Annotated in this window: 49 protein-coding genes, 1 tRNA gene and 1 riboswitch (2 of these 51 running past the window's edge); of the genes, 38 read left to right on the top strand and 12 right to left on the bottom strand. The window is 73.6% G+C overall.

Annotated features, from left to right (window positions below; all coding sequences use genetic code 11):
- Nucleotides 1–659 carry the 3' portion of a chitosanase gene (locus MTF69_RS34090; protein WP_243340236.1) on the top strand. Its footprint begins 187 nt before the window's first position, so only the last 659 of its 846 coding nucleotides appear in the window; its start codon lies off the left edge, out of view; it ends in the stop codon at nt 657–659.
- Here the strand turns inward: MTF69_RS34090 and MTF69_RS34085 are convergent.
- Nucleotides 632–2,062 carry a glycosyltransferase family 87 protein gene (locus MTF69_RS34085; protein WP_243340235.1) on the bottom strand — a complete coding sequence of 477 codons (1,431 nt, stop codon included), beginning with the start codon at nt 2,060–2,062 and terminating at the stop codon, nt 632–634. The genes MTF69_RS34090 and MTF69_RS34085 overlap by 28 nt on opposite strands.
- A gap of 315 nt (nt 2,063–2,377) precedes the next feature.
- On the opposite strand from MTF69_RS34085, the gene MTF69_RS34080 reads away from it, so the two are divergent.
- Nucleotides 2,378–3,499 carry a molybdopterin-dependent oxidoreductase gene (locus MTF69_RS34080; protein ID WP_243340270.1) on the top strand — a complete coding sequence of 374 codons (1,122 nt, stop codon included), beginning with the start codon at nt 2,378–2,380 and terminating at the stop codon, nt 3,497–3,499.
- Nucleotides 3,496–3,927, top strand: a complete 432-nt coding sequence (locus tag MTF69_RS34075; protein WP_243340234.1) for a hypothetical protein — start codon at nt 3,496–3,498, stop codon at nt 3,925–3,927. Before MTF69_RS34080 ends, MTF69_RS34075 begins: the two co-directional genes overlap by 4 nt.
- 1 nt (nt 3,928) lies before the next feature.
- On the opposite strand, the gene MTF69_RS34070 is transcribed toward MTF69_RS34075, so the two are convergent.
- Nucleotides 3,929–4,810: an AraC family transcriptional regulator gene (locus tag MTF69_RS34070; protein WP_243340233.1), complete on the bottom strand. Its 882-nt coding sequence runs from the start codon at nt 4,808–4,810 to the stop codon at nt 3,929–3,931.
- An 86-nt stretch (nt 4,811–4,896) separates the two neighbouring features.
- Here MTF69_RS34070 and MTF69_RS34065 point away from each other — a divergent pair, with 86 nt between their 5' ends.
- Nucleotides 4,897–6,012 (top strand): serine hydrolase domain-containing protein, encoded by a 1,116-nt coding sequence (locus MTF69_RS34065; protein ID WP_243340232.1) that lies wholly within the window; start codon nt 4,897–4,899, stop codon nt 6,010–6,012.
- A gap of 18 nt (nt 6,013–6,030) precedes the next feature.
- Here MTF69_RS34065 and MTF69_RS34060 read toward each other — a convergent pair whose 3' ends face one another.
- The 3 genes from MTF69_RS34060 to MTF69_RS34050 are packed head-to-tail and all read right to left on the bottom strand — an operon-like array spanning nt 6,031 to nt 8,116.
- Entirely contained in the window at nt 6,031–6,732 is a 702-nt protein-coding gene (locus MTF69_RS34060) for a bifunctional 2-polyprenyl-6-hydroxyphenol methylase/3-demethylubiquinol 3-O-methyltransferase UbiG (protein ID WP_243340231.1), read from the bottom strand.
- Complete coding sequence (locus MTF69_RS34055; protein ID WP_243340230.1) at nt 6,729–7,352, bottom strand: DUF2064 domain-containing protein; 624 nt, start codon at nt 7,350–7,352, stop codon at nt 6,729–6,731. The genes MTF69_RS34060 and MTF69_RS34055 overlap by 4 nt, the downstream gene beginning before the upstream one ends.
- Complete coding sequence (locus MTF69_RS34050) at nt 7,349–8,116, bottom strand: glycosyltransferase family 2 protein (protein ID WP_243340229.1); 768 nt, start codon at nt 8,114–8,116, stop codon at nt 7,349–7,351. The genes MTF69_RS34055 and MTF69_RS34050 overlap by 4 nt, the downstream gene beginning before the upstream one ends.
- A 201-nt stretch (nt 8,117–8,317) precedes the next feature.
- Here MTF69_RS34050 and MTF69_RS34045 point away from each other — a divergent pair, with 201 nt between their 5' ends.
- A complete protein-coding gene (locus MTF69_RS34045) occupies nt 8,318–9,040 on the top strand; it encodes a response regulator transcription factor (RefSeq protein WP_308401487.1) in 723 nt (240 codons plus the stop codon).
- A complete protein-coding gene (locus MTF69_RS34040) occupies nt 9,037–10,182 on the top strand; it encodes a sensor histidine kinase KdpD (RefSeq protein ID WP_243340227.1) in 1,146 nt (381 codons plus the stop codon). Before MTF69_RS34045 ends, MTF69_RS34040 begins: the two co-directional genes overlap by 4 nt.
- A gap of 146 nt (nt 10,183–10,328) precedes the next feature.
- Here MTF69_RS34040 and MTF69_RS34035 read toward each other — a convergent pair whose 3' ends face one another.
- Nucleotides 10,329–11,333, bottom strand: coding sequence for an NAD(P)-dependent oxidoreductase (locus tag MTF69_RS34035; protein ID WP_243340226.1), 1,005 nt, complete (start codon nt 11,331–11,333; stop codon nt 10,329–10,331).
- A 274-nt stretch (nt 11,334–11,607) separates the two neighbouring features.
- Here MTF69_RS34035 and MTF69_RS34030 point away from each other — a divergent pair, with 274 nt between their 5' ends.
- Together MTF69_RS34030 and MTF69_RS34025 are read left to right on the top strand one after the other, a co-directional pair.
- Nucleotides 11,608–11,961 (top strand): DUF805 domain-containing protein, encoded by a 354-nt coding sequence (locus MTF69_RS34030; RefSeq protein ID WP_243340225.1) that lies wholly within the window; start codon nt 11,608–11,610, stop codon nt 11,959–11,961.
- Nucleotides 11,962–12,195: 234 nt separating this feature from the next.
- Entirely contained in the window at nt 12,196–14,415 is a 2,220-nt protein-coding gene (locus tag MTF69_RS34025; protein WP_243340224.1) for an NADP-dependent isocitrate dehydrogenase, read from the top strand.
- A 124-nt stretch (nt 14,416–14,539) separates the two neighbouring features.
- On the opposite strand, the gene MTF69_RS34020 is transcribed toward MTF69_RS34025, so the two are convergent.
- Complete coding sequence (locus tag MTF69_RS34020; RefSeq protein WP_243340223.1) at nt 14,540–14,998, bottom strand: hypothetical protein; 459 nt, start codon at nt 14,996–14,998, stop codon at nt 14,540–14,542.
- A 476-nt stretch (nt 14,999–15,474) separates the two neighbouring features.
- Here MTF69_RS34020 and MTF69_RS34015 point away from each other — a divergent pair, with 476 nt between their 5' ends.
- From MTF69_RS34015 to MTF69_RS34000, 4 genes are all read left to right on the top strand, one after another.
- Complete coding sequence (locus MTF69_RS34015; RefSeq protein ID WP_243340222.1) at nt 15,475–17,073, top strand: endo-1,3-alpha-glucanase family glycosylhydrolase; 1,599 nt, start codon at nt 15,475–15,477, stop codon at nt 17,071–17,073.
- A 102-nt stretch (nt 17,074–17,175) separates the two neighbouring features.
- Nucleotides 17,176–17,316, top strand: a riboswitch (cobalamin riboswitch).
- A 42-nt stretch (nt 17,317–17,358) separates the two neighbouring features.
- Entirely contained in the window at nt 17,359–19,137 is a 1,779-nt protein-coding gene (locus MTF69_RS34010) for a ribonucleoside triphosphate reductase (protein ID WP_243340221.1), read from the top strand.
- Nucleotides 19,134–19,772, top strand: coding sequence for an anaerobic ribonucleoside-triphosphate reductase activating protein (locus tag MTF69_RS34005; protein ID WP_243340220.1), 639 nt, complete (start codon nt 19,134–19,136; stop codon nt 19,770–19,772). The genes MTF69_RS34010 and MTF69_RS34005 overlap by 4 nt, the downstream gene beginning before the upstream one ends.
- Nucleotides 19,773–19,898: 126 nt before the next feature.
- Nucleotides 19,899–21,116, top strand: coding sequence for an aminotransferase class V-fold PLP-dependent enzyme (locus MTF69_RS34000; RefSeq protein ID WP_243340219.1), 1,218 nt, complete (start codon nt 19,899–19,901; stop codon nt 21,114–21,116).
- A 4-nt stretch (nt 21,117–21,120) separates the two neighbouring features.
- Here MTF69_RS34000 and cobF read toward each other — a convergent pair whose 3' ends face one another.
- A complete protein-coding gene (cobF, locus tag MTF69_RS33995; RefSeq protein WP_243340218.1) occupies nt 21,121–21,873 on the bottom strand; it encodes a precorrin-6A synthase (deacetylating) in 753 nt (250 codons plus the stop codon).
- Nucleotides 21,874–21,891: 18 nt separating this feature from the next.
- On the opposite strand from cobF, the gene MTF69_RS33990 reads away from it, so the two are divergent.
- Genes MTF69_RS33990 through MTF69_RS33975 form a run of 4 tightly spaced genes read left to right on the top strand, consistent with a single transcriptional unit; the run spans nt 21,892 to nt 25,139 of the window.
- Complete coding sequence (locus MTF69_RS33990) at nt 21,892–22,647, top strand: (Fe-S)-binding protein (RefSeq protein ID WP_243340217.1); 756 nt, start codon at nt 21,892–21,894, stop codon at nt 22,645–22,647.
- On the top strand, nt 22,644–24,116 hold the full coding sequence (locus MTF69_RS33985) for a lactate utilization protein B (RefSeq protein WP_243340216.1): 1,473 nt from the start codon (nt 22,644–22,646) through the stop codon (nt 24,114–24,116). The genes MTF69_RS33990 and MTF69_RS33985 overlap by 4 nt, the downstream gene beginning before the upstream one ends.
- A complete protein-coding gene (locus tag MTF69_RS33980; protein ID WP_243340215.1) occupies nt 24,113–24,745 on the top strand; it encodes an LUD domain-containing protein in 633 nt (210 codons plus the stop codon). The genes MTF69_RS33985 and MTF69_RS33980 overlap by 4 nt, the downstream gene beginning before the upstream one ends.
- Before the next feature lie 4 nt (nt 24,746–24,749).
- Nucleotides 24,750–25,139 (top strand): VOC family protein, encoded by a 390-nt coding sequence (locus tag MTF69_RS33975; RefSeq protein ID WP_243340214.1) that lies wholly within the window; start codon nt 24,750–24,752, stop codon nt 25,137–25,139.
- Between the two features lie 113 nt (nt 25,140–25,252).
- On the opposite strand, the gene MTF69_RS33970 is transcribed toward MTF69_RS33975, so the two are convergent.
- Nucleotides 25,253–25,768 carry a DUF309 domain-containing protein gene (locus MTF69_RS33970; protein WP_243340213.1) on the bottom strand — a complete coding sequence of 172 codons (516 nt, stop codon included), beginning with the start codon at nt 25,766–25,768 and terminating at the stop codon, nt 25,253–25,255.
- Nucleotides 25,769–25,887: 119 nt separating this feature from the next.
- Here MTF69_RS33970 and MTF69_RS33965 point away from each other — a divergent pair.
- Nucleotides 25,888–25,961 (top strand) — tRNA-Pro (locus tag MTF69_RS33965).
- Between the two features lie 326 nt (nt 25,962–26,287).
- Nucleotides 26,288–27,190, top strand: a complete 903-nt coding sequence (locus MTF69_RS33960) for a DMT family transporter (protein ID WP_243340212.1) — start codon at nt 26,288–26,290, stop codon at nt 27,188–27,190.
- A gap of 28 nt (nt 27,191–27,218) precedes the next feature.
- Here MTF69_RS33960 and MTF69_RS33955 read toward each other — a convergent pair whose 3' ends face one another.
- Nucleotides 27,219–28,616 (bottom strand): STM4012 family radical SAM protein, encoded by a 1,398-nt coding sequence (locus MTF69_RS33955; RefSeq protein ID WP_243340211.1) that lies wholly within the window; start codon nt 28,614–28,616, stop codon nt 27,219–27,221.
- 230 nt (nt 28,617–28,846) lie between these two features.
- Between MTF69_RS33955 and MTF69_RS33950 the strand changes: the two genes are divergently transcribed.
- The gene (locus tag MTF69_RS33950; protein ID WP_243340210.1) at nt 28,847–29,995 is read left to right on the top strand and encodes a DUF1152 domain-containing protein; all 1,149 of its coding nucleotides are present in this window, start codon (nt 28,847–28,849) and stop codon (nt 29,993–29,995) included.
- Nucleotides 29,996–30,085: 90 nt separating this feature from the next.
- Here the strand turns inward: MTF69_RS33950 and MTF69_RS33945 are convergent, their stop codons facing one another.
- Both MTF69_RS33945 and MTF69_RS33940 read right to left on the bottom strand, forming a co-directional pair.
- A complete protein-coding gene (locus tag MTF69_RS33945; RefSeq protein ID WP_243340209.1) occupies nt 30,086–30,487 on the bottom strand; it encodes a cupredoxin domain-containing protein in 402 nt (133 codons plus the stop codon).
- Between the two features lie 434 nt (nt 30,488–30,921).
- The gene (locus MTF69_RS33940) at nt 30,922–31,884 is read right to left on the bottom strand and encodes a hypothetical protein (protein ID WP_243340208.1); all 963 of its coding nucleotides are present in this window, start codon (nt 31,882–31,884) and stop codon (nt 30,922–30,924) included.
- A 165-nt stretch (nt 31,885–32,049) separates the two neighbouring features.
- On the opposite strand from MTF69_RS33940, the gene MTF69_RS33935 reads away from it, so the two are divergent.
- The 19 genes from MTF69_RS33935 to MTF69_RS33845 form a co-directional block, all read left to right on the top strand.
- Entirely contained in the window at nt 32,050–32,646 is a 597-nt protein-coding gene (locus MTF69_RS33935) for a Pvc16 family protein (RefSeq protein WP_243340207.1), read from the top strand.
- Nucleotides 32,643–33,518 carry a hypothetical protein gene (locus MTF69_RS33930; protein WP_243340206.1) on the top strand — a complete coding sequence of 292 codons (876 nt, stop codon included), beginning with the start codon at nt 32,643–32,645 and terminating at the stop codon, nt 33,516–33,518. The genes MTF69_RS33935 and MTF69_RS33930 overlap by 4 nt, the downstream gene beginning before the upstream one ends.
- A 24-nt stretch (nt 33,519–33,542) precedes the next feature.
- Nucleotides 33,543–35,417 (top strand): phage tail sheath subtilisin-like domain-containing protein, encoded by a 1,875-nt coding sequence (locus tag MTF69_RS33925; protein WP_243340205.1) that lies wholly within the window; start codon nt 33,543–33,545, stop codon nt 35,415–35,417.
- A 58-nt stretch (nt 35,418–35,475) separates the two neighbouring features.
- Nucleotides 35,476–35,931: a phage tail protein gene (locus tag MTF69_RS33920; RefSeq protein WP_243340204.1), complete on the top strand. Its 456-nt coding sequence runs from the start codon at nt 35,476–35,478 to the stop codon at nt 35,929–35,931.
- Nucleotides 35,928–37,928 (top strand): hypothetical protein, encoded by a 2,001-nt coding sequence (locus tag MTF69_RS33915; protein WP_243340203.1) that lies wholly within the window; start codon nt 35,928–35,930, stop codon nt 37,926–37,928. Before MTF69_RS33920 ends, MTF69_RS33915 begins: the two co-directional genes overlap by 4 nt.
- 3 nt (nt 37,929–37,931) lie before the next feature.
- A complete protein-coding gene (locus tag MTF69_RS33910) occupies nt 37,932–38,489 on the top strand; it encodes a phage tail protein (protein ID WP_243340202.1) in 558 nt (185 codons plus the stop codon).
- Nucleotides 38,486–39,865 (top strand): hypothetical protein, encoded by a 1,380-nt coding sequence (locus MTF69_RS33905; RefSeq protein ID WP_243340201.1) that lies wholly within the window; start codon nt 38,486–38,488, stop codon nt 39,863–39,865. The genes MTF69_RS33910 and MTF69_RS33905 overlap by 4 nt, the downstream gene beginning before the upstream one ends.
- Nucleotides 39,862–40,041 carry a hypothetical protein gene (locus MTF69_RS33900; protein ID WP_243340200.1) on the top strand — a complete coding sequence of 60 codons (180 nt, stop codon included), beginning with the start codon at nt 39,862–39,864 and terminating at the stop codon, nt 40,039–40,041. Before MTF69_RS33905 ends, MTF69_RS33900 begins: the two co-directional genes overlap by 4 nt.
- A complete protein-coding gene (locus MTF69_RS33895; RefSeq protein WP_243340199.1) occupies nt 40,034–41,119 on the top strand; it encodes a phage late control D family protein in 1,086 nt (361 codons plus the stop codon). Before MTF69_RS33900 ends, MTF69_RS33895 begins: the two co-directional genes overlap by 8 nt.
- A complete protein-coding gene (locus tag MTF69_RS33890) occupies nt 41,119–41,784 on the top strand; it encodes a phage baseplate assembly protein V (RefSeq protein WP_243340198.1) in 666 nt (221 codons plus the stop codon). The genes MTF69_RS33895 and MTF69_RS33890 overlap by 1 nt, the downstream gene beginning before the upstream one ends.
- A complete protein-coding gene (locus MTF69_RS33885) occupies nt 41,781–43,316 on the top strand; it encodes a hypothetical protein (RefSeq protein WP_243340274.1) in 1,536 nt (511 codons plus the stop codon). The genes MTF69_RS33890 and MTF69_RS33885 overlap by 4 nt, the downstream gene beginning before the upstream one ends.
- Before the next feature lies 1 nt (nt 43,317).
- On the top strand, nt 43,318–46,122 hold the full coding sequence (locus tag MTF69_RS33880) for a hypothetical protein (RefSeq protein WP_243340273.1): 2,805 nt from the start codon (nt 43,318–43,320) through the stop codon (nt 46,120–46,122).
- Between the two features lie 64 nt (nt 46,123–46,186).
- Complete coding sequence (locus MTF69_RS33875) at nt 46,187–46,579, top strand: GPW/gp25 family protein (RefSeq protein WP_243340197.1); 393 nt, start codon at nt 46,187–46,189, stop codon at nt 46,577–46,579.
- An 18-nt stretch (nt 46,580–46,597) separates the two neighbouring features.
- On the top strand, nt 46,598–48,814 hold the full coding sequence (locus MTF69_RS33870; protein ID WP_243340196.1) for a putative baseplate assembly protein: 2,217 nt from the start codon (nt 46,598–46,600) through the stop codon (nt 48,812–48,814).
- Nucleotides 48,814–50,970 carry a phage tail protein gene (locus MTF69_RS33865; RefSeq protein ID WP_243340195.1) on the top strand — a complete coding sequence of 719 codons (2,157 nt, stop codon included), beginning with the start codon at nt 48,814–48,816 and terminating at the stop codon, nt 50,968–50,970. The genes MTF69_RS33870 and MTF69_RS33865 overlap by 1 nt, the downstream gene beginning before the upstream one ends.
- Nucleotides 50,967–52,580, top strand: a complete 1,614-nt coding sequence (locus tag MTF69_RS33860) for a hypothetical protein (protein ID WP_243340194.1) — start codon at nt 50,967–50,969, stop codon at nt 52,578–52,580. Before MTF69_RS33865 ends, MTF69_RS33860 begins: the two co-directional genes overlap by 4 nt.
- A complete protein-coding gene (locus MTF69_RS33855) occupies nt 52,573–55,416 on the top strand; it encodes an AAA family ATPase (RefSeq protein WP_243340193.1) in 2,844 nt (947 codons plus the stop codon). The genes MTF69_RS33860 and MTF69_RS33855 overlap by 8 nt, the downstream gene beginning before the upstream one ends.
- Nucleotides 55,413–57,005, top strand: coding sequence for a hypothetical protein (locus MTF69_RS33850; protein WP_243340192.1), 1,593 nt, complete (start codon nt 55,413–55,415; stop codon nt 57,003–57,005). The genes MTF69_RS33855 and MTF69_RS33850 overlap by 4 nt, the downstream gene beginning before the upstream one ends.
- Nucleotides 57,002–57,024, top strand: the beginning of a protein-coding gene (locus MTF69_RS33845; protein WP_243340191.1) for a hypothetical protein. Its footprint extends 1,414 nt past the window's final position; only the first 23 of its 1,437 coding nucleotides appear in the window; the start codon lies at nt 57,002–57,004; its stop codon lies beyond the right edge, outside the window. Before MTF69_RS33850 ends, MTF69_RS33845 begins: the two co-directional genes overlap by 4 nt.

Genomic DNA, 57,024 nt, shown 5'->3' with positions numbered 1-57,024 from the left:
CCAGCGCCGAGAACTCCTCGCTGAACTGGAAGGCGCAGTACAAGTACATCGAGGACATAGGCGACGGCCGCGGCTACACGGCCGGCATCATCGGCTTCTGTTCCGGCACCCACGACATGCTCGAACTCGTCGAGTACTACACGCAGATCAAGCCCGGCAACGTGCTCGCCAAGTACCTCCCGGCGCTGCGCAAGGTCGACGGCAGCGATTCGCACGCCGGCCTCGACCCCAACTTCACCAAGGACTGGGTGAAGGCGGCCTCCGACTCCGTCTTCAAGAAGGCCCAGGACCACGAGCGCGACCGGGTCTACTTCAACCCGTCCGTGAGCCGCGGCAAGTCCGACGGAGTCGGCGTGCTCGGCCAGTTCATCTACTACGACGCCACCGTCATGCACGGCGACGGCACCGACTCCACCAGCTTCCGCAACATCCGCAAGCGCGCCCTCTCCAAGGCCAAGCCCCCGGCCCAGGGCGGCAACGAGACCACCTGGCTGAACGCCTTCCTCGACGCCCGGGTCTGGGCGATGAAGCAGGAGGAGGCGCACAGCGACACCAGCCGCGTCGACACGGCCCAGCGGGTGTGGCTCAAGAAGGGCAACCTGAACCTCAACACCCCCCTGGACTGGAAGGTTTACGGGGACCCGTTCCACATCGGCTGACCCTTGCTCCGAGGAGCGTGAGGCGGCGGACCGGGTCGGACTCCCGTGCCGCCCCGGGCCGCCGCCCGCCGCCGCAGCGCCCACCCCACGAGCACGGCGGCCGCCGCCAGCCCGTACGCCACCGGGATCGTCGCCCCGCCCAGCGCGCGCACCGAGACGTACGCCGCCGCCCCCGCGAGCGCTACCCCCAGCCACTCGGCGCGGCCGTCCAGCGCCACCAGCGCGATCAGCAGCAGTGCGTACCAGGAGTACCCCGGAGTCATCAGCAGGAACGCCGTTCCCGTCACCAGCAGCGCCGCGCTCCACGGCTGCTGCGGATCCCCGCGCCGCCAGACGTACGCCGTCACCGCCAGCATCCCGACCGCGACCGCGGGCACCGACCAGGAGTCCGGGAGCACCAGGCGCAGCAGTGCGTAGCGGCCGCCCGCGCCCGGGTCCTCGTACCCCTCCTCCTCGGCGTAGCCCCCCAGGTAGCCGAAGACCGACGCGCGCGAGACCAGTACGTACGGCAGGTACGCCAGGCCCACCACCGCGGCCGCGGGCAACAGCAGCGCCGCCGCGTCCCGCCACCTCCGTACGCCGGCCAGCGCGCCCGGAAGCAGCACCGCGGGCAGCAGCTTCGCCGCGATCGCCAGCCCGAACAGGGCTCCGCCGAGCGGGCGTCGGCGCACCACCACGCCCAGCGCCGCCACCGACAGCAGGACGGCGAGCACGTCGACGTGCGCGTTGTTCACCGCCTCCACCGCCACCGCGGGACACCAGGCCCAGTACGCGGCGGTACGCGGGCGCGCGCCCCGGCGGCGCTGGACCAGCAGCAGCGCCCCGGTGACGGCGAGCGCGAGCAGGGCCCCGCCGGTCTGCAGGGCCTTGTGCCGCACGCCCGGCGGGGACAGGGCGTGGACCAGCCCGAACCAGCCCTCCGCGACGGGCGGATAGACGGTGTGGACGGAAGGCCGGTTGATGCGGGTGCACACCCCCGGCTCGACGGCCACCCGGTCGGGCCCGGCGCAGGCGGCCCCGCCGCGCGGGAACAGCCAGTCGTCGCGCAGGGCCCGCAGCGCCGGATCGGCGGGGGCGTGGTCGTACGGGGAGATGCCGGCGCCCTGCACCCGCCCGTCCCAGGCGTAGCGGAAGGAATCGGTGCTGGTCAGCGGCGGCCCGGAGAGCCCCGCGGCGCAGACGGCCAGCGCACCTGCCAGCACGAGCGGGACCACGTACCGCTCCGGCACCCGCCGCAGGGACCAGGCGGCCGCGCCGAACAGCGTCCAGGCGGCCGCGTACCACCAGGTGAGCCCGGCCGGGTCGGCGAAGTAGCCCTCCTCGCGGACGGCGGGCACGAGCACGGCGGTCAGCGCGGCGAGCAGCAGCACGGTGAGGAGCGTCCGGGCGCGGGGGTGGTCCATACGGGCCAGCCTGGCAGCGCGGGGCGCCGCCGGGCGGGCGACCCGGCCCGGCGTCCGCGTTTCGTAAGGTGTCGGGCCGCCCGCGGTGGGCCCGGCGGCGCTCTCATGGAGGGCATGACTCCGCCCGTGCCGCCGTCCGTGCCGCCGCCCATGCCGCCGTCCGTGCCGCCGTCCGTTCCGCCGCCCCCACCTCCGTCCGTGCCGCCGTCCGTTCCGCCGCCCCCACCTCCGTCCGTGCCCCCGTCCGTTCCGCCGCCCCCACCTCCGCCCCCGTCGCCGCCCCCCACCCCGCCGGAACCCGGCCCCCGCTTCCCGCTGCGCCCGCCCGCCTTCGGAGGCCGGCTGCACGACGCCCGCACCGCCACGGCCATCGGCCGCTGGCTCGGCGTGGCCTTCGCGGTCTGCTTCGCGACCGGCCTGATCAGCCACTACCTCCAGCACCCGCCCGGCTGGGCCGCGGACTCGCTGCCCAGCCGCCCGGTCTGGGGCTACCGGCTCAGCCAGGGCCTGCACATCGCCACCGGGCTCGCGGCGATCGTGCTCCTGCTGGCCAAACTGTGGACGGTGTACCCGAGGCTGTTCGTATGGCCCCCGGTGCGCGGTGTCCGGCACGGGCTGGAGCGGCTGTCGGTGGCGGTGCTGGTGGCCTCCGCCGTCCTCCAGGTCTTCACCGGACTCCTCAACATCGCCGAGTGGTACCCGTGGCCGTTCGGCTTCATCCAGACGCACTTCGCGCTCGCCTGGGTCGTGACCGGCTCGATTCTCCTGCACCTGGCCGTCAAAGCCCCCGAGATCAAGGCCCACTGGAGCCGCCGGTCGCCCGGAACGCTCCGACTGCCCGCCCAGGACGGTCCGGACCGGCGTTCCCTGATGCTCGGCGTCGGCGCGGCCGTCGGAGCGGTCACCCTCACCACCGTCGGCCAGTCCTTCACCCCGCTCAAGCGGCTCGACCTGCTCGCGCCGCGGCACCCCGACCACGGACCGCAGGGGCTCCCGGTCAACCGCACGGCCGCGGCCGCCGGGGTCACAGAGCGGGCGATGCGGGACTGGCGGCTGGAGGTGCGCGGCCCCACCCCCTACACCCTGACGCTCGATCAACTCCGCGCCCTGCCCAGGACGCAGGCGCGGCTGCCGATCGCGTGCGTGGAGGGCTGGAGCGTGGAAGCGCGCTGGAGCGGCGTCCGGATCCGCGACCTGATGGCCCGGGCGGGCGCCCCGTCCGGGGCAGGACTGAGGGTCACCTCGCTGGAAACGGCCGGCTCCTACCGGGTGATGGAGATGGGCCGCGACTACGCCGAGGACCCGCTGACCCTGCTCGCGCTGGAACTGAACGGCCAGACCCTGACCGCCGACCACGGCTACCCGGCGCGCGTCATCGCGCCGAACCGGCCCGGAGTCCTGCAGACCAAATGGGTCACCCTGCTGGAGGTGCTGTGAAGAGCGTGCGTCTGCTCCTGGGCGGCGCCGGACTGCTGTTGATCGCCGTCGGCGGCCGGCTGCTGGCGGAGCTGCCCGACCCCCTCGACGTGCTGGTGTGGATGGGCGGGGCGGTCGTCCTGCACGACGGGATCATCGCGCCCCTCGTGCTGGCGGCCGGCCTCGCCGTCGCCGCCGTGCCCGCGCGGGGCCTCGTACGGGGAGCCCTGCTGACGGCGGGCGTGCTCGTACTGGTCACCCTGCCCCTGCTGCTGCGACCGGGGACGCCGCCGAACCCGTCGGCCCTGCCGCTGCCGTACGGACGGAACCTGCTCCTGGTGCTCGCGGCGGTGGCGGTCGCCGCCGGGGCGATGGCGGCCGTGGGCAGGTGGCGCAGCTCACGGCCCGGACCCGGCGAAGCCGCCCCGGCGGCATCGGGGGACAAGTAGCTCAGTCGGCGCTCCCGCCGCCGCCCCGCTCGACCGGGATCCACAGCTGGGAGTCGGTCTCCGCGCCGATCTCCACCGGCTGCGTCCGGAGGAACTCCGGACCCGGCCGGCTCGCGTACGGGTTCGAGGGGAACCACTGGGTGAACACGTCTCGCCACAGCTCCTGGAGGGAGCTCGGGTAGGGCCCGCGGTTGTCGAAGACCGCCCAGGTCCCGGCCGGCACGTCGAGGGCGTCGAGCTCCTCGGCGGCCGTCTCCGGGGCGGTCGCCACACCGACCCAGTAGTCCACCTCGGCGCCCTCCTCCCGGCTGTCGCTCAGGTGCACCACCGCCGAGAAGATCCCCTCCGGCTCCTGGCCGGCCAGCGCCTTCATCCGCACGACCGCCTGCTCGTCCAGGCTCTCCACGTGGGCCGTGGCAGCCGCGTTGGGCCCCTCGTGCACCAGCGGCACCCGGGCCTTCCTGCCGACGACCCGGAAGGATTCCTTCTCCACGATCCGGTACCGCATGGCCGTACTTCCCTCGACGACGACACGGAAGGACATGCGGGGCTGCGCCGTGAGCACCGCGCCCGTGCGCCGGGCCTCGCCCGGCCCGATGCCGTGCACCGACCGGAACGCCCTGGCGAACGCCTCGCCCGAGCCGTACCCGTACCGCACCGCGACATCGAGCAGCGTCAGCTCCCCGGCCAGTACCTCCGCCCCGGCGAGCGTCATCCGCCGGCGCCGGACGTAGACCGCGAGGGGCATCCCGGCGAGCGCGGACAACAGCCGCCGGAAGTGGTACTCCGACACCGCGGCGATCCGGGCCACCTCGGCCATGTCGATCTCCCGGTCGAGGCGGGACTCCAGGTGCTCCAACGCCTGGTTCAGCCGCTCCAGCACGCTGTCCGTCCTTCCTCGCCCACCCGACACATCCGGTGCGGGAACTGTCGGGCGGCAAGCCGTGGCGCTGCCCGAGGCTTACACCCATGAACGACATTAAGGGTTACTGCGAGCCGCGGTTCGGTGCGGTCCACGAGGCACTCGCAGGGGTGCTGGCCAAGGACGACGTGGGCGCCTCGGCGGCCGTCTACCTCGACGGCGAGCCGGTGGTCGACATCTGGGGCGGGTACGCCGACGCGGAGCGTTCCGTCGGCTGGGAGCGCGACACCCTCACCGCCGTGAACTCGACGACCAAGAACATGACGGCCCTGTGCGCGCTGATCCTGGCCGACCGCGGCCGCCTCGATCTGTCCGCGCCGGTCGCCGCCTACTGGCCCGAGTTCGCCGCGGCGGGCAAGGAGGGCGTGCTGGTGCGGCACGTACTGTCACACACCGCGGGGCTGCCGGACCTGTCCGGCGTGCAAGCGGTCGAGGAGCTCTACGACTGGGAGCGCGTGACGGCAGGGCTGGCCGCGCAGGCGCCCGAATGGGAACCAGGAACGGCCGCCGGCTATCACGCGCTCACCTTCGGGTTCCTCGTCGGGGAGATCGTCCGCCGCATCACCGGCCGCACCCTCGGAGAGTTCTTCGCGCAGGAGGTGGCCGGGCCGCTGGGCGCGGATTTCCACATCGGGCTCCTCCCGGAGCACGACCACCGCGTCGCACCGCTCATCGCGCCGCCGTCACTGACTGACGAGTACGCCGCCACCGCGCCGCCCGGACCGGACGGCGCACACCGGGAGAGCGCCGGCGTCGCCGTCCGGGTCAAGGACGTCAACTCCCCGGCGTGGCGCCGTGCGCAGATCCCCGCGGTGAACGGCTTCGGCAACGCCCGCTCCGTCGCCCTGGTCCAGTCGGTACTGGCGAACCGCGGCACGGCCGGCGGTGTGCGACTGCTGTCCCCCCAGGGGTGCGAGCCCGCCTGGCAGGAGGTGTTCGGCGGCGCGGACCGCGTTCTGGGTGCGCCGATGTCCTGGACGGCGGGCTTCGGGAAGTTCGGCAACACCTTCGGCTGGGGCGGCTGGGGCGGCTCGCTCGTCGTGAGCGATCCCGCATCACGGATGACGGTGGCCTACGTCATGAACCAGATGGTCGACCGGGACCGGCGGGAGGACGACCGCGGCATGGAGATCGTCATGGCCGCGTACGCGGGACTGCACTGACGGCGCGACGCCCCCCGGCTACGGGGCTGCGGCCCCGCGCGTCAGTACGCTGAAGGGCCGGCCCGCCGCCGTCCAGCGGCCGGCCCGGGCCCAGCCGGCCGACTCCGCGTGCCGGGCCAGGGCCGCCGGGCCGACGCGGGCCCAGGGGAAGGGCGTACCGAGGCCGCCGCGGCCGTCGGCCACCCGGACCTCGCAGCGTTCGTCCACGTCGGCCCCGTTCTCCGCCTGCGCGCACTCCACGATCAGCGAGCCGGTCACCGCGAGCACCTCGGCCGCCCGGCGCAGCAGCGCCGAGGGATCACCGCCGATGCCGATGTTCCCGTCGATGAGCAGCGCCGTGTCCCAACGCCCTTCGCCCGGAAGGGTGTCGAAGACCGACCGGTGCAAGGCGGCGCCGCCCGAGCGGGCGGTCCGGGCCACCGCCTCCGGGCTGACGTCGATGCCCAGGGCCCGGTGCCCGCGGGCGGCGAGCGCGGACACCAGCCGGCCGGGACCGCAGCCGATGTCGAGGACGGCGCCCCGGCAGCGGCCCAGCACCGTCCGGTCGGCGCCGTCCGGAGCCTCGCACCAGCGCTCCACGTCCAGCGGGAGCAGCCACCCGTCGCCCCGCCGCAGGTAGAGCGGTCCCCGGCCGCGGCGCAGGGCCACCGTGTACGGGTCTGCCGACCAGGCGGTGACCGGACCGCCGGGCCGGGCCCCGCCCGAGGTGAGCGTGGTCATCGCAGGACCGGCCGGGTGAGGCTCGCCAGCCGCGCGGCGAAGGCGCCCGCCGGGGCCTCGGCGGCGACCAGGCGGGCGTCCTCGGCGGTGTCGACGTCACGCAGCACGGGCAGCCGGCCGGTGCGCAGCCCGGCCGCGCGCAGCCGTTCGTACTGGACCGCGCCCGTCTCGGGGACCGACATCGGTACGCCGCGCAGCAGCGCGGGGTCCGGGACGGCCAGTCCGAGGGCCCAGAACCCGCCGTCGACGGCGGGCCCGAACCAGGCCTCGTACGCCGACCAGTCGACGTCGAGCAGCTCCGGCGTGACCTGCGGGGTGTCCATGCCGATCAGCAGCGCCGGCCCGTCGCAGGCCCCGAACGCGGCGGCGAGCCGCAGGTCCAGGCTCCCGGCGCACTGGGGGACCACCTCGAAGCCGGGCGGCAGCCACGGGCCGGGCCGGCCCTCCAGGACCAGGACCCGGCGCCGTGCGGGGGCCGCGGCCACGGCGGCGAGGGTGTCGGTGAGCGCGGCCCCGGCCAGCGCGGCCGCCTCGGCCGGGGTGAACGGCGGGGTGAGCCGGGTCTTGACCCGGCCCGGGACCGGCTCCTTCGCGATCACCAGCAGGGTGGTCGTGCTCATCGGGCACCGCCGGAGGGTGCACCGCCGGAGGGTGCACCACCGGAGGGTGCACCGCCGGAGGGCGTGCCCGCTCCGGCCCGGCCGGGAGCACGGCCGTCGGCCGGCTGCGCCAGGACCCGGCTCATGTCGCGCACCGCCTGCCAGGTGCCCCGCCAGGTGCCCGTCACCTTCGACTTCCCCGAGCGCGGCAGGTACGGCACGTCCACCTCCCGGATCCGCCAGCCCGCGTCTGCGGCCCGGACCACCATCTGCAGCGGGTAGCCCGAGCGCCGGTCCGACAGGTCCAGCCCGAGCAGGCCCTCCCGTCGCGCGGCCCGCATCGGGCCCAGATCGCGCAGCCGCAGGCCGGTCCGGCGGCTGAGCAGCCGGGCCAGCGCCAGGTTCCCGGCCCGGGCGTGCGCGGGCCAGGCGCCGCGGCCCTGCGGCCGGCGTCGGCCGAGCACCAGATCGGCCTCGCCCGCGGCGACGGCCGCCACGAAGCCGGTCAGCAGCCCGGGGTCCAGCGAGGCGTCGCAGTCGCAGAAGCAGACGACGTCCGCCTCGGCGGCGAGCAGCCCGGCGTGGCAGGCGGCGCCGAACCCGCGCCGGGACTCGGTGACCACGGTCGCGCCGAGGGCCCGCGCGAGCTCGGCGGAGCCGTCGGTGGAACCGTTGTCCACGACCAGGGCCCGCCAGCCGGCCGGGATGCGCGCGAGGACCCAGGGCAGGGCCTCGGCCTCGTTCAGACAGGGAAGTACGACGTCTACCGTCACGGTTTCGCTCACGGTTTCACCGTAGGAACCGGGGCCGCGCAAAAGGGCCGTGGACTCCTTACGAAACGCGGACGTCGCCCCCACGGACGCGGTCCGGGGTCCGGACCGGCGCCCGCGGGTGGGAGGCTGGACGGTATGAGCGGTGACGGCGTGAGCAGCAGCGGTAGTGGCAGCGGCGGTGGCGGTGGCGGTACGGAGCCGGCGCCCGCGCGGATCCTGGTCGTCGACGACGACCCGACGGTGGCGGAGGTCGTCACCGGCTACCTGAGGCGCGCCGGCTACACGGTGGAGAGCGTCGCCGACGGCCCGGCGGCGCTCGCCCGCGCCGGGGTCATCCGGCCGGACCTGGTCGTACTGGACCTCATGCTGCCGGGTCTGGACGGGCTGGAGGTGTGCCGCAGGCTCCGCGCCGCCGGCCCGGTGCCCGTGATCATGCTGACCGCGCGGGGCGACGAGGACGACCGGATCGCGGGACTGGAGCTGGGGGCCGACGACTACGTCACGAAACCGTTCAGCCCGCGCGAGCTGGTCCTGCGGGTCACCTCCGTGCTGCGGCGCGCGGCGGCCGCCGGGGCCGCGGCCGCCGCGGGGGCCGGCGCGGCGGAGGCCGGCGCGGCGGAGGCCCGCCTCACGGGCGCCGGGATCACGCTCGATCCGGCCACCCACCGGGCCGCGAAGGGCGGACGCGAACTGGCGCTCACCGTCCGCGAGTTCGACCTGCTCGCGCACTTCCTGCGGCATCCGGGCCAGGCGCACGGCCGGGAGGAACTGATGCGCGAGGTGTGGGGCTGGGACTTCGGAGACCTGTCGACGGTGACCGTGCACGTACGCCGCCTGCGCGCCAAGGTCGAGGAGGACCCGGGGCGGCCGAAGCTGATCCAGACGGTGTGGGGCGTCGGCTACCGCTTCGAACCGGGCGAGGTGACCGCGACATGAAGGACATACTGCTCATCGCGCTGTTCGCGTTCGGCGGGGCCGTGTGCGCGGGCGCCGTCGGCGCGCTCGTGCTGAGGCTGGTGCGGCACCGGTCGGTGGCGGTGTCCCTGACCGTGATCGCCGCCGTGACGGTCACCGCGATGCTGGCCGGGACGCTCGCCGTGGCCCAGGCGATGTTCCTGTCCCGGCACGACCTCGGGGTGGTCACCCTGGTCGTGGCGATGGCGGCGGTGGTCTCGCTGGCCGTGGCGCTGCTGCTGGGGCGGTGGGTGGTGGCCCGCAGCCGGGAACTCTCGCTGGCCGCGCGGGACTTCGGTGACGGGGGCAGCTTCGCTGCGCCTCCGGGGTTGGCGACCGCGGAACTGGCCTCGCTGTCACGCGAGTTGGCGGCGACGAGCGAGAAGCTCGCGGTGTCCCGGGAACGGGAGCGGGCGCTCGAGACCTCGCGACGGGAGCTGGTGGCCTGGATCTCGCACGATCTGCGGACCCCGCTGGCGGGGCTGCGGGCGATGTCCGAGGCGCTGGAGGACGGCATGGCGGAGGATCCGGCGCGGTACCACCGGCAGATCCGCACCGAGGTGGACCGGCTGAACTCCATGGTCGGTGACCTCTTCGAACTGTCCCGCATCCACGCGGGGGCGCTGGCGCTGAGCCCGAGCCGGATGTCCGTGTACGACCTGGTCGGCGACGCGCTGTCCGGGGTGCACCCGCTGGCGCGGGAGCGCGGGGTGCGGCTCGACGGCGCAGCGGTGGACCGGGTGCCGGTGGAGGTGGACGGCAAGGAGATGACCCGGGTCCTGGCCAACCTGCTGATCAACGCGATCCGGCACACGCCGGTGGACGGCACGGTGGCGATCGCGGCCTCCGTACGGGCGGACGGGGGAGCGGTGGTCGTCTCCGTGACGGACGGCTGCGGCGGGATCCCGCCGGAGGACCTGCCGCGGGTCTTCGACACGGGCTGGCGGGGCACCCCGGCGCGGACGCCTCCGGCGGGGGTGGCGTCGGTGCCGGCGCCTCCGGCGGGGGCGGGGCTGGGGCTGGCGATCGTACGGGGCATCGTGGAGGCGCATGCGGGGCGGGCGGCGGTGCGGAACGTTCCCGGGGGGTGCCGGTTCGAGGTGACCCTGCCGGTGTCGGCCTGAGGCCGGGACTCCTGGGGCGCTGCCCCGGGCCCCTGCGCCTCAAACGCCGGCGGGGCTGGATGTGGTCCCGGCCGTGGGTGGGTGCGGCGCCGTTGCCAGGGGCGCCGCCCCCGGACCCCCGCGCCTCAAACGCCGGCGGGGCTGATTTATGCGTGCGCGAAGTCCGTCATGCCCTGCGTGAACTCGACTTCGGGGCGCCAGCCCAGGTCCGTGCGCAGGCGGTGGGAGTCGGCCGTGATGTGGCGGACGTCGCCCAGGCGGAACTCGCCCGTGATGACGGGGGCGGGGCCGCCGTGGGCCGTGGCCAGGGCGGTGGCCATCTCGCCGACGGTGTGCGGGGTTCCGCTGCCGGTGTTGTACGCGGTGCACGCGCCGAGCGGCGTCGAGGCCTCCAGGGCCAGGGCGTTGGCCTCCGCGACGTCCGTCACGTGGACGAAGTCCCGCCGCTGGCCGCCGTCCTCGTACACCTGCGGGGCCTCGCCCCGCGCCAGCGAGGAGCGGAAGAAGGAGGCCACCCCCGCGTACGGGGTGTCGCGCGGCATCCCCGGGCCGTACACGTTGTGGTAGCGCAGCGACACCGCCCGGCTGTTGAAGCACCGCGCCCAGGAGGCCGCCAGGTGCTCCTGGGCCAGTTTCGTGGTCGCGTACACGTTGCGGGGATCCGTCGGCGCGTCCTCGGCGACCAGCCCCGGTGTCAGCTCCGAGTCGCAGACGGGGCAGTGCGGTTCGAAGCGGCCGGCGGCCAGGTCGGCGGCGCGGCGCGGGCCCGGGCGGACCACCCCGTGGCGCGGGCACTCGTACCGGCCCTCCCCGTAGACCACCATCGAGCCGGCGAGGACCAGGTCCCGGACCCCGCCCTCCGCCATCGCGGCCAGCAGCACCGCCGTGCCGAGGTCGTTGTGGGAGACGTACGCCGGCGCGTCCGCGAAGTCCTTGCCGAGGCCGACCATCGCGGCCTGGTGGCAGACGGAGTCCACCCCGCGCAGGGCGCTGCGTACGGCCTCGGCGTCGCGGACGTCGGCCCGTACGAACTCGGTGTCGTCCGCCGGGGGGACGAGGTCCAGGACGAGGGGATCGTGGCCGTGGAGACGCAGAGTGGTAACGATGTGGGAGCCGATGAATCCGGATCCGCCGGTGACGAGTACGCGCATGACCGGGACGTTACGGACTTCGGGGGGTCGCAGGGGGGGCTCCCACGCCCCGCCGTAAGACTTCCGTCAGGTCATTTCGTCACGGGTGGTGACGGAACGGGGGCAGAGGGTCCCATGTTGCGCCCGGTGCCGGTGTGTTTGAGCCGTCGAGCGGCGAAAAGTAACCCTTTTGGTGCCGCGTCAAGTGGCTTGACCGCGAGGTAAGCGAGGCATAAGTTCTGCCCCGGCTCGCTCCATCGGGGACCGGCCGACACAGCGTCTCTTGGGGGGACTCATGCACTACTACACCGATGTTCTGAAGAAGTACGTCGACTTCTCCGGCCGCGCGCGCCGCCAGGAGTTCTGGATGTTCTTCCTCTTCAACACCGCCGCGCTGATCATCGTCGCCATCCTCGACGCGGTCCTCACCACCTCCCCGCTGCTCTACCTGATCTACGCGCTGGCCACCTTCCTGCCGAACCTCGGAGTCTCCGTCCGCCGCCTGCACGACCAGGGCAAGTCCGGCTGGTTCATCCTCGTCGCCTTCATCCCGCTCGTCGGCTGGATCTGGGCGATCGTCCTGATGGCCACCGAGGGCCACCCGAACCCGAACCAGTACGGCCCGAGCCCGAAGGCCGTCCACGCCTGAGCAGGTCCGTAAGCGGTAGTGCCCGAGCGTCGCCCCGGCTGAAAGCAGCCGGTGGCGGCGCTTTCGCCGTTCCGGGGCCGACCGGGCGGGCCCGGGCGGCCCCGGCCATCGAGCGTGACGCGTGTCTCGTACGGGCTTGCGTCGGGGGGCTGTCCAGACCGGCCCGATCACGAGATATCTTGATGTCGAGCAATGTTGCAGACGAGAGACGCAGACTGTGGAGCGGAGCATCCGGTGACTGACTCGACCATCATCTACACGCACACTGACGAGGCCCCGGCCCTCGCGACGTATTCCTTCCTGCCTGTGATCCAGGCGTACGCGTCGACGGCCGGTGTGAATGTCGAGACCCGTGACATCTCCCTGGCAGGCCGTATCATCGCCAGCTTCCCCGAGTACCTGGAAGAGGGCCAGCGGATCGCGGACGCCCTCGCCGAGCTCGGCGAACTGGCGAAGACCCCGGGCGCCAACATCATCAAGCTGCCCAACGTCTCGGCGTCGATCCCGCAGCTCAAGGCCGCGGTCGCCGAGCTCCAGGGCCAGGGCTACGCGCTCCCGGACTACCCGGACGACCCGAAGAGCGACGAGGAGCGCGAGAACCGCGCCCGCTACGACAAGATCAAGGGCAGCGCCGTCAACCCGGTCCTGCGCGAGGGCAACTCCGACCGCCGCGCCCCCGCCTCGGTCAAGAACTACGCCAAGGCGCACCCGCACCGCATGGGCGCCTGGACCACCGAGTCGAAGACGAACGTCGCCACCATGGGCGAGAACGACTTCCGCTCCACCGAGAAGTCCGCCGTGATCGCCGAGGCCGGCACGCTGCGCATCGAGCACGTCGACGCCGACGGCGCCGTCACGGTGCTGCGCGACTCCGTACCGGTCCTCGCGGGCGAGGTCGTGGACGCGTCCGTCCTGCACGTCGACGCGCTGCGCACCTTCCTGAACAAGCAGATCGAGCGCGCCAAGGCCGAGGACGTCCTGTTCTCCGTGCACCTCAAGGCCACGATGATGAAGGTCTCCGACCCGATCGTCTTCGGCCACGTGGTCCGCGCCTTCTTCCCGAAGACCTTCGCCCGCTACGGCGAGACCCTGGCGGCCGCCGGCCTGTCCCCGAACGACGGCCTCGGCACCATCCTGAACGGCCTGGGCGCGCTGCCCGACGCCGACGCGATCAAGGCCTCCTTCGACGCCGAGATCGCCGAGGGCCCGGCCCTCGCGATGGTGGACTCCGACAAGGGCATCACCAACCTGCACGTCCCGTCCGACGTCATCGTCGACGCCTCGATGCCGGCCATGATCCGCACCTCCGGCCACATGTGGGGCCCGGACGGCGCCGAGGCCGACACCCTCGCGGTCCTCCCGGACAGCAGCTACGCCGGTGTCTACCAGGTCGTCATCGACGACTGCCGCACGCACGGCGCGTACAACCCGTCCACGATGGGCTCGGTGCCGAACGTCGGCCTCATGGCCCAGAAGGCCGAGGAGTACGGCAGCCACGACAAGACCTTCGAGCTGGCCGCCGCGGGCACCGTCCGCGTCGTCGACGCCTCGGGGGCCACGGTCCTGGAGCAGGAGGTCGCCGCCGGCGACATCTTCCGCGCCTGCCAGACCAAGGACGCGCCGATCCAGGACTGGGTCAAGCTCGCCGTCACCCGCGCCCGCGCCACCGGCGTCCCGGCCGTCTTCTGGCTCGACGAGGGCCGCGCGCACGACGCGCAGCTGATCGCCAAGGTCAAGACGTACCTCGCCGACCACGACACCGACGGTCTGACCATCGAGATCCTGTCGCCGGTCGAGGCCACCGCGTACTCCCTGGAGCGCATCCGCCGCGGCGAGGACACCATCTCGGTGACCGGCAACGTGCTGCGCGACTACCTGACCGACCTGTTCCCGATCCTGGAGCTGGGCACCAGCGCCAAGATGCTGTCGGTCGTCCCGCTGATGAACGGCGGCGGCCTCTTCGAGACCGGCGCCGGCGGCTCCGCCCCGAAGCACGTCCAGCAGCTCGTCAAGGAGAACTACCTGCGCTGGGACTCCCTCGGTGAGTTCCTCGCGCTGGCCGTCTCCTTCGAGCACCTCGCCACCACCACCGGCAACGCCCGCGCACAGGTGCTGGCCGAGACCCTGGACCGGGCGACGGGCACCTTCCTGAACGAGGACAAGTCGCCGAGCCGCAAGCTCGGCGGCATCGACAACCGCGGCAGCCACTTCTACCTCGCCCTGTACTGGGCGCAGGAGCTGTCGCGCCAGACCGAGGACCCGAAGCTGGCCGCCGCCTTCGACCCGCTGGCCAAGACGCTGGCCGAGTCCGAGGAGAAGATCGTCGGCGAGCTCATCGCCGTCCAGGGCGCCCCGGCGGAGATCGGCGGCTACTACCAGCCCGACGCCGCCAAGGCCTCGGCGATCATGCGGCCGTCCGCGACGCTGAACGCGGCGCTCGCGATCCTCGGCTGAAGTCCGCGGGGCTGAGGCCCACCGCCTCCACCGCTTCCACGGGTCCGCCCCGGTCGGCAGTCGCCGACCGGGGCGGACCCGTTCGCGGCGGACCCGTTTATGGCGGACCCGTCTACGTACCTGGTCACAGTGGGTGCACCTGCTCTGGTGCGAAGGCCAGCGGGTCGCGTCCGGCGGCCAGGATCCGCAGTCCGGGAGCCACGGCGAGCAGTTCGCGCAGCCAGTCCAGGGCCTCGGACGCGAGGTGTTCGCAGCCGTCGAGTACGAGCAGCATGTCGCGCTCCGCCAGCCACGACGCGGCGGCGTTCGACGTGCCGCACGGCAGGAACGGCATGCCCGGTACGCAGCCCAGCGCGGCGGTCAGGTCCCGGACTCCGAACCGCTGGTCCATGGACACCACGGCCACGCCGTCGTAGAAATTGGACGCGAGCCGTCGCCCGATCTCCCGCACGAGCAGGCTCCGGGGCTCGCGGAACCGTCCTGTGACGGTCAGCACTTTGCCCCGCCGCACGGCGGTGAAAAGACGGGACAGCTCCGCGGAGGTCGCCGGGAACGTACTACCGGCGCCTCTGGATTCCCTCATCGGCACGATGCCCCCCTGCATACGTGACCATCCGCGGCAAGAGGGTAGTTTCAAGCCGCATGAAGACGATTATGCGCCACTTTCTTCGAAAGGCCAGGGGAATTCCCTATTCCGGTGAATCGCCCGTGGCGCCCGGTGATCGCAGCAGTTGTACAGGTGGCGTGCCTTTGTCCAATGACGCGGAGCCCGTGGGCTGAGGCTCCCGTCGCAGGCGGGACGCCCGTAGCCCCGCATTCGCCCCGCGGCCCGCTCGCAGCCGCCCCGGAGAACAGTTGTCCGGGGGCCCGGAATCCGCTGTACTTCTGCTGTGCCGCCCGATGTGCGGGCATGGCGCGGGCATATTCGGGGGAGGGGTCAGGATGAGTGCGGACCGACGTCGGGCAGGGCGGGGCACGAGACCCGCGTCGCACCGGCGCCGTGCGGGCTTCCGGCGTCGGAGACCCCTGCTGAGCCTCCTCCTGTCCGCCTTCCTCCTCGTGGGCGTCCTCGCCGCGACGGGCATCGCCTGGGAGCCCCGTACCGTCGCGGACGCACGGACCCGCTCGGGACCCGTCCCGGCCGGCACGCTGCCCGGGACCCCCGGCGACAGCCCCGCGCCCACCACCACCGGCCCCACCGCCTCCGCCCCGGGCGCCACCGCCCCGCAGAGCCCGGGCGGGCGGGCCCCGGACCCGAAGCCCCAGGGCTCCGGTACGGACGGCGGAGCGCGCCCCACCGGAGCCCTGCCCTTCGACCTGCCGCAGCCGGCCGCCCTGCGCTCCGGCGCCGCCGGCAAGAAGCTGGTCTTCGCCCACTACTTCACCCCGTACCCGCTCTCCCTGGACAACGCGGACGCCGAGGTCGACTACTACACCCGCAACTACCTGAAGCCGGACGGCGAGAACGGCAAGCACGCGCGCTACGGCGGCCTGCTGCGCGACCGGCCGCTGCCCGTCCCGCCCCGCACCGGGAACTGGGAGCTCGCCAACCTCCAGCAGGAGGTCCGCACGGCCCGTGCCGCCGGCATCGACGGATTCACCCTCGACCTGCTCTCCCTCTCCGGCAAGAACCTCGAACGCTGCAACCTCCTGATGGAGGCGGCCCGTTCGGTGGACCCGGCCTTCAAGGTCATGCTGATGCCGGACATGACCTCCCTGGGCACCGACGACCCGGCCGTGCTCGCCGACCTCCTCGCGGAACTCGGCAAGTCCCCGGCCGCCCACCGGCTCCCCGACGGACGGCTGGTCGTCTCGCCGTTCAAGGCGGAGGAGAAGAGCGTCGCCTGGTGGACCCGGGTCATGGACGTCCTGAAGTCCCGCCACGGCATCCGTACCGCCTTCGTCCCGCTCTTCCTCGACTTCGGCGCGCACAGCGGCGCCTTCGAGCCCATCAGCTACGGATTCTCCGAGTGGGGCAGCCGCAGCTACGTCGGCCAGGAGAGCTCCACGCGCGACGTGCGGCGCGCCCACGCCGCGGGCAAGATCTGGATGCAGCCCGTATCCGTCCAGGACGCCCGCCCCAACCAGGGCATCTACGACGAGGCGGGCAACACCGCGACCCTGCGCGCCACATGGAACCGCGCCATCGAGGACGGGGCCGACTGGGTCCAGCTCACCACCTGGAACGACTACAGCGAGGGCAGCCAGTTCGCGCCCTCCCTGCACAACGGCCACGCCTACCTGGACCTTTCCTCGTACTACCTCACCCGGTTCAAGACGGGCGGCTGGCCGAAGATCGTCCGGGACACGCTGTACCTGAGCTCGCGCACCCAGTTCGCCGCCGCCGACCCGAGCGGCGGCCAGTCCCTCGTGATGTCGCTGCGGGGCGGCAGCGCCGCGGCCCGGGACACGGTGGAGGTGCTGAGCTTCCTGACCGCGCCCGCGAGCATCCGTACGGCCGTGGGGGCGGCCGAGGACGCGCACGCGGCCCCGGCCGGGGTCCACTCCGAGCTGCTGCCCCTGAGGCCGGGCGCCGGCTCGGCGGCCGTGGTGCGGGACGGCCGGGCCGGGGCCCGGGTGGAGCTGCGGCACCGGGTGGACCGCACGGTGGAGGTCCAGGACCTCCAGTACCAGGCCGCCACCAGCGGCCGGAGCTGAGTCCGCAGGGCTCCGGCCGCTGCTCCGCAGGGGACGAAGTCCCTGGGTGCGGGACCTTCGTCACCCCATATGTAGTGGTGGTGCTCCGCCGTCACATCTATATGTAGTGTTGGCCTCGCCGGTTCGGCGGGGCTTCCCCCGACCGAGGCAACAGGGAACCCGGTGGGAATCCGGGACTGCCCCGCAACGGTGAATCCGCCACGGCGGACGAGTCCGACACCTGCCGGCACGGGCTTTCAGAAGAGCCCGCCATTCTTCCGTGCCGAGCCTCGTGGGAGGGCCGCCGTGACTGCTGTCATTGATGCCGTAGAGACCGTGACCGAATACCTGGACCGCCGGGACTGGCGGGTGAACGCCAACGCCAACCAGGGCTACTCGCTCGGCGGGCTCATCCTGAACACCGCCGGCAAGGTCACCGCGAACTACTGGCTGGAACAGGTCTATCCCGCCGCCGTGGCCCGCGCCCACCGCGAGGGCGACCTCCACATCCACGACCTGGACATGCTCTGCGGCTACTGCGCCGGCTGGTCCCTGCGCACCCTGCTGACCGAGGGCTTGGGCGGAGTCCCCGGACAGATCGACTCCGCCCCGGCGAAGCACCTGTCCTCGGCCGTCGGCCAGATCGTGAACTTCCTCGGCACCCTGCAGAACGAATGGGCGGGCGCCCAGGCCTTCTCCTCCTTCGACACGTACCTCGCGCCCTACGTCCGCCTCGACTCGATGACGTACGCCCAGGTCAGGCAGTGCGTCCAGGAGCTCGTGCACAACCTGAACGTGCCCTCGCGCTGGGGCACCCAGACCCCCTTCACCAACCTCACCTTCGACTGGACCTGCCCCGAGGACCTGCGCGAGCAGATCCCCGTGGTCGCGGGGGAGGAGACCGGTTTCACCTACGGCGAGCTCCAGGCCGAGATGGACATGATCAACCGGGCGTACATCGAGGTGATGACGGAAGGCGACGCCACCGGCCGGGTGTTCACCTTCCCCATCCCCACCTACAACATCACCCGGGACTTCCCCTGGGAGAGCGAGAACGCCGAGCGGCTCTTCGCGATGACCGCCAAGTACGGGCTCCCGTACTTCCAGAACTTCATCAACTCCGAGCTCGAACCGAACATGATCCGCTCCATGTGCTGCCGGCTCCAGCTCGACCTGACCGAGCTGCGGGGGCGCGGCAACGGCCTCTTCGGCAGCGCCGAGCAGACCGGCTCCCTCGGCGTGGTCACCCTCAACTGCGCCCGCCTCGGGCACCTCCACGCGGGTGACGAGCCGCGGCTGCTGGCCGAGGTGGACCGGCTGTGCGAGCTCGCCAAGGACAGCCTCGAACTGAAGCGGATCACCGTCCAGGACCTCATCGACGGCGGTCTCTTCCCTTACACCAAGCGGTACTTGGGCACCCTGCGCAACCACTTCTCCACCATCGGCGTGAACGGCGTCAACGAAATGGTCCGCAACTTCAGCGGGGACGCGTACGACATCACCGCGCCCGAGGGCCACGCCCTCGCGGTCCGCCTCCTGGACCGGGTCCGGGCCCGGATGGTCGACTTCCAGGAGAGCACCGGCCACCTCTACAACCTGGAGGCCACCCCCGCCGAGGGCACGACGTACCGCTTCGCGAAGGAGGACCGGGCCCGCTTCCCCGGCATCCTCCAGGCCGGCACCGACGCCAACCCGTACTACACCAACTCCTCCCAGCTGCCCGTCGGCTGGACCGACGACCCCTTCGAGGCGCTGGAGCGCCAGGACGAGCTGCAGGCCAAGTACACGGGCGGCACCGTCCTGCACCTGTACACCCCCGAGCGGATCCCGACGGCCGAGGCCTGCCGCAAGCTGGTCCGGCGCTCGCTGGAGACCTTCCGGCTCCCGTACCTGACGGTGACCCCCACCTTCTCCATCTGCGCGGACCACGGCTACCTGGCGGGGGAGCAGCCCCACTGCCCCACGTGCGGGGCGGCGTGCGAGGTGTGGACCCGGGTCATGGGCTACCACCGCCCGGTGTCCTCCTTCAACATCGGCAAGAAGGGCGAACACGCGGAGCGCGTTCCCTTCAAGGCGGCGGTGTGACCGGCGCCGCCGCGACCGGCGCCGCGACCCCGGCCGGAGTCATCCGCATCGGCGGCTGGTCCAGGCTGTCCACCTGCGACTGGCCCGGCCGGCTGGTGACCACCGTCTTCTGCCAGGGCTGCCCCTGGCGGTGCGGCTACTGCCACAACCCCGGCCTGCTGCCCGCCCGGGCCCCCGCCGCCGTCCCCTGGGACGAGGTGCTCGGCCACCTGGCCCACCGGACGGGGCTCCTCGACGGGATCGTCTTCTCGGGCGGCGAACCGCTGCTCCAGCGCGGTCTGCCGCAGGCCGTACGGGAGGCCCGCGCGCTGGGCCTGGAGGTCGGCCTCCACACCGGGGGAGCCTTCCCCCGCCGCCTGGCCCGGCTGCTGGATGCGGGCCTGCTGGACTGGGTCGGCTTCGACGTCAAGGCCCCGCCCGGCCGGTACGAGAAGGTCACGGGCATCGGCCACGCGGCCGCCTCGGCGGAGCGCAGCCTGCGCCTGCTCCTCGCCTCGGGGGTGCCCCACCAGCTCCGCACCACGGTGGACCCGGCCCTCCTGGACGTGCCCGCCATGGCCGCCCTGGACGACTGGCTCGCGGAACTGGGCGCACGGCCCACCCACCGCCAGACCGTGCGCCCGCCGGCGGCCTGAGGGCACGGCGGCCGCCTTGAGGACCCGGCGGCCGCGGCCGCGATGGCCGGGGAAGGGGCTGTCGCTCCGGGTGGGCGGCGGGGCATGATCGGTCCGACAGCCGCGCCGCACCCACGGAGGTCCCACGTGACCCAGCCCGCCGAGCCGACCGACCGCGCCGACCCCACCGACGCCGCCGGGCGGGCCGGGGCCGCCTCGCCCAGCGGGTCCGTACGCCGCCCCGCCGAATTCCCGGGCGGGCGGGAGCTGTTCCGGCTCTCCGAGGACGTCAGCCACCTGAACCACGGGTCGTTCGGAGCGGTGCCGATCCCCGTCCAGGAGACACAGGCCGCCCTGCGGGCCCAGGCGCACGCCGACCCCGACACCTTCTTCATCGGCGCCCCCGGCCGGCTCGTCGAGGCCCGGAGCCGGATCGCCGCCCGGCTCGGCGCCGATCCTGCCGGGCTCGCCTTCGTGACCAACGCCACCGAGGCCGCCAACCTGGCCCTCGACGCCGTGCAGTTCGCCGCCGGCGACGAGATCCTGGTCACCGACCACGGCTACGGCACGGTCGTCGCGGCCGCCGCCCGGCGCGCCCCGCTCACCACCGTGGCCCTGGGCACGGAGCTCCCCGACGAGGACGCCGTACGGGAAGCCGTGCTGGCCGGGATCACCCCGCGGACCCGGGTCGCCGTACTCGACCACATCAGCTCGCCCACCGCCCGGATCATCGCCTCGCCCCGGCTGCTCGCCGAACTCGCCGAGCGGGGCGTCACCACCATCGTCGACGGCGCCCACGCCCCCGGCATGATCCCGGACCCCCTGGGCGGGGGCGCCGACTTCTGGTTCGGCAACCTCCACAAATGGGCCTACGCCCCGTCCGGCACCGCGATCCTGTCCGTCGCCCCGCACCACCGCGACCGGGTCCGGCCGCCGGTGCCCTCCTGGGAGGACCACCTCGGCTTCCCGCGCTCCGTGGAGAACCGCGCCACCTTCGACTACACCGGCTGGCTCGCCGCCCCGGACGGGCTCGACCTGCTGGAGGAGCTCGACGCCGCCAAGGTACGGGCCCACAACAGCGCGCTGGCCGCTTACGGCGCGGCGCTGCTCGCCGGGATCCCCGGAATCGTCCCGCTCCCGCACACCGAGGGCCTGGCCCTGCGCACGCTGCGGCTGCCGCCCGGGATGGCCGAGACCCCGGACGCCGCCCGCGACCTGCGCGAGCGGATCGCGGCCGAGCAGCGGATCCGGGTACTGATCTGGCCCTGGCCGGGCGGCGGCGGGATCCGGGTGAGCGGGCAGATCTACAACCGGGCCGAGGAGTACGAACGGCTCGCCGAGGTCCTGCCCTCCTACCTGCCCTAAGGCCTCAGCCGCGCCGGAGCAGGTACGTATCCATGATCCAGCCCTTGCGGGCGCGGGCCTCGGTGCGCAGCTCCTCGATCCGGCCGGCGACCTCCGCCAGCTTCCCCGAGACCAGGATCTCGTCGGGGGTGCCGACGTACGCACCCCAGTAGATGTACAGGTCCTGGTCGAGGTGGGCGGTGAAAGCGTGGCGGGCATCCAGCATCACCACCACGTCGTCCACACCGTCCGGCCAGCCCTCCGCGAGCCGGCGCCCGGTGGTGATCTGGACCGGACGGCCCACCCGGTTGAGGTTGGTGCGGTGGCGGGCCAGCAGCGAGGAGATGCTGCTGATGCCGGGCACCACCTCGTGCTCGAAGGCGACCCGGCCCTTCTCCAGCACCTCGTCGAGGATCGCGAGCGTGGAATCGTAGAGCGAGGGGTCGCCCCACACCAGGAACGCGCCCGTCTCCCCCTCCGCCAGGTCCTCCGCGATGAACCGCTCGAAGAGCTCGGCCCGCGCGCTGCGCCAGCCGTCCACCGTGGGGGTGTAGTCGGAGGGCGTCCGGTCGCGGTCGGGATCGCGGCCCTCCACCAGCCGGTGTCCGGGGCGGGCGTGCGCGTCGAGCATCGCCCGCCGCAGCCCGGTCAGATCCGCCTTCTCCTCGCCCTTCTCCAGGATGAGGAATGCGTCCGCCGCGCCGATCGCCTTGACCGCCTGGAGGGTCAGGTGGTCCGGGTCGCCCGCGCCTATGCCGATCACTGAGAACTTCTTCACCGGGCTATTGTGCCCATCATGCGCGCCGCCCTGTTCGTCACCTGCGTCAACGACGCGCTCTACCCGCGCACGGGCATCGCCGTCGTCCGCCTCCTGGAGCGGCTCGGGGTCACCGTGGACTTCCCCGCCGCGCAGAGCTGCTGCGGCCAGCCGCAGTACAACACCGGCTACCGGCGCGAGGCCGAACCACTGGTCCGGCGTACCGCCGAGGCCTTCGCCGGGTACGAGTACGTGGTCACCCCGTCCGGTTCCTGCGCGGCCATGATCCGCTCCCACTACCCCCGGATCGGGCGCGCGGCCGAGGCCGAGGGCCGGGGACCCGCCCTGACCGCGCTGGCCGAAGACCTCGTACCGCGCGTGTACGAGCTCACCGAGTTCCTGGTCGACGTCCTCGGGGTGACCGACGTCGGCGCGTACTTCCCGCACACCGTCACCTACAACCCCTCCTGCCACGGCCTGCGCGGCCTCGGACTCGGGGACCGGCCCCGGCGGCTGCTGGCCGCCGTACGCGGACTGGAACTGCGCGAACTGCCCGGCGCCGAGGAGTGCTGCGGCTTCGGCGGGACCTTCGCCGTCAAGAACCCCGACGTATCGGCCGCGATGGGCACCGACAAGACCGCCCACGCGCTCTCCACGGGCGCCGAAGTGCTCTGCGGGGCCGACAACTCCTGCCTCGCCCACCTCGACGGCATCCTGCGCCGCCGGGGCGCCCCGCTGCGGGCCCTGCACCTCGCCGAGATCCTGGCCGCCACGGAAGAGGAACCACTCGTATGACGGGGACCCATCTGGGCATGCCGGCGTTCCCCCACGCGGCCCGCGAAGCCGTACGGGACGAGGTGCTGCGCGCCAACCTCCGCCACGCCACGCACACCATCCGCGACAAGCGGGCGCGGGCCGTCGCCGAACTGGAGGACTGGGACCGGCTGCGCGCGGCCGGCAAGGCGGTCAAGGACCACACGCTGGCGCACCTCGACCGCTACCTGCTCCAGCTGGAGGCCGCCGTCACCGCCGCGGGCGGCACCGTCCACTGGGCGGCCGACGCCGACGAGGCCAACCGCATCGTGACGGAACTGGTCCGGGCCACCGGGGAGAAGGAAGTCGTCAAGGTCAAGTCCATGGCCACCCAGGAGATCGGCCTGAACGAGGCCCTGGAGGCGGCCGGGATCGCCGCGTACGAGACCGACCTGGCCGAGCTCATCGTCCAGCTCGGCCACGACCGGCCCTCCCACATCCTGGTCCCGGCCATCCACCGCAACCGCGGCGAGATCCGCGACATCTTCGCCGCGGAGATGGGCGCCTGGGGCCGTCCGGCCCCCGACGGACTGGGCGACGACCCGCGCGAGCTCGCCGAAGCCGCCCGGCTGCACCTGCGCGAGAAGTTCCTGCGCGCCAAAGTCGCCGTCTCCGGCGCCAACTTCATGGTCGCCGAGACCGGCACCCTGGTCGTCTTCGAGTCCGAGGGCAACGGCCGGATGTGCCTGACCCTGCCCGAGACCCTGATCTCGGTCGTCGGCATCGAGAAGGTGATCCCGACCTTCCGCGACCTGGAGATCTTCCTCCAGACCCTGCCCCGCTCCTCGACGGCCGAGCGGATGAACCCGTACACGACCATGTGGACCGGGGTCATCGACGGCGACGGCCCCTCCGTCTTCCACCTCGTCCTCCTCGACAACGGCCGCACCGACACCCTCGCCGACGCGGTGGGCCGCCAGGCCCTGCGCTGCATCCGCTGCTCCGCCTGCCTCAACGTCTGCCCGGTGTACGAGCGCGCCGGCGGCCACGCCTACGGCTCCGTCTACCCCGGCCCGATCGGCGCCATTCTCAGCCCCCAACTCCGGGGTACCGGGAGCGAGATCGACGCCACCCTGCCCTACGCCTCCACCCTGTGCGGGGCCTGCTACGAAGTCTGCCCGGTCGCCATCGACATCCCCGAGGTACTGGTCCACCTGCGCGAACGGGTCGCCCAGGGCGGCCCGGTGACCCGCGAGGGCATCCGGGTCCGCATCCGCCCCGCCGACGGCCACACCGCCGAGCGCGCCGCGATGCGGGCCGCCCGGCTCCTGCTCGACCGTCCGGGCGCGCTGCGCGCGGGGGAGCGGCTGCTGGCCCGTGCCCGGCGGCTGCGACCGCGCCGGCTGCCGGGGCCCGGGCGGGCCTGGACCGACAGCCGGGAGCTGCCGGAGCTCCCGGAGCGCTCGTTCCGCGACTGGTGGGCGGCGCGCGAGAAGGAGGCACGCCCGTGAGCGCCAGGGAGCAGATCCTGGCCCGCATCCGCCGGGCCCTGCCCGAGCCGCGCCCGGACACCGCGATCCCCCGGGACTACCTCCCGGTCCACGGCGCCCGCACCCCCGCCGAGAGCGTGGACCTGCTCGCCGCGAACCTCGCGGAGTACCGCGCGAAGGTCCACCGGGTCGACGAGGACGGCATCGCCGTGCTGCTGATGCGGCTCCTCGCCGAGCGGGGCTCCGCGTCGGTCCTGGTTCCGCCCGGGCTGCCCCCGTACTGGACGGCGGCCGTCGACGCGACCCGGATCCACGACCGCGCGGCCTCCACCCCGCACCAACTGGACGCGGTGGACAGCGTGGTGACCGGCTGCGCCCTCGCGATCGCGGAGACCGGCACGATCGTCCTCGACGGCGGCCCGGAGCAGGGGAGGCGCCGGATCACGCTGATCCCGGACCATCACATCTGCGTGGTCCGCGTCCCCGGCCAGGTGGTGGACTCCGTCCCCCGCGCGCTGCCGCTCCTGGACCCCACCCGCCCCCTGACCTGGATCTCGGGCCCCTCCGCCACCAGCGACATCGAGCTTGACCGGGTGGAGGGCGTGCACGGTCCCCGCACCCTGGAGGTGGTCCTCCTCGGCGCACAATGAGGGCATGTCCTCCCACCTCGCCCTCACCGCCCTCGTGGTCCACGACTACGACGAGGCCATCGACTTCTACACCCGCGCGCTCGGCTTCGACCTCGCCGAGGACACCCCGCGCCCGGACGGATCCCGCTGGGTCGTGGTGCGCCCGCCGGGCGCCAAGGAGTCCGCCCTCCTGCTGGCCCGCGCCAAGGACGACGCCCAGCGCTCCCGCGTCGGCGACCAGACGGGCGGCCGGGTCGGCTTCTTCCTCTACACCGACGACTTCGCCGCCGACCACGCCCGGATGACCGCCGAGGGCGTCCGCTTCCTGGAGGAGCCGCGCCACGAGACGTACGGCTCGGTCGCCGTCTTCCAGGACCTCTACGGAAACCGCTGGGACCTCCTCCAGCCGGCGTAGCCCTGGCCGGGCGTTGGACCGGCACCGCCCGAGGAGCCCGAGGGCCCGGTCCGGCCCGGCCCGCGCCGCGCCGCCCCGGCGGGGCCGGACCGTCCGCCGGTGTCGCCCCGGGCTCAGACCGGGCCGGGGCCGCCCGTGAGGTGCGGCGCCTCGGCGGCGGCGTCGACGACCGCTCCGGCCTCCACCCGCCCCGCCAGCTCCCGGGCCCAGCTGACCAGCCCGACCAGGTCCATCCCGTAAGGGCGCCCGGGCGCTGCCCCGGCCCCGGCTGCTTCCCGCCCGGCCAGGGCCAGGGCATCCGCTCCGCGGCGCAGCAGCCGGGCCCCGCCGACCGCGTTCCCGCGCGCGGCGTGCGTCAGCCCGACCGCCAGCTGCGCCAGCGCCCGCCACAGCAGCGCCTCGGCATCGGGCCCCGACTTCCAGGCGTCCTCGAACACCTCGTGCGCGTGGAAGGGCATCCCGGCGTCCAGCAGCAGCTGCGCCTGCGCCACCGTCTCCCCGGGCGACCGCACCACTCCCTCGGGCTGCCGCTCCACCCCTTGGGCCCCGTAGGGCAGCGGCCGTCCCAGCCCGTCCCTGGGCCGCGCGCTCCGCGCCCGCCCCTCACCGTCCCGATCCCGTGCGTTCACCCCTTCATCCTCTCTTCCTCCCCCCTCCCGCCGATAACCGGTGCATGGACACCCCTCACTGTGGGGTAATGTTCTGCATGTGCCGCCGAGACGGGGGAAACCCCAGATCAGAAGCACATCGGGACGTGGCGCAGCTTGGTAGCGCACTTGACTGGGGGTCAAGGGGTCGCAGGTTCAAATCCTGTCGTCCCGACTCGAAAGAGTCGCAGGTCAGAGGCCGTATCGGAGGAATCCGACACGGCCTTTTGATCGTTTCTGGGGACCAGATGGGACCAGCGCACTTGACTGGGTCCGAAGCGCACCTTGACCCGGTCAAGGTGCGCCTTCGCGCTGTTCAGGGGCAGTCGCTGCCCCCACGTGTACGGCCCGGCCTCCGCGCCGCTGGTGCCGCGGCAGCGTTGTGTGAACCCACGGCCCGGCGGGGGTGAGGGCCGGAGATCTCATGGTTTCGCCCACTAGGTCTGCCTGGTCGGCCCCGGATATGTTCGCCACATTCAGGGCTGGGGAGCGGGGGTTGTCGTGGGCGCTGTGGGAAACGTGCTGGTGGCGGCGGTGCTGTGGGGCACCGTCGGGCCGGCCCAGATCTGGGCCGACACCGGGACGCACCCGGTGTCGCTCGGCGCCGCCCGGATGCTGCTGGGCGGGCTGGTGCTCAGCCTGCTGACGGTGCGTCCGGCGGGGCTGCGCACCCTCACCCGCCCTGGGGTGCGGAGTTGGCTCGGCCTGTGCGTGCTGGTCACGGCCGCCTTCCAGGTCTGCTTCCTGCAGGCCGTCGAGCGTTCCGGCGCGGCTCTGGCGACCGCCGTAGCCTTCGGGACCGTACCTGTGGTCAGCGGCCTGTGTGCGCGCCTGCTGTCCGGTGAGCGGTTCGCTTCGCGCTGGCTGTGGGGTACGGCCTGCGCCGTTGCCGGGATCGGTTTGCTGCTGTTGCCCGGCAGCGGGTCGCGGGCCGATGTGCTGGGCGTGTTGTGCGGGGTGGTGGCCGGGGCGAGCTTCGGCGTCTACATCGCCGCGACCAAGGAGCTGGGCTCCATGGGCGCGGACCTCGGTGCGGCGGCTCCGGTGAGCGTGCTGTGCGCGGGGCTGCTGGTTTCTCCTTATCTGCTGGTGGCCCCGGAGGGACTGGGCACCCCGCGCGCGGTCGCACTCATCGGCTGGCTCGCCCTCGGTACGACCGCGCTCGGCTATCTGCTGTTCACCCGGGGCGTCGGGCGGCTCAGTGCCGCCACCACGGGGACCCTGAGCCTGACCGAGCCGCTGGTCGCCACCGTGCTCGGAGTGGCGCTGCTCGGCGAGCGGCCCGGGCCGCTCGCCGCGGCCGGTGCCGGGCTGCTGCTGGGTGGACTGGTTCTCGTATCCGTGCCGCACAGCCGCCGGGCCGGGGCGGAGCCCCGGCCCGAGCCCGAGCGCGTCGCCGGCTGACACACAGCGTCGGCAGCCGGCCCGCCTCCTACCTGTCCTGGTAGGACGTCATGTTCTCGCGTACCCGGGACGAGAAGAACATCGGGCCGACCGCGTCGGCCCAGGCCATTCCCTCCAGGGTCAGCCCCAGCGTCCCGTCCTTCTCCCGGAGCCAGTTCTTCTCCAGCAGCGTTCCGAGCTGGGGCGCGAAGTCGTCCTCGAAGCGGGTGGCGAAGCGCTGCTCGTAGGCGGCGGTGCGCATCCCGGTCGACTCCAGCAGGTGCTGGAGGACGTACATCCGGCGCAGCTCGCCCTCGTCCATCCGGAAGGCCCACTGCGCGCGCCGGAACTGCTCGGTCGGGGTGGCGATGTAGTCGTCGATGATGCGCCGCACCTCGGGGACCGCGACCGCGTAGTCGGTGGTGTAGTGCAGGTCGGTGGTGAACGAGCGGGCGCCGACGCCGAGTCCGACCATGCCGGCCTGCTGGTTGTACTCGCTGATGCTGTTGCCGTCGGCGTCCTCGACGGCGGCCGTGCCGATGCGCCGGAAGACGCGCATCGAGGTCTGCTCGTACCCCGCGGAGAGCAGATAGTCGCGGCCGTAGCGGTAGAGCCGCAGCCGCTGCTCGTTCCAGTCCTGGAGCGTCTTGGCGTGGCGGGTGGCGAGTCCGGTCAGCGGGCGTACGTACAGCGGATACAGGTAGACCTCCTCCGGCTCCCAGGCGAGCGCGGCGTCCAGGGAGACCTTGAAGGTGCGCTCGGTCTGGCCGTCGATGCCGTAGATGAGGTCGATGTTGAGGATCGGGAACTTCGCCTCCTTGAGGAGGGCGAGCGCCGTTTCGACCTCCTCGCGCTTCTGCGGACGGACCGCCGCGCGGGCCTCCTCGTCGATGAAGCTCTGCACCCCGATGCTCAGCCGGGTCGCACCGCGCTCGGCGAGGACGGCGATCCGGTCGGCGGTCGCCGTAGCCGGGGAGGTCTCCACCGACCAGGAGGCGGCCTTGAGATCGGCGCCCATGATGTGCTCGCTGATGTCGCAGAGCCGGGTCAGCTCGTCCGCCGTCAGGTAGGTGGGGGTGCCCCCGCCGAACGCCGCGAGCGTGAACCGGATCGGCTCTCCCTTGGCCTCCAACGCCTCTCTGGTCACCCGGGCTTGACGCTCCAGGGTGCCGAGGAAGTCACGGGTGACGTCCTCGGGGGCGCCCGTGCGGGTGAACAGGTTGCAGAAGCCGCAGCGCATCTCGCAGAAGGGTATATGCGCGTAGAGCGACAGGCTGTCGAGCCGTTCCTTGGACCACAGGTCGCTCAGCAGCGGACCGTTCTCCAGCAGGCGGTACGCCTTCTGGTGAGGGTAGGCGTACACGTATTGGTCGTACGGGGTCTCCGGCTCGGTGACCGGAAGTAAACCCCGGAGCGTCGGGGTCGGGAGCGGAACGGTCGTCGTCATGGGGGAAGTTGACTCACCTTCAGGATTGACAGATCACTGGTTCGTGACAATGCGTCACCCTAGGTGGGCGGTGAGCGAATTTCTGTAGTGCAATTAATCCAAAATGGCTTTGGGTGCATGGAGGTTCATATGTACTTTTTGCAGGTGGGTGGCTTACCTCCTCAATTGCCCGGAAAAATAAGGCAGTCGAGGTGGCGCTGTGGACAATTCGTGAGGTATTTGTGTCCGCCATGACGACTACGAAGCGACTTCTCATCGCCGCGGGCGGTGGCGGTGACGCCATTACGGCGGCGATGGTGCACGCCGCGATGCACGGGTCGGACACCCCTGCCCTCGTCCTGACCTACGCATGGGAGCGCTTGGTCGTCGATCCCGTACCGGGGCCGCGCCGCGCCACGGACTTCACCGGAACCGAACCGGCCGGCCCGGGTCTCGCCCTGGTCACCCCGGCGACCGCGCCGATCGCCCCGGCCGGATCGCTGCTACCGAGGCTGGCCCGCGAACTGCGGCCGCGGCTCGGGCTGCTCGACCCGTACGACGGCGCGCTCGGCTTGGCCCGGCAGATCGCCGCGGCCGCCCGCTGGTGCGGAGCCGACTGGATCGACCTCGTCGACGTGGGCGGCGACATCGTGGCGCGGGGGGACGAGCCCACCCTGCGCAGCCCGCTGGGCGATGCCCTCGCCCTCGCCGCCTGCGCGGCCACGGGCATTCCGACCGCCGTGTACGTCGCCGGGCCCGGCCTCGACAACGAGGTGCCCCTGCCCGCGCTGCTGCCCAGGCTCGGCGGGCCTGCGTTCTCCCTCACCGCCGAGCACACCGAGGGCGTGCTCGGGGTCTTCGAATGGCACCCTTCGGAGGCGAGCGCCATGCTCGTCGCGGCGGCCCGAGGCGTGCGTGGCGTCTGCGGCACCAGGGACGCCCCGAGCCCGGTCGTGCTGGACGACTCGGCGTGTCAGGTCCACCGCCTCGGCCTGGCACGCGCCCTGGAGCTCAGCCCTTTGGCCCGCGCGCTCAGGGGCTCCTCGAGCCTGGACGAGGCCGAGGAAGCATCCGTAAGGGTGTGCGGCTTTTCGGAAATTGCCCGCGAACACCACCGTGCGGCACACCCCGACGCGCTGCTCACCCCCGGCAGTCTCGGTGCCCTCCGGGACGCCGAGACCGTCCGGGACCGCTTCGCGGCTTGGGAGCGCGACACACTGGCCGAGGGCATCACGTACGTCACCACCCGCAGGATCGCCGAGGAACTCGACCTGTCGAGCGCAGAGACCCGCGGCCTGCTCGATGTGCTGCGCGTGACTTCTCCCCTGCGGCATGTGCCGCCGCTGTGGCGTCTTGCGGGCGCTGCCCGGGTGGGCGCAGGCACACAGGGGACAGTCTGAACGGAATGGCGCCTGTCCATTCCCTGGGCGAGCCGTGCCCGGCGTTTCGCGCAGGACGTGCGCTGGGGTCTCGGCGGCGACGTGCAGCGTTCAGCTGACGATGAGTGTCCCCTTCATCTGCGGGTGGAAGGAGCAGAAGAACGGGTAACTGCCGGGCTTGGACGGTGCGGTGAAGGTGGCGGACGCGCCGCTTTCGATCGTGCTGGTGTCGAAGGCATAGTCCTCGGTGGCGGTCAAAGTGTGCGGAGCCGAGTCCTCGTTCATCACGGTGACTGTTGCGCCGGCACGTACCTTGACCTCCGAAGGGAGGAACTTGAAGCCTTGGATCCGAACCTCTGCACCCTCGATCGTGACGGTCGACGTACTGGCGGGTGGGGACAGGGGTGCGGCGCTGGTGCTTGTGGCGCCGACGATGGCGAGCAGGGCGCAGGCGGCGCCGACCGCTGCTCCCCGAGTACGGTTACGAATGCGGCGAGAACGGGTGAGTGACATGGCCACTCCTCTCATGGATCTGCCATGATCTTGACCGGCCCTGAAGGTCTCTCCTTCGTGACCTCGCCCGGCCGGTTCACGTCCGCCTGTCGTGGGCGAGGCGGCTCATGCGCCGTGGCGGCCTTCGGTGGCCGTGATCAGCCGCACGATGTCGCACAGCAGGGTGACGAGAGTCAGTGCGCTGATGAGCGCTGCCAACCGAACTGCCATGGTGATCAGCGCAGTCGGGTGCTGGCAGGCAGCGGAAGGCTCCCGTTCGGATCTGAGTCTCTTCGGCCATTGTCCCAGGCCGCCGCCACTGGGGCACTTCGTGGCGATGGGGCTTCCGGGCAGCCAGGCCCGAGCCGCCGCGGTGCCGACCGTGTCCGACCGGGCCGCCGGGCCGGCACGCCGGCGGCGCCACCGCGTACGGTCGGGCCCGGGTCACGACGCCCTCAGTCGCTCGACTCGACCGCAATCGCCCTTGAGCCCGGCCAGTCCGCCTTCCCCTCCTCCCATTCCTCGTCCTCCTCGTCCTCCTCGGCCGACCCCTCGTCGACGGTCCCCTTCGGCGGGCACTGCCGGCACAGGCGCTCGTACACCTCCATGACCTCGTCCACCGTGTTGGTCTGCTTCTCCTCGCAGGCCTTCTTCTTCAGCGCGTCCATGCACTCCAGCTTCGCCTTCGCGCCCTCGAGGACCGCAACGGCGGAGCTGCCCTTCAGGACGCACAGCAGCACCTTGCACAGGCAGTCCATGTACTCCGACACCGAGCCGAAGCCGTGGTACAGCCCCGTGAGCCGCTTGCGCAGCACCAGCAGCTGAGCCCAGAGCCGGATCACGTTCTTGCCCGGCTCCGCGATCTCCGCCAGCAGCTGCAGCGCGTCGGCTTTGATCTTCGCGGCGCGCTGTGTCAACGCGTCCTTCTCGCCGGCCAGGGCCGTGAAGCAGGCGGCCTCCCGCTCGACCTGGGCCTCGTACCGGGCGATCCTGGCAGCCAGGGAGGCGACCGTGTCCTCGTCGCCCACCGAGGGGTCGAACTTGCAGTCGCACTCGTCCGCACAGCAGCCCCACCCGCCCGCGCAGTCCCGGATCTCCGCGAAGACCTGCTTGACCGCCTCCTTGAGGCAGTGCTTCTCTTCCGCGCCGATCCGGCAGCGGAGCTGTTCGTAGACCTGCTTGAGCGTCTTGTCCGCGGCCTCCGCATCGGCGCCCGCGGTTTCCCTGGCCTTGGTGTAGTCCGCCCGGGCGCTGTTGAACTTGTCCTTGAACTCCGTCAGCCGGGGCAGCTGCTGCTCGGTCTTCTCAGCCTGGCGCTTGATCCCCGTAGCACTGCACGCGAGGTCGTCGATCGCGCCGAGATCGCAGTCGCCGCCCGTGCTGGTGTCGTCCGACTGGGTATGGGGGGTGCTGCTCATGATGGGCTCTCCTGGTCGAGGGGGCGGGCGCACCGAGTCTGGCGCCGCTGGTGTCACCGGCCCGTCGCCCGCTCATCGCCGCACTGTCCGTTGACCGACCGCTGTCCGTTGACCGCCGCACTCCCGCAACGCTGCCGTGACGGGGTGCGCCGCAGCATCGGGCCCATGGCTGGATACCAGGCACTCGCCTCCGTCGGGCGCGGCGTTGTCGCGCTGCTCAACGAGCGCTTCACGGATGAGATCCCGGCCGGCAATCCACGTCCCCAGGCCGTGCTCGCCGGGCCCGTCGACTTCGACCGGGTCGGCACCCCCGGCTCCCTCATCACCTTCCCCGCCGTGTCCGTCTACTGCTACCGGCTGAGCGTCGACCGGGAGACCCGGCCGGCCTGCGCGGCGATCTCGGCGCGGGACGGGGTGCCCAGGATCCCGCTGCGGATGCACCTGCTGATCGCCGCCTGGGACCAGTTCGTCGAGGCCGAGCTCGAATGGCTGGGCCTGGCCGTCAAGATCCTGGAGACCGATGCGACGCTCACCTATCCGCGGCTGCAAGAGACCGAGGGCTGGCTGCCCGGCGACTCGGTGCAGATCGTCCCGGACGACCTGGCCATGGACTCCATGAGCGAGGCCTTCCAGGCCATGACCACCGACTACCGCCTCTGCCTGCCCTACCTCGCCAGGGTCGTCCGCATCGACGGCCGCAGGCAGCCCGGCTCCGACGAGGTGGCCACCGTGGCCACGGGCCTGTCGGGGACGGGCCGATGACGGACGGCCAGGACCACCGGATCACCGTCGCGGCCGGGCCCGTCGACGTACTGCACCGGCTCGCCCTGGCCGTCCGGCCCCTCGACGCCCGTACCCGCAAGGCCGCCGGGCCCGGGCTGTGCGTCGGCCGCGAGTCGGCCGCCGTACCCGGCCGCCGGATGCCCCCCGGCGGCGCGGTCCTGCCGCTGGAGAACCATGGCGCCACCGGGCACGTGCTGCGGTACGGAAGCTCCGGCGGCCTGCCCGCCACCGTCGCGGTCCGTATCGACGACCCCGCCCGCCGCTGGATCCCGCGCCGGTTCTCCGTACCGCTGTGGACCCACGCCGAGCTCACCGGCGCCGATGCCGACCCGCCCACCGCGCAGCCGGTCCGGGCCGACGCCCGGCTGATGCGGCCCTGGCTGCTGCCCGGCCCCGCCTACCCCGTCCCGCAGGGTACGACCGGCATCAGGCTGCGCGTCACCCGGGCCGGCCGGCCCGTCCGCTGGCCCCGCGTCGAGGCGTACGGGGCGCCGGCCGGCGCCCTCGTCGGCTGGGCCCACGGCGACGAGCACGGTCAGGTGCTGCTCCTGCTCCACGGCATCGGGGTACTCCCGTCCCCGGTGCCGTCCACCTACACCGTGGCGCTGCGTTCCCTTGCGAGGGACCCGGCCACCGCGCCCCCGCCAGACCCCCGCGATGCGCTGGCCGACCTGGTCGTGGAGGCGGTCACGCGCAGCCAGTCCCCGCCCAGCGGCGCAGACCTGGACAACCCGCTGCTGCGCGGCAGCTCCCGACCGCCCGGATACCGCACCAGCACCGCCGACACCGTGCACACGCTGACCGTCGGCCAGGTGGTGCACGCCGCCGACCTGCCCCACGCCACCGCCTGAGCCCGCGACCGAGGAGTTCCGTCCATGCCCGAGTACCTGACACCCGGCGTCTACGTCGAGGAGACCAGCTTCCGCTCGCGGTCCATCGAGGGCGTCCCGACCACCACGTTCGGCATGACCGGGCGCACGGCGTACGGGCCCGTGCCCTACACCCTGCCCGACAGGACCAGGGTGTTGCCCGCCCCGGCCCTGGTCACCAGCTTCACCGAGTACGAACGTGCCTTCGGTGGCCTCAAGATCCGTGATGAGGACTGCCAACTCGCCTACGCGGCCCGCGCGTTCTTCTCCAACGGTGGCCGCAGGCTGTACGTCTCCCGGGTCTTTCCCTTCGTCGAGACCGCCGGACCCAATCCGGTGATCGACGAGGGCGCGAACTTCGCCTCCCTCAACGTGCCCGCCCAGGGCGCGCCCCTGCTGAGGTGGCGGGCCCGCTGGCCCGGCTCCACGGGCGCCGCGATCAGCGTGGCCGTCACGATCCGGCGCGGCAAGAACGGCATCACCAACGGTCCGGGAGGTACGCCGCAGCTCACCGGGGTGCAGCCGGGCGCGGCCGTGGAGGTCATCCAGGCGGCCGCGGGCGGCGGGCCGACCACCATCCCCGACCAGCAGCCCCCCACGCCGGCGAACATCAAGATCGTCGCCCGGCAGGCCGACGGGACCCTCGGCTACCGCGACGGCCAGAACGTCCAGCCGGTCGCGGCCGGCACGGCCGCCTTCCACATCACCCTCGCCGTCACCGTGCGCTCGGGCGACCGGATCGACACCTACAACGAGCTGGAGCTCGACGAGGTTCACCCGCGCGCCCTGGTCAGCGTGCTCCAGGCCGCCGACCCTGCCGACGAGTTCTCCATGGTCTGGTACCAGGAGGTCAATCCGCCGGCCCCCCAGCCCACCCCGACCCCCGGCGCCCGGCTCGCCGCCCTGCTCGGCACCGGCCGCGGCGAGTTCCAGTTCCTCACCGGCGGCGGCGACGGCACCCCACTCACCTCAGCGGCCCTCACGGGCCGTACGGCCGACCCCGACAACCTCGCCCGCCCCGCCCTCGGGCTGGGCGCGCTCGCCGAGGTCGAAGAGATCTCGATCGTCGCCATGCCCGACACTGTGACCCTCGGCCTCGCCGACCAGAAGACAGCGGTCGACGGCCTCATCGGGCACTGCCAGGACCTGCGCTACCGGATGGCGATCGTCGACCCGCCCCGGGACAGCTCGATCTCCGAAGTCCGCCAGTTCCGGGCCCAGTTCGACACCAAGTACGCCGCCCTCTACTACCCCTGGGTGCGCATCACCGACCCCACCCGCCGCCCCGACCCGGGCGCACCCGTCCGCCTGCTCGACCTCCCACCCTCCGGGTACGTGGCCGGCGTCTACGCCCGCAGCACCATCGAGCGCGGTGTGCACAAGGCCCCGGCCAACGAGGTCGTCCTCGGCATCAACGACTTCACCACCAATGTCACGTACGACCGCCAGGCGGTACTCAACCCCGAGGGCATCAACGCCCTGCGCTTCTTCGAGGGCCGGGCCCGCCGGGTCTGGGGCGCCCGCACGATGAGCTCCGACCCCGAGTGGAAGTACGTCAACGTCCGGCGGCTGTTCAACTACCTGGAGGCCTCCATCGACAGGTCCACCCAGTGGGCCGTGTTCGAGCCGAACAACGAGCGGCTGTGGGCGTCGATCCGGCAGACCGTCGAAGACTTCCTGATCGCCACCTGGCGCACCGGCGCGCTCATGGGCACCAAGCCGGAGGAGGCCTTCTTCGTCCGCTGCGACCGCACGACGATGACCCAGAACGACCTCGACAACGGCCGGCTGATCTGCCTCATCGGCGTGGCACCCACCTACCCCGCCGAGTTCGTGATCTTCCGCATCGGCCAGTTCACGGCCGACGCGCAGCGCAACTGACGCCTCAGGCGCGCCCCCGAAGCACCGCACACCCCAGCACCCGCGGGAGACAGACACCATGGCAACGCGCGACAACCCCTACGGCGCCTTCAACTTCCTCGTCAAACTCGGTGACGAGGGCGGCGAGGACCAGATCGCGGGCGGCTTCTCCGACTTCACCGGAGCGGGCAACGAGGTCAAGTTCTCCGAGTACCGCAACGGCAACGACTTCGAGAACCACGTACGGAAGATCGCCAACACCAACACCACCGACGACGTCACCCTCAAGCGGGGCATCATCGGTGACCTCCGCCTCTTCGACTGGATCAAGGACACCCGGGAGGGCATCCACGAACCCCGCACGGTCACCGTCACCCTCCACGACGAGGGCCGTCGGCCGGTCTGCGCCTGGGTGCTGCGCCGTGCCCAGCCCAAGAAGTGGGTGGGGCCCACCCTCACGGGCAAGGGCGGCGGCGAGGTCGCGATGGAGGAGCTGCACCTCGTCGCGGAGCGCATCGACTTCGTGTCGCTGTGACCACGCCCGGACTGCGCCTGGGCGCGCCGGGGGTGCTCCACGACGGAAGGCGCCCGCCACTCGCCTTCCGGCCCGTCCGGCTCGACATCGCGGGGTTCGTGGGCGTCGCCCCCCGCGGGCCCGTCGACACGCCGGTCGCCGTGGAGCGGTGGTCCGACTATTGCCGCCGGTTCGGCAGGTACGAGGGGCCCGGCCTCCTCCCGTACGCGGTCCGGGCGTTCTTCGCGCAGGGCGGCGCCCGGGCCCACGTGCTGCGCGTGGCCCCGCTGCCCCGGTGGCCGCACCCCGAGGCCCTGGCCGCGCACGCCCTGCACGAGATCACCTTGGCCTGCCCCGACCGCTACCGGCCCGGGGCGGGAGTGCCGTGCGTGCTAGGGCTGCGTGCCGCCGACGAGGGCAGCTGGGGCGGGCGGCTGGCGGTGCGCTGGGAGTTCACCGCGGGCGGCCAGTTCACGGCCGCGGTCGGCCGGGCGGCGGCCGAGCTCGCGCTGCCGGAGACGCAGGCCCCGCCGCCCGGGTCCCTGCTGCGGGTCCACGGGCCCGGGCTGCCGCCCGCGGGCGGCCTCTTCCGGGTGGCCGAGTTGGTGCAGCTGCAGGAGACGCCGAGCCTGCGCCGCCGGGTGGCCGTACTGGACCGACCGCTCGGTTCGTCCGGCCCGCCGGGAGCCGCTCTATCGGTCGACGTCGTCACGGCCACCGTGACCGTCACGGACGCCGACCTCGACCCGCCCCGCGAGGAGCGCTTCACCGGCCTCGGCCTCGACGGGGCGCACCCCCGCTGGGCCGGGGACGTGCTGGCCGACGAGTCGCTGCTGGTCACGCCCGACGGGGAGTGGCCCGAGGCACTGCTGCCGCCCGACCCCTTCCTCACGGCCCGCACATCCAGGCCCGTACGCCCCGGTCGCGACCGGTACGCGGGCATCGGCGTCGACAGCTTCTTCGAGGGCCGGATCCCGGCCGGGCTGCTGCCCGTCGGCGGCAGCGAGGGCGTCGGCGACTTCGACCCGGCCGACCTGGCCGGCATGGACCGCATGGCGCTGGTCCCCGAGGTCGCGCTGCTCTCCGTACCCGATCTGCTCTGGCACCACGTCGACGAGACGCCTCCGCCGCCCGCCGAGCCACCCTCGCGCCACGGCCCGGTGTTCGCCCCCTGCCCGCCGCCCGCCCCGGCCCCGGCCGCCGCCCCGCCCCGTGAGCGGGCCGGGCTCCTCGACAGCGGCACCCAACTGTCCGAGATCACCACCCGCCAGCTGCGGCTCGTGGAACTCGCGGAGCGGCAGCGCCGGTTCACCGCCCTGCTCGACGTACCGCCGCGGCTCACCGTGCGCGCGATCGCGCGCTGGCGGGCCGCCTTCGACAGCTCGTACGCCGCCGCCTATCACCCGTGGCTCGGCGTGCCCGACTCCGAGGACCCTGGACGCCGGGCCGTGCCCGTCCCGCCATCCGGCTTCGCCGCCGGGATCATCGCGGACCGCGAGCGCCGCCTCGGCCTCGCCCACGGGCCCGCCAACGCCCTGGCCGCCGAGGCCGTGACCGCCGCCGGGCGGCTCTCCGCGGCCGAACACGACGAGCTGCACCTGATGGGCGTCGACGCCTTCGAGACAGAGCACGACGGCTTCCGGCTGATCTCGGCCCGCACCCTCTCCCGCGACCCCGACTACAGCCAGCTCAGCGTGCGGCGGCTGATGACCATGCTGCGGATCGTCCTGGACCGGCAGGCCCAGCCGCTGGCCTTCGAACCGCACTCCCCGCAGCTGCGCGCCGAACTGCGCCGCGCCGTCACCGAGTTGCTGCGCGGCCTCTACCGGACCGGGGCCTTCGCGGGGGACAGCGAGGACGAGGCCTTCTTCGTCCACTGCGACGAGCGCCTCAACCCCGCCTGGTCCCGCGACCTCGGGCGGCTCGTCGCGGAGGTCGGGGTCGCCCCCGCCCATCCCCTGGAGTACCTGGTCCTGCGGATCTCCCAGGACGCCGACGGCACCGTGACGGTGGGCTGAGCCATGACCGAACTCGTCCAGACCTTCCGCTTCCGGGTACGGCTGACCCGCAGCACCGCGCCCGGCCCCACCGACCAGCCGCCGCCCCGGCTCAAGGGCGACACGAACTCCGCGCCCAGCACGCTTCCTCCCTCGGGCGGACCGGACCGGCTCGGCGACGGTGGCTTCCAGGACTGCTCCGGGCTGGGCCTGGAGGCCGATCTGCGCGAGTACCTCGAAGGCGGCGGCAACGACCGGGTCGTACGGCGCACGGGCCGGGTCAAACTCCAGCCGCTGGTCCTCAAGCGCGGCATGTTCTGCGCTACCGAGGGCGGCTCCGCCGACACCGGCCTGTGGGACTGGCTGCACGGCATGGTCTCCGGCGGCCCGCCCGCGGCCCGCTACGACGGGGACGTGGAGGTGCTCGACCCCACCGGTGAGCGGGTCGTCGCGCACTGGACGTTCACCAGGGGCCTGCCCCTGAAGGTCAACGGGCCCACGCTCAACGCCAAGACGGGGGAGATCGCCATGGAAGAACTGCACATCGCCCATGAGGGCCTGCGCCTGGAGCGTGCCCGGTGACCGCCCTCGCCCACGCCACTCTTCAGCGCCTCAAGCGCGGCTCGGGCGGTGGCAAGGACAAGCCGCCCCCGCTGGTGGGCGACGGCGACGCCGTGCCCGTCCAGTTCAACCCGAGCACGCTGCGCATCAGCCGCAACAACAATGTGGACAAGGGCGGTACGACCACCAAGAACCAGAAGCGCCAGCACCCGGCGCAGGAGGGCTCGACCCTCACCTTCGACCTGGAGTTCGACACCGCCGAGCAGCGCTCGGGCGGCCAGTACGTCGACGTGCGCCGCTGGACCGCCCTGGTACGGCAGTTCGTCGAGCCACCTCCGGACAAGACCGGCGACCCGCCGCCCGCCGTCCGCTTCGTCTGGGGCACGCTGCGCTTCGACGGCATCGTCACCCAGGTCAACGAGGAACTCGATCTGTTCGCCCCGGACGGCACCCCGCTGCGGGCCAAGGCCGGGGTCACCATCGTCGAGCAGAACCCCAAGTACGAGGCGCACGTCGAGGGCCCCGGCGTGCTCGACACCCGCGCCGCGACCGAGCCCGGCGCACCGCGCCCGGGCGCGGTCCCCGGCACCGCCGGTACGAGCAGGCCCCGGCAGGTGGTACCGGCCCAGGACGGGGAGTCCGCCCAGCAGATGCTCTCCCGGCTCGGGCTCGACCCGGCGGCCTGGCGGGCCGCGATGAACGGCCTGGAGAGTCCGCTGACCCTGGCCGGCGGGTTCTCCGTACAGCTCGGTGCCGAAGTGTCGGCGGGCCTGGGCGCCACGGCCGGGCTCCGGCTGTCCGCAGGCTTCGCGGGCGGGGTGTCCGCCACCTCGGTCGGCGGCCTCGCGGCCGCCCTGGGAGCCGGCCCGGCGGGACCGGACGGCCCCCTGGACGCGGAGACCGCCGGGTTCGCGCTCTCCGCGGGCGGGGGGATCGGGGCGGCGGCGGACGCGGTGCTGGGGGCGGAGACGGCCGCAGCGGCGGCGCAGGCACGGGAGTCCTTCGAGGTGCCGCGGGGGGTGAGGGGTACGGTCTCCGGCGGTGTGGGTGGAGCCGCCGGCTCGGGCGCCGGAGGCGCGGGTGGGGCCGGGGGCGCGTACCCGGGCGGCGGTTCCCCGGGGGGTGGCCCCGACCGGCGGGCCGCCGCCTACGGCCGTGGCATCCCGCTGCGTGCCCGGGCCGACGCCCGGACCCTCGCGGAGACCGCGGCCGGGGGCGGCCGCAGCCTGGCCGAGCGGGCACGCCGCGAGGAGGTGCCCGCCCCCGACCCGGGCGCGGCCCCGTGGGAGCGGCTGCCGCCCGACCCGCCCGGCCGGTCCGCGGCCGACTGCGCGCAACGCCGCCGTGACGCGGGTGCGAAGACCTTGAGGTGGACACCCCGAGGAGGCCCCGCATGAGCGTGTACATCGGAGAGCTGCACACCGAGATCGTCCCGGCCGGCGGCGGCAGCCCCCCGGCCCCGCAGCAGGGTGGCCTGGCCGCCGCCCACGTGGCCGCCGAGCGCCATCGTGAGGCAGCAGAACGCGCCGCCTGGCTCGCCGCCCGGGTCGCTGCCGAGGACTTCGATGACTGAGGCGGCCGTCGCTACCGTCTCCCCGGTCTTCGAGGTCGGCGGCGCCGTCGTCAAGGACCTCGCGCGGGACTGCGTACGACTGGAGGTGGCCGAGGGAGCGGAGGGGCTGCGCACCCTGCGCGCCCACTTCCTCGCCGTCGGACCCGGCGCCAAGGGGGCCCACGACCGGCTGCTGCACCTCGACGGCTCCACGGTCGACCTCGGCAGCGCCCTCAAGGTCGCCCTCGGCCCTCCGTCACGGCAGAGGTTCGTCTTCGACGGGGTGGTCTCCGCGATCGAGCTGGTTCTCGGTGACGGCGAGCCGCCGCTCGTCCTCGTGCACGCCGAGGACGTGCTGATGCGGCTGCGGATGACCCGTCGGATGCGCACGTACGAGAACGCCACCGACGCGGAACTCGCCGAGTCCATCGCCCGCGAGCACGGGCTCGCCGCCGACACCGGAGCCCCCGGCCCCCGCTACGACCTGGTCCAGCAGCTCAACCAGAGCGACCTCGCCTTCCTGCGCACGCGCGCCCGGCTGCTCCAGGCCGAACTCTGGGCCACCGGCCGGACCCTGCACTTCCGCACCCGCGGCAGCCGACAGGGCGCCGAGCAGACCCTCGTGCACGGCAGCGAGCTGCTCTCCGTACGCCTGGCCGCCGACCTGGCCCACCAGCGCAGCGAGATCGCCGTCACCGGCTACGACGCCGAGCGCCGCGAGGGCATCGACGAGCGTGCCGGACCCGAGGTCGTCGAGGCCGAGACCGCCGGCGGCCGCACCGGACCCCGGCTGCTGGCCCGGGCACTGGGCCCCAGCACCAGCTTTCGGGTGAGGGAGGCCGCCCTGGTGGGCGCTGAGGCCGAGGCCTGGGCGCGTGCCGAGATGCTGCGCCGCGGCCGCCGTTTCGTCACGGCTGCCGGGACCACCAACGGCAGCCCCGACCTCGTCGTCGGCGGCCTGCTCGCCCTCCGCGGAGTCGGCGGGCCCTTCGAGGGCGGCGGCTACTACGTCACCCGCATCCGGCATACCTTCGACCTGGAGCACGGCTTCCGCACCCGCTTCGACGCCGAACGCTCCTCCCTCAACGAGGTGGTGTGATGAGCCTGCCCACTCCCGCCGACGGCTCCGGCCCCCGCTACTTCGGCGTCTACCCCGCCCTCGTGACGGACATCGTCGACGACCGGCAGCTGGGCCGTGTGGAAGTCCGCTTCCCCTGGCTCGGCAAGGAAGGCGACCGTGATGTCCGGGCCTGGGCCACGCTCTGCTCGCCTTACGCCGACGCGGACCAGGGGCTGCTCGCCTTCCCCGAGGTGGACAGTCAGGTACTGGTGGCCTTCGAGGCGGGCGAACTGCGCCGCCCGTACGTCATCGGGGCCGCCTGGAACGGCCGAGCCGCCACCCCGCACCGGCCCGAGCGCGCCAACAACCTGCGCCAGCTGCGTTCCAGGGCCGGCAGCCGGCTCCAGTTCGACGACACCAGGGGAGCGGAGGCAGTACGGATCACCATGGACTCCGGCCACGAGGTGACCCTCGACAACGCCACCCAGCAGGTGACCGTGAAGCACGCGACGGGCTGCGTGATCCGCCTGACCCCCACCTCCGTGGAGATCCAGGCCAACGTCTCAGTGGACATCAAGGCCCCCATGGTCACCGTCAACGCCCCGCTGTCCACCTTCAACGGTCTGGTGAAGTGCGGGACCCTGGTCACGGACCAGATGGTCGTATCGCCGGCCTACACCCCCGGCGCCGGGAACATCTGGTGAGCCCGGCCGAGCCGCACGGCTTCGTCTTCCGGGCGCCCTGGTACGTCTGCGCGCGCGGCGGCTACGACCGCTTCGACCCGCGCGCCGCGTTCCCCGCCTTGCAGAAGTACGACGTACCCGAGTTCGTGGCGCGACTGGTCGCGGACCCGCGGGACTCGCTGCGCTTCGATCCCGCCGAGGACGTCTGGTCGTACAACGTCCCGGTCGCCCTGGCCGACCGGGGACCCGGCCGGGCCCGGTTCGCCACCCACCAGGTGGTCCGCACCCAGCTGCGCAAGCTCTACCAGCCGAGCCATCAGCGGTTCTACGCCGTCGTCGCGGAGCTGTTCTGCGAACGGCCGGGGCTGCCCCGGCCGCAGTCCGCGGACGGCCTGGAGGTGGGGCTGGTTATGCGCCGGCGGCAGGTGGACATGAGCGCCAGGCCGAAGGTGCTGCGCGACCTCACCCGGAAGCTGACCGCCGAACTCCTCGCCGCACAGGGCAGGTCCGGCCCGGTGGGCAACGTCTTCATGTCCGAGACCGAGGACGTGCTGTGGGCCGACCTCGCGTACCGGGAGCACTTCGAGCAGGCCAACGCCTCGCTCCTCGACCAGGTCGTGGTGAAGGAGCAGGTCCAGGGGTGGGTGCCGGAGGGCACCGGCGGGAGTTGGCGCAGCACCGGCTCGGCCGATGACGAACTCCTAGACGGCGAGGAGGAACTGCCCATGTGGCAGCTGCCGTCCCGGTCCGGGGACTGCGACGACGACCCGGTGCCGCCGCAGCGCTCGCTGTGGTTCGGCCTGGTGCCCGCCTCCTCCGGCGACCACGACGACACCGGCGCCCGCAAGCTCGACGACCACTCGGTCTACGAACTGCGCACCTTCGTACGGCGTGTCCCTCAGCCGGGGCACGAGCACTGCCCCCGGGCGACCTGGCTCAGCGAGCCGACCGAGCCCTTCCGGCTCGCCTCCTTCTACGACCCCGAGGGCACCAAGAACCGGCGGATCTCCATCACCCTGCCCGATCTGCGGGCGCTCGCCGCCCGAGCGGCCGGGCCGTCCGGGCCGGGCGGGGTGGCGGTCACCAACCCACCGGGCTCGCAGCTGTCGTTCCCGCAGAACGGTGAGATCCCCAAGAGCGGCTCGGTCGGCGGCACTACGCCGAGTATCTGCACCTTCGCCCTCGAACTCTTCATGATCGTGGCCTTCTTCCTGTTCAGCCTGTTCCTGCCGATCGTGGTCTTCGTCTTCCAGCTGTGGTGGCTCCTGGCGCTGCGGTTCTGCCTGCCGCCGTCGGTGCAGGCGGTGCTGGCGCTCAAGGCCTTCTTCACGGGGAGCAAGACACTGGCCCAGATGTCGAATGTGGAGCGGCTCTCCTTCGACGCGCTGCTCGGGCAGGGCGCGGGGGAGCGGCTGAAGGCCGCCAGCGGGCAGTTCGCCGCCTCGGACCTGGACGACTTCGTCGAGGTCGTGGCGGGCCCCGCGACCACCCCGGCACCGGTGCCCCCGCAGCCGGAGCCGCACGTCAAGGACCCGCTGTGCGGGGGCGGATGAGATGGCGGGCCCCGCACCGGCCGAGCGGGTACCGGCACCGGTACCGGCACCTGGGCCCGCACCGGCGCCGCCCGCACCCGCTCCCGCGGCTCCCGGGGGTGCGCCCGGTGCCGCGCCGGGCAAGCTCGCGGACGAGCTGTCCCGCGTCCTCGTCCCCGCGGACGTACCCAAGGACGAACTGGCCCTGCAGGGCGGCGCCGAGCTGACTGCCGCCCCCGCCGTCTCCACGTACCTGGACGGCAAGGGCAAGGCAGGCGGTCCGGTCAGGGTCCGGCTCGGAAACACCGCGGCCGGTCCTCTGACGCTGTGCAAGACGGAGAAGGGCGGACTGGACACACCCGGCACGGATTATCAGTGGATCCCCCTGCTCCACCCGCTGCTGCTGCCCCTGCGCGCCGAGGGCATCGAGCCGGTGCTCGCGCTGCGCGTGCACGACGGGGTGCTCCAGGGGCACGCCTCCGTGCGGGTGAAGGGCAAGCTGCTGGGCGGCGGGCGGGCGCTGCTGGACCGGATGGAGGACTGCACCAGGGCCCTGGGCTGGCTGGGCATGGAGGGCCTGCGGCTGCCGAACGTCGAGAACGAGCTGAAGGGGCCGACCCTCGTCGTGAAGGTCAGCGGCATGTCCTTCTCGCTCGGCGGCTTCCTGAAGGCCTCCGGCGGCTTCGGCATCGCGAACGAGATCGTCACCTTCGACGCGGTGGCTCGGGGCACGGTCGGCGGGCTGGGGCAGGTGGCGGTGCCGGTCTCCCGGGGCGTGGACGGCGCGCTGACGGGGAAGGCGACGGTCGATGTGAAGCTGCGCGGGTTCGCCGGGCAGGTCACGGCCGCGTTCGGCGGCGGGAACGTCGACGTCCGCGGCACCGTGCGGTACACGAACGACAAGTTCGACGGATCGGTGACGCTCGTGGCCACCGATCCGAAGTCCGCGAAGGAGCTGACGGACGCGCAGCTTCCGGAACAGGTGAAGGCGGCGGGTCCGGTCGCGGGCGCCGCCGCCGGCCCAGGTGTCGCCCCGGCCCCCGCACCCGCCGCCCCGGGACCCGCCGCCCCCGCACCAGCCGCCCCGGGACCCGCGGGACCGCGCCCCGGCCCCCGCGTGCTCGCGGGCTGGGGCACGGTCAACGTCGCCCTTGCCGACTGGCTGCGCGGTGAGGCGCTGGTGGTCGTCGACCACCACGGGGACGTGACCGTCATCGGCAAGATCCTGCCGAAGATGGACAAGCCGCTGTTCGAGCAGAAGGACTACATCAAGCAGCTGGCCAAGTTCGAGATCCGCGCCTCGTACGGGGTGCCGCTCGTCGGCAACGTCTTCCTGTTCGCCAACATCGGGCTGGAGGCGCTCGCGAAGATCGGCCCGGCCACGCTGACGAAGATGGAGCTCAGCGGGACCTGGTCGACCAAGCCGGAGGTGCTGAAGAGCTTCGGGCTCACGGCCACGCTCAACATCTCCGCCTTCGCGGGCCTGCGGCTGAGGGCCGAGGGCGGGGCGGGCATCGAGATCCTGGGCCACGACATCAAGGCGGGCGTCGGCCTGTGGGCCCTGGCCGGCATCCGCGGCTACGTGGAGGCCACCCCGACCATCGGCTTCCGGGAGGTCGCCGACCCGGCGGCCGGCAAGCGCGGCGAGTTCTTCATCGCCGGTCACATGGAGATCGCCGCCCAGCCGTTCCTCGGGCTCGGCGGCGACCTCTTCGTCGAACTGGACAGCCCGTGGTGGTCACCGGCGCCCGACAAGCGGTGGACCTGGCCGCTGGGGCAGCTGGAGTACCCGCTGCCGGGCCAGTTCGGCATCGGAGCGGACGTCGAGCACGTCCTGGGCTCGGGGAAGATCCCGGAGGTCACCTTCGGAAAGGTGGACTTCAGCGCGGAGAAGTTCCTGACGGACCTGGTCAACGACCACGTCCCGCCGAAGAAGTCGAAGGGCGAGGAGGAGGCGAAGGGAGCCTGGTCCGACCCCAACGCCCCGGCGGCGGTCCCGGGTGCCGCTGCGACCGCCGTCCCGGGCGCGGCCCCGGCCCCCGGCGCGGCCCCGGCGGCCGTCGCCGCCACACCGGGCGCGCCCGGGGGCAAGCCCGGCGCCCCAGCCAAGGCCGGTAAGGAGGACGAGGCCGTCCCGTCCCCGGAGGTACTGGCCCGCTGGCACGACGGCATGAAGGCCCTGGGCGAGCTGCGGGAGAGCTCGCACACGAACCCGCTGGACCAGACGGAAATGGACGCGGCCCTCGCGGACCTGCGCACCCGGTTCGGGTTCACGGTGCTGACTGCCCGGCAGGCGGGGGATCGCTGGCAGATCCATGCCGAGATGAACCCGAGGAAGGAGCTGTCGGACTTCTGGGCCGAGCAGGACGAGATGTGGGCGGAGCTGCTGGCGGCGTGGGAACGCGGCCAGGGCTTCGACCGGGAGATGTCACGGCAGTACTCGGTCCACCAGGTCGGCTTGGTGAACAAGAAGATCCTCGACGCCTACGTGCCCGGCAGGTTCATCATCTCCCACAAGGCAGCCCCGCTCGCCGACCTGTCGGACAGTCAGTTCGACAAGTTCCTGTACGAGTTCAGTGAGAAGTATGAGCCAGGGACACTCGTCGCCAGGACACCGCACGCGCGGCAGAACTTCCCGAAGCTCCAGGACACCCCTCTGAAGGGGCGGTGGGTGCTGGAACTCCCCGAGCAAGAGCAGTTCCCGGTGGGATCCCGTAAGTGGAGGATCTTCAACGCCCGGCTCTACCAGGCCGAGCGGAACGGCGTGCTGGTGCGTGACTGGACCGGGCACGTCTACCGCCCGGAGGCCGACACCAACTTCCCGTGAGGCCTGCGATCGGGCGGCGGCGACGCCGTGGTGACGGCCGGCCGGAACCATCGTGGGTATGACCGTGAGCACAGCGACAGACGCCTGGCTCGGCACCGGCGTACGTTTCCCCCTGCGGCCGCAGGGCGGCGGGGGGCTGGCCTGGGCCGGGGGCGAGGCCCTGATCCGGCAGTCGATCGAAACCATCCTCGACACCGAGCCCGGCGAACGCGTGATGCGCCCCACCTTCGGCTGCGGACTGCGCCGCTACCTCATGGAGCCCAACTCCGCTGCCACCCGCGCCGCGATCAGCGCCGAGATCGCCGAGGCGCTCACCCGCTGGGAACCGCGGATCAGAGTCACGGAGGTCGCCGTGACCCCCGGCGAGGAACCGACCCTGGTGTGGATCGACATCGCCTTCGTCCGGCTGGCCGACCTGCGCCCGGACAACCTCGTCTACCCGTTCTACCTGCGGTAGGGGCCGGGTGACGACCGCATGCCACTGATCGGGCCCATCCTCGACGACCGCACCTTCGAGCAGCTCAGGGACGAGCTGGTCAAGCGGATCCCGGTCTACGCCCCCGAGTGGACCGACCACAACACCAGCGACCCGGGCATCGCGCTGCTCGAACTCTTCGCGCACCTCGGCGAGTCGCTGCTCTTCCGCTTCAACCAGATCCCCGACGCCACCAAGGTCGCCTTCCTCCGGCTGCTCGGCGTGCGGCCCCGGCCCGCCCTGACCGCCCGCACCCTGCTCGTCCTCGACACCGAACGGCCCGAGGGCGTCCAGGTGCTGCGCGGTGCCGAGGCCCGTGCGGGGGCCGTGGCCTTCGAGACCGAGAACGAGGTGGTCGCCTGGCCCCTGGAGGTCAGCGCCGTCGGCAAGACCGCCGCCCCCGCGGCGCCCGGCACCACCGAGGCCCGGCGCCGCGACAACGCCGTCGAGGCACTCCCTGACGCGGTGCGGGCCCGTGTCAGGGCCCAGGAGCAGAGCGGTGTGAAACCGCTGTTCTACGTCACCACCGCCGTCCCCGACGACCCGCTCGCGGGCGACCGCCCGCCCCTGGACGTCAGCACCACCGTCGACCAGAGCCTGTGGGTCGCGCTGCTCGGGAAGAACACCACCGACCCGGCCCTCCTGCGCGGCCAGACGCTCTTCCTCGGCGTCGCCCTCGACGAGGAACTCCCGCGCCCCTTCGACCTCGTGGCCCGCAACCCTCAGGACCCCACCCGGCTGCGCGCGAACGACCTGGTGACCGCCCCTCCCGGGTTCCACTGGGAGCTGTGGAACGGGCCCACCGCCCCCACACCCTTCACCCCGCTCGCCGTCCTCTCGGACACCACCCGGGGGCTGACCACCACCGGAGTCGTCTCCCTCACCCTCCCCAGGGCCTTCCCGGCCCACCCCGCGGCCACCACCGGCGACGGCGGCCTGAACAGCCCCCCGCCCCTGGACGACGCCGACCTCGCCGTCCGGGTGGTCGGCTGGCTGCGGGTGCGCCGCCCGGCGGGCGAGAACGACGCCATCCACCGTGTCCGCTGGGTCGGCGTCAACGCCGTCGGCGCGGTCCAGGCCCGTTCCGCCACCCCCGAGTTCCTCGGCACCGGAACGGGCGACGCCGGCCAGGCGTACCGCCTCACCCAGCGTCCCGTCCTCGCGGGCAGCACCCGGCTGGAAGTGGAGGAGCCCGACGGCTGGCGCGTCTGGGACGAGGTCGAGGACTTCGCCGCCGACGGCCCCTTCGACCGGCACTACTCCCTCGACGCGGAAGCGGGCCTGGTCCGCTTCGGTACCCGCTGCCGGGTTCCGCGCATCGGGGAGCGCATCCGCGTCACGTCGTACCGCTACGGCGGCGGCAGCACGGGCAACGTCCCGGCCGGCGCCGTCGCTTCCCTCACCGGTGTCACTGGCGTCAAGGTGCGCAACCCCCTGCCCGCCGCGGGCGGCGCCGACCCCGCCTCCCTCGCCGACGCCCTGGACGCGCTGCCCGCCGAGGTGCACCGCAGGGACCGGGCCGTCACAGCCGACGACTTCCGCGCCCTCACCCTCCAAGTGCCGGGCGTACGACGGGCCGAGACCCTTCCGCTATTGCACCCGGACACCCCCACGCAGCCCGCAGCGGGCGTGGTCAGCGTGCTGGTGTTCCCCGTCGAGGACCTGCGCGACCCGGGCGCTCCGCTGCCCGATCTGGCTCTGCTGCGCCGGGTTGCGGCCCACCTCAACCCACGCCGCCTCGTCACCACTGAGCTGTACGTGATCCCGCCCACGTACGCCGACATCGCCGTCTCCGTGGGCGTGCGGGCGCGCGAGGGGTACCAGCCCGACGCGGTGCGCCGCTGGGTAGAACTGATCCTGCGTCAGTACCTCGCCCCGCTGCCGCCGTACGGGCCCGACGGAGCCGGCTGGCCGCTGGGACGGGCGGTCCGCCGCGCCGAACTCGAAGCCGTCGCCGCGCAGGTGGAAGGGCTGGAGTACATCGAGGACGAGCTGCTGCTGGCCCGCCGTTCCGGGCCCGGCGGCGGATCCGGAGCCGGCGGGGCGGGCGGGTGGACCCCCCTGCCCCTGGTGCCCCTGCGCCCGTGGGAAGTGCCGCGGCTCGCCGAGATCACCGTCGTCACCGGCAACCCGCTGCCCGTCGGCACCGGCTACGGCTCACCGCCCCCGCCGCCCGGCGACCCCGTGATCGTCCCGCTGCCCCCGGAGGTGTGCTGATGCACGGCGACCGCGCCCTGAGCGTCCTGGCCGACCGCGACCAGTGGGCCCGCTGCCGCCACGAGTCCACCGCCCTCCTCGACGAGGGCGGTGTCTGCCTCGCCTGGCAGCCCGAACCGGAACCCGAACCGGAGCCGGAGCCGTCGGACGGGTACGGGCCCGCCGGGCTCGCCTTCGACCGCTGGGGCCGCGCCTACCGTTCACACCCCCGTACCGGCCGCGTCGAAGTCAGTACGGAGACCACCCCGGCCCTCGGCGCGGACCGCCCCGGCGGGCAGCCCCGCCCCGGCACCCTGTGCGTCCCGCGCGGCCTCGCCGTCGACCAGGCCCAGCGGCTCTACATCTGCGAGTCCGGAGCCGGCACCGTCCACGTGGCCGACCTGTGGGGGGAGCGGCTGCTGCGCCGGGTCCCCGTACGCGACCGCGCCCACCCGCACCGCCGCCCGCTCGACGCCACCACCCACTGCGGCGGGGCCGCCGTCCTGCTCACCCGGCCCGAGGGCATCGTCCTCCTCCAAGGCCGTCGCGGCCCCCTGCGCGGCCCCATCCTCCACCGGCCGCCCGCCGCCGAACACCTGCGCCCCACGCGCCTCGCCGACCACGCGGGCATCCTGTACGCCCTGTGGACCGGCCCCGGTGGCGGACCGGCCGTCATCGCCCGCACCGACGGCAGCCGTGCCCTGGCCGTCCCCGACGCGGGTGACCTCGACCTCGCGCCCGACGGCACCCTCGTCGTCGCCCGCACCCCCGGCCGGTCGTTCCGCCGCTTCCGCCCCGACGGTGCCGACTGGACCGAGCTCGAACCCCTGCGTGCCCCCGGCTACGACGGCGGGGCCATGACCATCGCCCCCGACGGCCGGATCGCGTACACCACCCGCACCGGCATCGCCCGCACCACCGCGGCCGCCACCCGCTACCCGTCCACCGGCAGCGTGATCAGCTACCGGCTCGACGCCGGCGAGTACCGCACCCGCTGGGGCCGGCTCTTCCTCGACGCCTGCGTACCGCACGGCACCGAGGTCCGGGTCAGCTTCCTCACCAGCGACGAGGACACCGTCTCCGACGCCCTGCCCTGGGCCCCGCCCGGGCACGGCCCGAGCACCGTCCCGCACCCTGAGGCCACCCCGCCGCTGCCGCCCCGCACCGAGTTCGGCGGCCGGCTCTCCGCGAGCGGTGCGCTGTTCCGGCGCCCCACCGGACGCGAGTGGCCCTGGGCGCAGATCGCGCCCGACGACTCCTTCGAGACGTACGAGGCGCCCGTCCAGGCCCCGCCCGGTCGCTATCTGTGGATCGTGCTGCGCCTTCGCGGCTCGCAGCGCGTCACCCCGCGCGTGCGCGCCCTGCGCGTCGAGCGCCCCGGCCACCGGCTGCCCGCGGGGCTCCCCAAGTCCTGGAGCCGCGACGAGACCGATGCCGAGTTCCTCCAGCGCTTCCTCGCTCCCGCCGAAGGGCTGCTGCACGAACTCGACGCGCGGGCCGCGCTGCGCACCGTACTGCTCGACCCCACCGCGACCCCTCAGGAAGCGCTCGGCTGGCTCGCCTCGCTCCTCGGGCTGGTCCTGGACCGGCGCTGGCCCGTGGCCGCCCGGCGGGCGCTGATCGGGCAGGCGTACGACCTCTTCCGCATCCGCGGCACCGCGGCCTGCCTGGAACGGCTGCTGCGCCTCTACCTGCCTCTGCCGGTCGGCGTCGTGGAGAACTGGCGGCTGCGCGGCCTGGGCGGCGCCGTGCTCGGCACCGGGCCCGGCGGGCCGCCCGCCCCCGCCGTCGGCGGCGGAGCCGCGACCGCGGGCGCGCTCGGCAGGTTCACCGTCGGCGGCACCCGGCCCGGTGAGGACGGCTACACCGCCACCGCTCACCGGTTCAGCGTGCTGATCCCGGCCGAGCTGACGGCCGAGCAGATGGACGTCGTGCGCACGATCGTGGAGACCCACAAGCCGGCCCACACGGTCGTCGACCTCTGCCCGCTGGGTGCCGGCATGCGGATCGGCCGCGCCCTGCACGTCGGGCTGACCTCGGTCGTCGGCCCCGGTGCGGCCTGGGCCCCGGCCGTCGTCGGCGCCGTACGGGCCGGAGAGGACGGCATCGTCGGCGTGCCGGCCGCGGGGTCCCGGGTCGGGGAGAGCTCCATCGCAGGGGCGGTGCGGGTCGGATGAGCGAACCCACCCTCGTCGTCGACCGGTTGTCCGTCACGCTGCGGTACACCGGGGCGCAGCCGCCCCCGCCGGAGCGACTGGCCGCGCCGCTGCGCCGCGCCACCGAGGACGGCGGGCTCGCGGAGGCCCTGCGCGGGCTGCGGCTGCCGCCGGGCCGCTGGTGCGTGCCCCGGCTGGAGCTGACCGTGCCGCTGGACCTCGACCGGCCCGAGCCGGCGCTGGCCCGCGACTGGGCCGAGGCGGTCGCGGCGGCGGTGGGGCGGATGCTGCGCGAGGGGAGTGCGCGGGGGGATCGGGCCGGGCTCGTCCACTACCCCGACGACATGGCGCTCGTGGCCGATGCGGTTGCCGGCATCGCGACGGGCCGCCTGGCCCGGCTGTGGGCCTGGCGGCAGACCGGCCTGCTGCGGTCGGAGGACCCCGGGCCGGGTACCGCACCGGGCCCGGCGGTGCTGGCCCTGCTCGGCCGCCGGCCGCACCTGGCGCCGGGCGCGGTGCTGCGGGTCGCCCGGACGTGCGGACTCGCGCCGCTGGACCGGGCGCTGGGCCGGGTGGGCTGGGCGGAGCTGGCCGCGCTGGTCGCCGTACCGGCCTGGACGGATCCGGCGGTGTACGCGGCCCCGGCGGGCCGCACCGCCCCGGAGCCGGGCCAGGCCCCCGACCGGGTCCCGGCCCTGGACTCGGGCCAGGTTCCGGTCCTGGACCCGGACCTGGCCCCAGCCCCGGAACGGGTGATTCCGTCGGCTGTCCCCGCTACGTGGGAGCTGGCGCGGGCGCTGCTGGCCGGTTCGGTGCTGATCGAGCTGGTACGCCAGTCCCGGCTGCGGTCGACCGCGCCGGTACGGGCCGCTTGGGCCGTACTGGTGGCGGCCGAGACCGACCCGGCCGCGGTGCGCCGGCCGCCGCGGGCGGGGCTGCCGGCACTGCTGGCAGACGGACTCCGGGCGGCCGCCGCGGGGGAGCTGCTACGGCCGCCCGCCCCCGCCTCGGTGTCGGTACCTCACCCGTCGCCTCCCCCGGATGCGACGCCGGTACGCCGCCCGCCGCAGCCGCCCTCTCGCCCAACCCCGGCAGCCGAGCCGTTCGCCCCGCAACAGGAGGCCGAAAGGCCGGCCACGCCTTGGGCCGGCCTGCTCTTCCTTTTCGCGACGGCACCGGAGGCCGGGCTGCCCGACCGCGCCCTGGACGAACCGGCCCTGGCCGCCCGGCCGCTGCCGTGGACGCTGTACGCGGCAGGCCGAGCCCTCGTCCCACCCGTCGCCCCCGACGACCCGGCCCTCCTGGCCCTTGCCGGCCTCGACCGCGACCGTGCCGCCCTGGTTCTCGCGGCCCCCCCGCCCACGGAACCGGAGTCCGCCGCGATCGCCGCCCTCGCCACGTCCTGGGCCCACGCGACGGCCTCCCGCCTCCACGGTGAGTCCCCGTGCGAGCCCTTCGAGGTGGTCGCCGCCCTCGCCCGACGCCCCGGCCGGATCGCCGCCGCCCCCGGTTGGATCGAGGCCCACCTCGACCTGTCCGACACCGACCCCGACATCCGCCGTGCCGGCCTCGACCTCGACCCTGGCTGGCTCCCTTGGCTCGGCGCGGTAGTGAGGTACGTCTATGCCTGACCCCAAGCCCCCAGCCCGGCCCGCCCGCCCGCGCCTGTGGGGAAAGCTGAACCTCCCCACGCGCCCCGAGGCCGAGCCCTCGGGCGCAGAACAGGGTGAGCCTGGCTCCGGCGGGTCCGCCAAGCCCGGGCCCCCTCCCGGCGGTCCGGACTCCGGTGAGGGCGTCCCGCCGGAGCCGAAGCCCGCCGACGAGCCCGCGCCCGGCCCGGCGGGGCCGAGCGGGCGCGACACGCCCGGGGCGGCATCCGCCGACCCGACGGTGCCGGACGACGACAGGTGCAACGACGACGAGGAAGGTCTGGGCACCGCCGACGGGGTCAGCCGAGAGCCGGACGGCGACGGCACGGCGGCGGACCCTGGGCCCGGGGTTCCCTCGGCGGACGCCGGCAGCCTGCGCGCGACGCTTGACTTCCCCGCCCGCCTCCCGGCGGCGCCGGACGGCGCCGGCGTGCTCGGGGCGGCGACCGGGGCCGCAAGCCCCGCCCGCAGCGGAGCTGTATCCCGGCACGGCGAAAAGGGGCTTGGGGATGGTCCCGCAGGGAAGTGGACCGCACCGCTCGCCGGCGACGGCTCGGCCGTGTCTCCGTCCTGCGAGTCCGCGGCGGCGGACGGCGCCGCGGCGGCGGGCGGTCCTGACGGGCGCGGCGTGAGCGGTTCGGCGGAGCCGGGCGGTGGTGGCAGGCGGGGTCCGGCCGAGGGGGATGGCGGCGCGCGGCGGGTGCACGATGCGGGACCCGCGCCGGATGGCGACGAGCCGTACACCGACGGGGCCAGCCGGGAGCCCGGGGGCGTCGGGGGACGGGCCGAGACCCACGACCGGGTCAGCAGGGACGTGGCCGCGCGGGTGGCCGGCGTGGCGCGGAGGCTGGCCGCGGTCGTGGAGCGGACGTGCAGCCCCGAGGCCGGGGCCGCCTCCGCCGGGTTCCTCAGGGAGTGGGCCGCGCTCACCCTCGCGCAGGCCCCGGGAACGCGCCTCACCGACACCCGCCTCGACCGCCTCGCGCAGCACCACCGCCTCACCCCCGACGAGGTCGAGCTGGTCCTCTTCGCCGGCCTCCCCGAGGAGCACGAGGGCCTCGCCCGCACCCTCCGCGCCATGCACCCCACCGGCGAGCCCCACCCCACCGTCGGCCTCGCCTGCCTGCTCCTGGAGAACACGGACCGCGCCGCCCTGCGCCGGCTGCTGAACGAGGGCGCCGCGGCACGCACCGGCATCCTCGCGCTCTCAGGCACCGGCCCCTTCCACGAGCGCTCCCTCACCGTCGCCGACCGGCTCTGGGACGCGCTGCACGGGCTGCCCGCCTGGCCCGCCGCACTCGACCCCGTCGACCCGGGCCCGCCCGTCGCCGGACTCGACGGCTGGCTCCAACTCCCCGAGAGCCGACGGGCCGTGGCTGCCCTGCGCTCGACCGACGCCCGGGTTCTGCTCGTCTCGGCCCGGGACGAGACCGTCGGCCTCAGCCGCTGCGCGGCCCTCGCCGCGGCCGCCGGGCTCGGGCTCGTCGCCGCCCGCGCCCGCCCGGACGACCCGGAGGCCATGGGCCTGCTCGGCCTGCACGCGGCGGTACGGGACGCCGTACCGCTGCTGGTCGCGCCGCACCCCGCAGCGGGAGTCGCGCCCGCCGTCCCCGCACTGGGCCGGCTGCCGGGGCCGCTGCTCGTGTGCGCCCCGCCGGGCGCCGTACGGCCCGGCCCCGACCGGCCCGTACTCACCGTCCCCCTCGGCCCCGTCGGCGTGGCGGACCGCCGCGCCGCTTGGCGCGCGGCCCTGCCCGAGGCGCACCGGTCGGCTCCCGAACTCGCCGCCCGCCACCCCCTGGACCCCGCCCTCACGGCACAGGTGGCCCTCGACCTGCGCAGCCGCGCCGCGCTGACCCCCGAGGACGCCGACGACGCGGACGCGTGGGACGTCTCCGCCGCCATCCGGGCTCGCGCCGGGGCGCAACTCCCGCCGGGCGTCGACCTGGTCGGCCCGCGCGCCCGCTGGCCCCGGCTCGTCCTGTCCGACGAGGCCGAGGTACAGCTGCGGGACGCCGTGGCCCGGCTGCGTCATCAGGCGCTGGTCCTGGACGACTGGCAGCTGCGCGAGGCCGCCCGCGCCTCCCGGGGCGTGCGGCTGCTGCTGACCGGCCCGCCCGGCACGGGCAAGTCCCTTGCCGCGGAGGTACTGGCAGCCGAGGCGGGCCGGGACCTGCTGGTGGTCGACGGCTCCGAACTGGTCTCCAAGTACATCGGTGAGACCGAGAAGAACCTGGCGGCCTGCTTCGAGGTCGCCGAGCGTACCCAGGCGGTCTTCCTCCTGGACGAGGCCGACGCCCTGTTCGGCACCCGCACCGAGATCTCCGAGGCCAACGACCGCTTCGCGAACATGGAGACGGCCTATCTGCTCCAGCGGCTGGACCGGTTCGACGGCCTCGCGGTGCTCACCACGAACCTGCGGCAGAACATCGACGCCGCCTTCATCCGGCGGATGGACTTCGTCGTGGAGTTCCCGCTCCCCGGCGAGGACGGACGGCACCGGATGTGGGACCTCCACCTGCCCGCCCCGCTGCTGGACCCCGACGTCGACCTGCGCGCGCTGGCCCGGTGCTACCCGGTGCCGGGCGGCTGGATCCGCAACGCCGCCATCGGCGCCGCCTTCCGGGCCGCCGACGAGGGCGGCACGGTCCGGCAGCGCCACCTGGTGCACGCCATGCGTCGTGAGTACGCCAAGGCGGGCCGACCCTTCCCGGGTGAGCCGCCCCAGCCGCACGGGACCCCCCTCGACCGGCGGGCCGCGCTGGCCCTCGCCGCGGCAGCCCGGACCACCGCACCCACCCAGAAGGAGAGCTCATGACGGCGCTCGGCACCCACCACGGCGACACGGGCCCCTGCGACCCCGGGCCCTGCGCCGGGGACGAGTTGCCCGTCAACCCGTTCCTCGCGCTGCGCGTGGCCTTCGGGATGCTGCTCGGCGAGGACGACTTCCGTGTCCTGATGGGCAATCCGCGCGGCAAGCTGATGCTGCACCAGGCCTGGCAGCACGGCCCGGGTGTGGTCTGGGGGCTGCCCGTGGGGCGTCACGGCGACGAACTGCGGGTCGGGGCCGGACTGGGCGTGGACGGGCTGGGCCGCGAGGTGCACCTGGAGAGCTCCTGGTGCCTGTCCCTGGCGGAGTGGGCGAAGGCCTGGATCGAGGCCCACCCGGCGGAGCCGGACGTGGAGGACGCCGCGGCGAGCGCGACCGGCGGGGACCCGGCCCTCGCCGACCGGACCTACGGCGAGGGCGACGGGCACGAGAACAGCCGTGAGGATGGCCACCGATACGGCAACGACCACGACGACGGGCACACCCACGGCCACGGCCACGGCAGTCCCGGCACCCACCACCCCGTCCCCGAGCAGGGCAGCGGGGACGGGGACGGGGACGACGGCGAGCCCTGCCCGCCCGTCCACCGGACCCTACGGGCCTGGGTCGTCGCCGAGTTCGCCTCCTGCCCGGACCGGCCCGTGCCCGCCCTGGCGGACCCGTGCGATGTGACCCGGCGCCACGACGACTTCTCCCGGATCGTCGAGAGCGCCCGGATCACGGTTCGCGAGGACCCGCCGCCGCCTTGGCGCCCGTACCGCCGGGTGCGGATCCTGCTCGGCCTGGCGGAGCCGCGGCTGGGGGACCGGGCCGACGAGGAGGCGCACGCGATGGCCGAGCAGGTCGCGGGGGAGTCCGCGCAGGACCGGACCAAGGCACTGCTCGACGCCTTCCGGTGGCTGGCCGCCAAGGACGTCACCGACCTCGCCCCCGAGCGCGAGGAGGGCGAAGCCTGCCCGTCGTGGGCCCCGGTCACCGAGGACCACGCGGGGATCCTCCTGGCCGAACTGACCGTCGGGGTCACGGAGTACGACGGCTGCGTGCGCATCGGGGACGTGGAGGTGGACCCGTACGTGCGCACCCCCGTGCTGCCGACCACCACCATCCAGGAACTGGCCTGCGGGCTGGCCCCGGGGCTGCTGGGCGCGGCGGGGGAGGTGGACGCGGGCGGTCCGCGGGTGATCCCCAACCTCAACTGGAACGAGGACAAGGCCGGCTTCAGCTTCAAGGTCACCAAGCCCCTGGTGGAGGGCTCCGCCGAGCCTGACAGCATCGAGATCAGCTCGCTCTCGTCCCACGGGTACGGCTGGGCCACCGACGAGGTGGCTGACGTCCAGGTGACGCCCGACGGCCTCACGGTGGTGGTCGACCTCGACCAGCCCCCCGCCTACGAGACCGTACGCATCCGGATCCACGGCACCGGCCCCAAACCGCTCTACGGGCGCGACCCCCATGTGCCGCTCGCCGGCCTGGCCGGCGGGCCGCCCGGCGGCAGGCACGAGGGGCATGACGCCGTCATCGCCTACCAACTGCCGCCTTCGTCCCGGGAGTCGGCCGCAGGAAGGACCGAGTCATGACCACAACCGAACCCCCCGT

The organism is Streptomyces sp. AP-93, assembly GCF_022808175.1.
Taxonomy (GTDB): Bacteria; Actinomycetota; Actinomycetes; order Streptomycetales; family Streptomycetaceae; genus Streptomyces.
Note: the sequence above shows the minus strand (reverse complement) of the source record. Positions and strands in the feature narration are given on the sequence as shown.

Excerpts from the sequence above, each read along its gene's own strand:
- MTF69_RS33930 (WP_243340206.1), top strand. The coding sequence starts at position 32,643 with ATGACGGACGGCCAGGACCACCGGATCACCGTCGCGGCCGGGCCCGTC.
- MTF69_RS33975 (WP_243340214.1), top strand. The coding sequence starts at position 24,750 with ATGTCCTCCCACCTCGCCCTCACCGCCCTCGTGGTCCACGACTACGAC.
- MTF69_RS34020 (WP_243340223.1), bottom strand. The coding sequence starts at position 14,998 with ATGAGGGAATCCAGAGGCGCCGGTAGTACGTTCCCGGCGACCTCCGCG.
- MTF69_RS34035 (WP_243340226.1), bottom strand. The coding sequence starts at position 11,333 with ATGCGCGTACTCGTCACCGGCGGATCCGGATTCATCGGCTCCCACATC.
- MTF69_RS33910 (WP_243340202.1), top strand. The coding sequence starts at position 37,932 with ATGACCGAACTCGTCCAGACCTTCCGCTTCCGGGTACGGCTGACCCGC.
- MTF69_RS33940 (WP_243340208.1), bottom strand. The coding sequence starts at position 31,884 with ATGAGCAGCACCCCCCATACCCAGTCGGACGACACCAGCACGGGCGGC.
- MTF69_RS34060 (WP_243340231.1), bottom strand. The coding sequence starts at position 6,732 with ATGACCACGCTCACCTCGGGCGGGGCCCGGCCCGGCGGTCCGGTCACC.
- MTF69_RS33900 (WP_243340200.1), top strand. The coding sequence starts at position 39,862 with ATGAGCGTGTACATCGGAGAGCTGCACACCGAGATCGTCCCGGCCGGC.
- MTF69_RS33985 (WP_243340216.1), top strand. The coding sequence starts at position 22,644 with ATGACGGGGACCCATCTGGGCATGCCGGCGTTCCCCCACGCGGCCCGC.
- MTF69_RS33870 (WP_243340196.1), top strand. The coding sequence starts at position 46,598 with ATGCCACTGATCGGGCCCATCCTCGACGACCGCACCTTCGAGCAGCTC.
- MTF69_RS34085 (WP_243340235.1), bottom strand. The coding sequence starts at position 2,062 with ATGGACCACCCCCGCGCCCGGACGCTCCTCACCGTGCTGCTGCTCGCC.
- MTF69_RS34055 (WP_243340230.1), bottom strand. The coding sequence starts at position 7,352 with ATGAGCACGACCACCCTGCTGGTGATCGCGAAGGAGCCGGTCCCGGGC.
- MTF69_RS33950 (WP_243340210.1), top strand. The coding sequence starts at position 28,847 with ATGACGACTACGAAGCGACTTCTCATCGCCGCGGGCGGTGGCGGTGAC.
- MTF69_RS34030 (WP_243340225.1), top strand. The coding sequence starts at position 11,608 with ATGCACTACTACACCGATGTTCTGAAGAAGTACGTCGACTTCTCCGGC.
- MTF69_RS33860 (WP_243340194.1), top strand. The coding sequence starts at position 50,967 with ATGAGCGAACCCACCCTCGTCGTCGACCGGTTGTCCGTCACGCTGCGG.
- MTF69_RS33990 (WP_243340217.1), top strand. The coding sequence starts at position 21,892 with ATGCGCGCCGCCCTGTTCGTCACCTGCGTCAACGACGCGCTCTACCCG.
- MTF69_RS33850 (WP_243340192.1), top strand. The coding sequence starts at position 55,413 with ATGACGGCGCTCGGCACCCACCACGGCGACACGGGCCCCTGCGACCCC.
- MTF69_RS33920 (WP_243340204.1), top strand. The coding sequence starts at position 35,476 with ATGGCAACGCGCGACAACCCCTACGGCGCCTTCAACTTCCTCGTCAAA.
- MTF69_RS33945 (WP_243340209.1), bottom strand. The coding sequence starts at position 30,487 with ATGTCACTCACCCGTTCTCGCCGCATTCGTAACCGTACTCGGGGAGCA.
- MTF69_RS34065 (WP_243340232.1), top strand. The coding sequence starts at position 4,897 with ATGAACGACATTAAGGGTTACTGCGAGCCGCGGTTCGGTGCGGTCCAC.
- MTF69_RS33890 (WP_243340198.1), top strand. The coding sequence starts at position 41,119 with ATGAGCCTGCCCACTCCCGCCGACGGCTCCGGCCCCCGCTACTTCGGC.
- MTF69_RS33925 (WP_243340205.1), top strand. The coding sequence starts at position 33,543 with ATGCCCGAGTACCTGACACCCGGCGTCTACGTCGAGGAGACCAGCTTC.
- MTF69_RS33955 (WP_243340211.1), bottom strand. The coding sequence starts at position 28,616 with ATGACGACGACCGTTCCGCTCCCGACCCCGACGCTCCGGGGTTTACTT.
- MTF69_RS33880 (WP_243340273.1), top strand. The coding sequence starts at position 43,318 with ATGGCGGGCCCCGCACCGGCCGAGCGGGTACCGGCACCGGTACCGGCA.
- MTF69_RS33855 (WP_243340193.1), top strand. The coding sequence starts at position 52,573 with ATGCCTGACCCCAAGCCCCCAGCCCGGCCCGCCCGCCCGCGCCTGTGG.
- MTF69_RS33895 (WP_243340199.1), top strand. The coding sequence starts at position 40,034 with ATGACTGAGGCGGCCGTCGCTACCGTCTCCCCGGTCTTCGAGGTCGGC.
- MTF69_RS34040 (WP_243340227.1), top strand. The coding sequence starts at position 9,037 with ATGAAGGACATACTGCTCATCGCGCTGTTCGCGTTCGGCGGGGCCGTG.
- MTF69_RS33935 (WP_243340207.1), top strand. The coding sequence starts at position 32,050 with ATGGCTGGATACCAGGCACTCGCCTCCGTCGGGCGCGGCGTTGTCGCG.
- MTF69_RS33865 (WP_243340195.1), top strand. The coding sequence starts at position 48,814 with ATGCACGGCGACCGCGCCCTGAGCGTCCTGGCCGACCGCGACCAGTGG.